The organism is Bacillus sp. SJS (assembly GCF_000732485.2).
GTDB lineage: Bacteria > Bacillota > Bacilli > Bacillales > Bacillaceae > Metabacillus_B > Metabacillus_B sediminis.
In genome coordinates, this window is sequence record NZ_JAQV02000011.1 from 1 (window position 1) to 51,454 (window position 51,454).

Annotated in this window: 45 protein-coding genes and 1 rRNA gene; 25 read left to right on the forward strand and 21 right to left on the reverse strand. The window is 44.1% G+C overall.

All coding sequences use genetic code 11. The features are described 5' to 3' along the window. The 13 genes from AS29_RS05635 to dnaA form a co-directional block, all read right to left on the reverse strand. Nucleotides 1–138: ribosomal RNA gene (locus AS29_RS05635) — 16S ribosomal RNA — on the reverse strand; the annotation flags it as partial. A 218-nt stretch (nucleotides 139–356) separates the two neighbouring features. Continuing rightward, entirely contained in the window at nucleotides 357–1,442 is a 1,086-nt protein-coding gene (locus tag AS29_RS05640; RefSeq protein WP_035408446.1) for an HD-GYP domain-containing protein, read from the reverse strand. Nucleotides 1,443–1,549: 107 nt separating this feature from the next. Beyond that, nucleotides 1,550–4,045: a DNA gyrase subunit A gene (gene gyrA / locus AS29_RS05645; protein WP_035408448.1), complete on the reverse strand. Its 2,496-nt coding sequence runs from the start codon at nucleotides 4,043–4,045 to the stop codon at nucleotides 1,550–1,552. Between the two features lie 234 nt (nucleotides 4,046–4,279). Then, nucleotides 4,280–5,650, reverse strand: coding sequence for a hypothetical protein (locus AS29_RS05650; RefSeq protein WP_035408530.1), 1,371 nt, complete (start codon nucleotides 5,648–5,650; stop codon nucleotides 4,280–4,282). Between the two features lie 89 nt (nucleotides 5,651–5,739). Continuing rightward, nucleotides 5,740–6,561 (reverse strand): carbohydrate ABC transporter permease, encoded by an 822-nt coding sequence (locus tag AS29_RS05655; RefSeq protein ID WP_035408450.1) that lies wholly within the window; start codon nucleotides 6,559–6,561, stop codon nucleotides 5,740–5,742. Beyond that, complete coding sequence (locus tag AS29_RS05660) at nucleotides 6,561–7,424, reverse strand: carbohydrate ABC transporter permease (RefSeq protein ID WP_035408452.1); 864 nt, start codon at nucleotides 7,422–7,424, stop codon at nucleotides 6,561–6,563. Before AS29_RS05660 ends, AS29_RS05655 begins: the two co-directional genes overlap by 1 nt. Before the next feature lie 26 nt (nucleotides 7,425–7,450). Next, complete coding sequence (locus AS29_RS05665; RefSeq protein ID WP_035408454.1) at nucleotides 7,451–8,686, reverse strand: ABC transporter substrate-binding protein; 1,236 nt, start codon at nucleotides 8,684–8,686, stop codon at nucleotides 7,451–7,453. A gap of 303 nt (nucleotides 8,687–8,989) precedes the next feature. Next, nucleotides 8,990–10,912: a DNA topoisomerase (ATP-hydrolyzing) subunit B gene (gene gyrB / locus AS29_RS05670; RefSeq protein ID WP_035408532.1), complete on the reverse strand. Its 1,923-nt coding sequence runs from the start codon at nucleotides 10,910–10,912 to the stop codon at nucleotides 8,990–8,992. Between the two features lie 30 nt (nucleotides 10,913–10,942). Next, the gene (gene remB / locus AS29_RS05675) at nucleotides 10,943–11,218 is read right to left on the reverse strand and encodes an extracellular matrix regulator RemB (protein ID WP_035408456.1); all 276 of its coding nucleotides are present in this window, start codon (nucleotides 11,216–11,218) and stop codon (nucleotides 10,943–10,945) included. A gap of 5 nt (nucleotides 11,219–11,223) precedes the next feature. Next, nucleotides 11,224–12,348, reverse strand: a complete 1,125-nt coding sequence (gene recF / locus AS29_RS05680) for a DNA replication/repair protein RecF (protein ID WP_035408458.1) — start codon at nucleotides 12,346–12,348, stop codon at nucleotides 11,224–11,226. Nucleotides 12,349–12,366: 18 nt separating this feature from the next. Beyond that, entirely contained in the window at nucleotides 12,367–12,597 is a 231-nt protein-coding gene (gene yaaA / locus AS29_RS05685; RefSeq protein WP_035408461.1) for a S4 domain-containing protein YaaA, read from the reverse strand. A 205-nt stretch (nucleotides 12,598–12,802) separates the two neighbouring features. Further along, the gene (dnaN, locus tag AS29_RS05690; protein ID WP_035408463.1) at nucleotides 12,803–13,939 is read right to left on the reverse strand and encodes a DNA polymerase III subunit beta; all 1,137 of its coding nucleotides are present in this window, start codon (nucleotides 13,937–13,939) and stop codon (nucleotides 12,803–12,805) included. Between the two features lie 176 nt (nucleotides 13,940–14,115). Next, nucleotides 14,116–15,465 (reverse strand): chromosomal replication initiator protein DnaA, encoded by a 1,350-nt coding sequence (gene dnaA / locus AS29_RS05695; RefSeq protein ID WP_035408465.1) that lies wholly within the window; start codon nucleotides 15,463–15,465, stop codon nucleotides 14,116–14,118. A 602-nt stretch (nucleotides 15,466–16,067) separates the two neighbouring features. Between dnaA and rpmH the strand changes: the two genes are divergently transcribed. From rpmH to AS29_RS05745, 11 genes are all read left to right on the forward strand, one after another. Beyond that, entirely contained in the window at nucleotides 16,068–16,202 is a 135-nt protein-coding gene (gene rpmH, locus AS29_RS20950; protein ID WP_082883743.1) for a 50S ribosomal protein L34, read from the forward strand. A 117-nt stretch (nucleotides 16,203–16,319) separates the two neighbouring features. Then, nucleotides 16,320–16,679, forward strand: coding sequence for a ribonuclease P protein component (gene rnpA / locus AS29_RS05700; RefSeq protein ID WP_035408467.1), 360 nt, complete (start codon nucleotides 16,320–16,322; stop codon nucleotides 16,677–16,679). A gap of 123 nt (nucleotides 16,680–16,802) precedes the next feature. Beyond that, on the forward strand, nucleotides 16,803–17,621 hold the full coding sequence (gene spoIIIJ / locus AS29_RS05705; RefSeq protein WP_156505875.1) for a YidC family membrane integrase SpoIIIJ: 819 nt from the start codon (nucleotides 16,803–16,805) through the stop codon (nucleotides 17,619–17,621). Beyond that, nucleotides 17,618–18,343, forward strand: coding sequence for an RNA-binding cell elongation regulator Jag/EloR (jag, locus tag AS29_RS05710; RefSeq protein WP_035408470.1), 726 nt, complete (start codon nucleotides 17,618–17,620; stop codon nucleotides 18,341–18,343). The genes spoIIIJ and jag overlap by 4 nt, the downstream gene beginning before the upstream one ends. Nucleotides 18,344–18,726: 383 nt before the next feature. After that, entirely contained in the window at nucleotides 18,727–20,112 is a 1,386-nt protein-coding gene (gene mnmE, locus AS29_RS05715; RefSeq protein ID WP_035408472.1) for a tRNA uridine-5-carboxymethylaminomethyl(34) synthesis GTPase MnmE, read from the forward strand. 80 nt (nucleotides 20,113–20,192) lie between these two features. Next, nucleotides 20,193–22,082, forward strand: a complete 1,890-nt coding sequence (gene mnmG, locus AS29_RS05720) for a tRNA uridine-5-carboxymethylaminomethyl(34) synthesis enzyme MnmG (protein ID WP_035408474.1) — start codon at nucleotides 20,193–20,195, stop codon at nucleotides 22,080–22,082. Between the two features lie 21 nt (nucleotides 22,083–22,103). Further along, complete coding sequence (gene rsmG / locus AS29_RS05725; protein WP_035408476.1) at nucleotides 22,104–22,820, forward strand: 16S rRNA (guanine(527)-N(7))-methyltransferase RsmG; 717 nt, start codon at nucleotides 22,104–22,106, stop codon at nucleotides 22,818–22,820. A 101-nt stretch (nucleotides 22,821–22,921) separates the two neighbouring features. Beyond that, a complete protein-coding gene (noc, locus tag AS29_RS05730) occupies nucleotides 22,922–23,794 on the forward strand; it encodes a nucleoid occlusion protein (protein WP_035408478.1) in 873 nt (290 codons plus the stop codon). A gap of 366 nt (nucleotides 23,795–24,160) precedes the next feature. Further along, the gene (locus AS29_RS05735) at nucleotides 24,161–24,922 is read left to right on the forward strand and encodes a ParA family protein (RefSeq protein ID WP_035408480.1); all 762 of its coding nucleotides are present in this window, start codon (nucleotides 24,161–24,163) and stop codon (nucleotides 24,920–24,922) included. Continuing rightward, the gene (locus AS29_RS05740; protein WP_035408482.1) at nucleotides 24,915–25,763 is read left to right on the forward strand and encodes a ParB/RepB/Spo0J family partition protein; all 849 of its coding nucleotides are present in this window, start codon (nucleotides 24,915–24,917) and stop codon (nucleotides 25,761–25,763) included. Before AS29_RS05735 ends, AS29_RS05740 begins: the two co-directional genes overlap by 8 nt. Nucleotides 25,764–25,822: 59 nt before the next feature. After that, the gene (locus AS29_RS05745) at nucleotides 25,823–26,527 is read left to right on the forward strand and encodes a DUF554 domain-containing protein (RefSeq protein ID WP_035408484.1); all 705 of its coding nucleotides are present in this window, start codon (nucleotides 25,823–25,825) and stop codon (nucleotides 26,525–26,527) included. Here the strand turns inward: AS29_RS05745 and yyaC are convergent. Beyond that, nucleotides 26,490–27,137, reverse strand: coding sequence for a spore protease YyaC (gene yyaC, locus AS29_RS05750; RefSeq protein WP_066098970.1), 648 nt, complete (start codon nucleotides 27,135–27,137; stop codon nucleotides 26,490–26,492). The two genes, AS29_RS05745 and yyaC, sit on opposite strands and share 38 nt — an antisense overlap. A 192-nt stretch (nucleotides 27,138–27,329) precedes the next feature. On the opposite strand from yyaC, the gene AS29_RS05755 reads away from it, so the two are divergent. From AS29_RS05755 to dnaB, 11 genes are all read left to right on the forward strand, one after another. Further along, complete coding sequence (locus tag AS29_RS05755; protein ID WP_035408486.1) at nucleotides 27,330–28,232, forward strand: mechanosensitive ion channel family protein; 903 nt, start codon at nucleotides 27,330–27,332, stop codon at nucleotides 28,230–28,232. Next, a complete protein-coding gene (locus AS29_RS05760; RefSeq protein ID WP_035408488.1) occupies nucleotides 28,222–28,428 on the forward strand; it encodes a DUF951 domain-containing protein in 207 nt (68 codons plus the stop codon). The genes AS29_RS05755 and AS29_RS05760 overlap by 11 nt, the downstream gene beginning before the upstream one ends. Before the next feature lie 132 nt (nucleotides 28,429–28,560). After that, entirely contained in the window at nucleotides 28,561–29,661 is a 1,101-nt protein-coding gene (gene ychF, locus AS29_RS05765) for a redox-regulated ATPase YchF (protein ID WP_035408490.1), read from the forward strand. Between the two features lie 538 nt (nucleotides 29,662–30,199). Next, a complete protein-coding gene (gene rpsF, locus AS29_RS05770; RefSeq protein WP_035408493.1) occupies nucleotides 30,200–30,487 on the forward strand; it encodes a 30S ribosomal protein S6 in 288 nt (95 codons plus the stop codon). Nucleotides 30,488–30,528: 41 nt separating this feature from the next. Then, entirely contained in the window at nucleotides 30,529–31,047 is a 519-nt protein-coding gene (gene ssb / locus AS29_RS05775) for a single-stranded DNA-binding protein (protein ID WP_035408495.1), read from the forward strand. Between the two features lie 35 nt (nucleotides 31,048–31,082). Further along, the gene (gene rpsR, locus AS29_RS05780; RefSeq protein ID WP_035408497.1) at nucleotides 31,083–31,322 is read left to right on the forward strand and encodes a 30S ribosomal protein S18; all 240 of its coding nucleotides are present in this window, start codon (nucleotides 31,083–31,085) and stop codon (nucleotides 31,320–31,322) included. A gap of 289 nt (nucleotides 31,323–31,611) precedes the next feature. Further along, nucleotides 31,612–32,463, forward strand: coding sequence for an SMI1/KNR4 family protein (locus AS29_RS05790; RefSeq protein WP_051860701.1), 852 nt, complete (start codon nucleotides 31,612–31,614; stop codon nucleotides 32,461–32,463). 508 nt (nucleotides 32,464–32,971) lie between these two features. Beyond that, nucleotides 32,972–33,907 (forward strand): YybS family protein, encoded by a 936-nt coding sequence (locus AS29_RS05800; protein WP_051860702.1) that lies wholly within the window; start codon nucleotides 32,972–32,974, stop codon nucleotides 33,905–33,907. 43 nt (nucleotides 33,908–33,950) lie between these two features. After that, complete coding sequence (locus AS29_RS05805; RefSeq protein ID WP_035408504.1) at nucleotides 33,951–35,930, forward strand: DHH family phosphoesterase; 1,980 nt, start codon at nucleotides 33,951–33,953, stop codon at nucleotides 35,928–35,930. Further along, nucleotides 35,927–36,373 carry a 50S ribosomal protein L9 gene (rplI, locus tag AS29_RS05810; RefSeq protein WP_035408507.1) on the forward strand — a complete coding sequence of 149 codons (447 nt, stop codon included), beginning with the start codon at nucleotides 35,927–35,929 and terminating at the stop codon, nucleotides 36,371–36,373. Before AS29_RS05805 ends, rplI begins: the two co-directional genes overlap by 4 nt. 184 nt (nucleotides 36,374–36,557) lie before the next feature. Continuing rightward, complete coding sequence (gene dnaB / locus AS29_RS05815; RefSeq protein WP_035408509.1) at nucleotides 36,558–37,913, forward strand: replicative DNA helicase; 1,356 nt, start codon at nucleotides 36,558–36,560, stop codon at nucleotides 37,911–37,913. Nucleotides 37,914–38,079: 166 nt separating this feature from the next. Here the strand turns inward: dnaB and AS29_RS05820 are convergent, their stop codons facing one another. Continuing rightward, on the reverse strand, nucleotides 38,080–38,355 hold the full coding sequence (locus AS29_RS05820) for a hypothetical protein (protein ID WP_035408511.1): 276 nt from the start codon (nucleotides 38,353–38,355) through the stop codon (nucleotides 38,080–38,082). A 385-nt stretch (nucleotides 38,356–38,740) separates the two neighbouring features. Here AS29_RS05820 and AS29_RS05825 point away from each other — a divergent pair, with 385 nt between their 5' ends. Then, nucleotides 38,741–39,406 carry a hypothetical protein gene (locus AS29_RS05825; protein ID WP_035408513.1) on the forward strand — a complete coding sequence of 222 codons (666 nt, stop codon included), beginning with the start codon at nucleotides 38,741–38,743 and terminating at the stop codon, nucleotides 39,404–39,406. 62 nt (nucleotides 39,407–39,468) lie between these two features. On the opposite strand, the gene AS29_RS05830 is transcribed toward AS29_RS05825, so the two are convergent. The 6 genes from AS29_RS05830 to AS29_RS05855 all read right to left on the reverse strand — a co-directional run bounded on the left by AS29_RS05830 (nucleotide 39,469) and on the right by AS29_RS05855 (nucleotide 47,779). Continuing rightward, the gene (locus tag AS29_RS05830; protein ID WP_051860703.1) at nucleotides 39,469–42,036 is read right to left on the reverse strand and encodes a carbohydrate binding domain-containing protein; all 2,568 of its coding nucleotides are present in this window, start codon (nucleotides 42,034–42,036) and stop codon (nucleotides 39,469–39,471) included. A gap of 34 nt (nucleotides 42,037–42,070) precedes the next feature. Continuing rightward, nucleotides 42,071–43,417, reverse strand: a complete 1,347-nt coding sequence (locus AS29_RS05835) for a GH1 family beta-glucosidase (protein WP_035408515.1) — start codon at nucleotides 43,415–43,417, stop codon at nucleotides 42,071–42,073. A 13-nt stretch (nucleotides 43,418–43,430) separates the two neighbouring features. Next, nucleotides 43,431–44,216, reverse strand: a complete 786-nt coding sequence (locus AS29_RS05840; protein WP_051860704.1) for a carbohydrate ABC transporter permease — start codon at nucleotides 44,214–44,216, stop codon at nucleotides 43,431–43,433. 117 nt (nucleotides 44,217–44,333) lie between these two features. Beyond that, the gene (locus AS29_RS05845; RefSeq protein ID WP_035408518.1) at nucleotides 44,334–45,233 is read right to left on the reverse strand and encodes a carbohydrate ABC transporter permease; all 900 of its coding nucleotides are present in this window, start codon (nucleotides 45,231–45,233) and stop codon (nucleotides 44,334–44,336) included. Between the two features lie 62 nt (nucleotides 45,234–45,295). Beyond that, entirely contained in the window at nucleotides 45,296–46,609 is a 1,314-nt protein-coding gene (locus AS29_RS05850; RefSeq protein ID WP_035408520.1) for an ABC transporter substrate-binding protein, read from the reverse strand. 159 nt (nucleotides 46,610–46,768) lie between these two features. Beyond that, nucleotides 46,769–47,779, reverse strand: a complete 1,011-nt coding sequence (locus AS29_RS05855; protein WP_035408523.1) for a LacI family DNA-binding transcriptional regulator — start codon at nucleotides 47,777–47,779, stop codon at nucleotides 46,769–46,771. A gap of 681 nt (nucleotides 47,780–48,460) precedes the next feature. Here AS29_RS05855 and AS29_RS22015 point away from each other — a divergent pair. Both AS29_RS22015 and AS29_RS05865 read left to right on the forward strand, forming a co-directional pair. Continuing rightward, nucleotides 48,461–49,060, forward strand: a complete 600-nt coding sequence (locus AS29_RS22015) for a VanZ family protein (RefSeq protein WP_442854518.1) — start codon at nucleotides 48,461–48,463, stop codon at nucleotides 49,058–49,060. Between the two features lie 514 nt (nucleotides 49,061–49,574). Then, nucleotides 49,575–50,867 carry an adenylosuccinate synthase gene (locus AS29_RS05865; RefSeq protein ID WP_035408528.1) on the forward strand — a complete coding sequence of 431 codons (1,293 nt, stop codon included), beginning with the start codon at nucleotides 49,575–49,577 and terminating at the stop codon, nucleotides 50,865–50,867. Nucleotides 50,868–51,454 lie beyond the last annotated feature (587 nt).

Here is a 51,454-nt window from a genome sequence, read left to right on the forward strand (position 1 = left end):
GTTATCCCAGTCTTACAGGCAGGTTGCCCACGTGTTACTCACCCGTCCGCCGCTGACCTCCGAAGAGGTCCGCTCGACTTGCATGTATTAGGCACGCCGCCAGCGTTCGTCCTGAGCCAGGATCAAACTCTCCAAAAAGTAGTTTGACTAGCTCTTGTTTGTTGCTTAAATTAACGTTGGCACTTCGATTTGTTTAGTTTTCAAAGAACTTTTTTTCTGTTGCTCCCGAAGGAACTATCTTAATATACCACCGCGGACTATCTATGGTCAAGGTTTTTCTTAAAGTTTTTTAATCTTTTATGTTTTGGCTGCTAAAGGCTTATGAATAAAGAAAAAAGAGCCTGAAAATGACCGGCTCAGAGAAGAGTTTCTACTATATAAAGATCTATTCTTTTTTCGAGCTGGAGAATCTGATTAGACTCTAAGCGGATGATCGGACGAACCGGTTTCTGCGAATCAGTGAAAATAACCTCCCCGATTGTTCCATCCGATAATTTCACATGTGAACCATTCAGAATACGAGCCAGCATTTTTGAAAGTACATTTACGGCGGTGAGATCAAATTTCCCAAAGCTATCATGCTTGATTTCTTCAAATACCTTAAAAGGTGAAAGTCCGTTTCGGTATGGACGGGGGCAGATCATGGCCATAAACGTATCTGCCAGTGCAACAATTTTTCCGTATGGATGAAGCTGATCGCCTTTTACCCCTAAAGGATATCCGCTCCCGTCCATTCTCTCATGATGCTGCAGCACCCCGACTTTCACTCCTTCTTTAATTACGGCAATATCTTTTATCATTTTGTACCCTTGAATCGAATGCTGTTTAATTTCCGCAAACTCTTTATCTGTCAGAGCAAGCCTTTTAAGCAGGACAGACGGCTGTATTTTAGACATACCGCAGTCGCTCAGTGCACCGGCTAGAGCAATTTGATTAATCTCTCCACTCGGAAAGTTTAATTGATTCGCAATATATGAACTCATGAGAGAGACGGCAAGGCAATGCTGCGCTATGTAATCTTTCCCCGTATAGTAGTTTGGAATATTCAGCAGCTCTTTTGGCTGGTCTTTAAACAAATCGATTAGGGGCAGTACAATTTCCCTTACTTTTGGAATATCGATGGATACGCCTGACTGCCACGAGTTAAACATCCGCTCGAACTGCTCGGTTTGTTTTTTGAATTGAATCGAAATATCCGTAGTTTCCATTTCAATTCGTCCATCTGCTTCATTTTTCTTTTTAATTTTATAGCCTGGTTTAAAAGGCTCTCCGCTTATTAAATAAGGCTCGACCTCTATTTCCTTTACCATAAATGCCCGGAGAACTTCCAGCTTTTCCTCATCCATGACCGTTTCTTTCTTCATTAATGGTTCTTTAGACTTACCATTAATATCTTCTGAGAGAACACACCCGTCAATTATTTGCTCCAATCCTGTCCGCATTTTCGAAACACCCCCCTGTCCTTATATGAGCCGTTTGTCCTATATATTCCTTTTATCGGCAAAAAAAGGGACAACCTTTAATGGTTGTCCCTTTTTTTTACTATTTTTTATTCAGCTGAAGATTCAGGATCATGATGCCCTTCTTCCAGCAACTCTTCTTCTTCTGCAGCAGGCTCTTCTTTTTCAACGAGAGCAACCGTTGCAACATGATGATTTTCACCCAGCCTGATCAAACGTACACCTTGTGTGTTACGTCCCATCGTGGAAATATCGTTAACATCCATACGGATCAGAACTCCATTTGCCGTGATGAGCATCAGATCTTCTTCGCCGGTGGAAGCTTTAAAGGATACAACAGAGCCGTTTTTCTCTGTTATATTGCACGTTTTCAAACCTTTACCGCCGCGGCTTTGAATACGGTACTCCCCAGCAGGAGTCCTCTTCCCAAAACCATTCCGCGTTACAATCAGGATATCTGTGTCTTCTTCCAGAATCTCCATACCGACTACTTCATCACCTTCGCTAAGGTTAATCCCCTTCACTCCAGTAGCGGTTCTTCCCATTTGACGAACGTCCGTCTCAGGGAAACGGATCATCATTCCGTCCTTCGTTCCAATAATAATGTCTTTTGATCCATCCGTAAGGCGGACAGAAATAAGTTCATCCTCTTCGCGCAGTCCAAGGGCGATCAGACCGTTCGTACGGATATTGGCGAACTGGCTAAGCGGAGTCCGTTTGGAAATCCCCTCTTTAGTTGTAAAGAACAGATACCAGTCATCCACAAATTCAGAAACTGGAATAATGGCTTTTACCCACTCATCCCGCTCCACTCCAAGAAGGTTAACGATTGGAAGACCTTTAGCCGTGCGGCCGTATTCAGGCACTTCATACCCTTTCGTGCGGTATACCTTCCCTTTATTGGTGAAATAAAGAATGGTGTCATGGGTTGAGGTTGTCAAAAGCTGATCGACGAAATCATCCTCGTTTGTGCCCATCCCTTGAATTCCTCTTCCTCCGCGCTTCTGACTGCGGTAGGTTGAGATTGGGAGACGTTTAATGTATCCATTATGAGTAAGTGTAAGTACGATGTTTTCTACAGGAATGAGATCTTCATCTTCAAATACCTCTGCTCCGCCGGCAATCAGTTCCGTGCGGCGCACATCATTGAAGCGCTCTTTAATTTCAAGAAGCTCTTCTCTGATGATTTCGAGTACTTTTTCTTCGTCAGCAAGGATGGCCTTCAATTCGGCAATCAGCTGTACAAGACCCTGGTATTCTTCTTCAATTTTTTCTCTTTCCAGACCTGTCAAACGCTGAAGACGCATATCAAGAATCGCCTGTGCCTGCTTTTCGCTGAGTGAAAACTGCTCCATTAAGCCTTGACGGGCAATCTCAGTCGTCTGCGAGCCGCGAATCAAAGCGATGACGGCATCCAAATGATCGAGCGCAATCCGCAGGCCCTCTAAAATATGAGCACGTGCTTCTGCTTTTCTCAATTCAAAGGCAGTACGTCTCTTAATAACAACTTTTTGGTGTTCCAGGTAATGCTCAAGGAACTGCTTAAGGTTCAGTACCTGCGGCTGGCCGTTTGCAAGGGCAAGCATGTTAATACCAAAGCTTGTCTGCAGAGCAGTCTGCTTGTAAAGGTTGTTTAAAAGAACATTCGCATTGGCATCTTTGCGAACCTCGATGACAATTCTCATACCGTTACGGTCGGACTCATCACGAAGATCGGAAATACCCTCTATTTTTTTATCGCGGACAAGATCAGCGATTTTTTCAATTAATCTCGCTTTATTTACCTGGTAAGGAAGCTCGTGGACAAGAATAACTTGTTTGCCTGATGGCTTCTCTTCAATTTCAACCTTTGCACGGACAATGATGGAACCTCTGCCCGTTTCATATGCTTTGCGGATTCCGCTGCGCCCAAGAATCTGGCCGGCAGTCGGGAAGTCCGGACCTGGAATGATTTCCATTAGTTCAGCAATGGTTACATCCGGATTTTTACTAACGGCAAGAACACCGTCAATTACCTCGCCCAGCTGATGGGGAGGGATGTTTGTAGCCATTCCGACTGCGATTCCAGCCGCACCGTTAACTAGCAGGTTCGGGAATCTTGCCGGAAGAACGACTGGTTCTTTTTCTGAGCCGTCGTAGTTATCTTGATAGTCAATTGTATCTTTATTAATATCCCGAAGGATTTCCATTGAAATTTTAGACATGCGCGCTTCTGTATAACGCATCGCAGCTGCTGCATCGCCGTCCACTGAACCGAAGTTTCCGTGTCCGTCTACAAGCATGTACCGGAAGTTGAAATCCTGCGCCATCCTGACCATTGTGTCGTAAACAGCGGAATCACCATGGGGGTGATACTTACCGATTACTTCACCGACGATACGTGCCGACTTCTTAAAGGGCTTGTCGCTCGTCATGCCGAGATCATTCATCGCATACAAAATTCTGCGGTGGACCGGTTTCAATCCATCGCGCACGTCAGGCAGTGCACGTGATACGATGACGCTCATCGCATAATCCAGGAATGAAGAACGCATTTCCTGGCTAATATTTATTTCTTTCACTTGAGGTGTTTTATCTTCAGCCATGTTTAAACCTCCCCAGAACTTTAGTTTGGGAGTTAGAAAAAACTATCTCCGTTTATATGAAAATCATTTCAAAGATTTTATGTAGTTTGAAATCAGGCCATATTCTCCATTATATCAATAATCCCTTTATATTACACGTCTATTGGCGAAAAACTCCTTTCTTTGTGAATTTTTGATCAAAAAAAGAACCTCCAGCAATAAACTGGAGGTTCTTCTCTAAAAAACCTATTTCAATTAGTTCAGTCTTCTTTTTCGAACAATTGTTGCAATAGCAGCAAGGGCCAGGATGAATCCTGAAACACTCATCCAAATCAATGAAGAATTTCCTGAATCGGATGTTCCGCCCATACCTGTTTTTGGCATTTCGGTAGGCATGCTGCTCATAAACTTATCAGGGTATTGATCTACGATTGCTCCTGAAACACCAAGACCTACACCAAACATATGATTATAGGCTTCATGGATGCTGTCATAAGCCATCTCGTAGTCTTTTTCGTTGTAGCTGTTAAAAGCGTTTAGCAATTGATCAATATGCACTTCCAAACCTTTTTCCAGATCCGCTGCTTTTAATCTGCCTTCTGTTGCTGTATCCAGGAATTTTGCTTGTTCTGCACGATATTCATCCAGCTCCTTTAACGCCATTTCTTTTGCTTTTTCATCCTTCGCACCTGTAGCCTTCACATAGTCTACAAGATAGCCAATGTGGCTGTTCCAGATTTTTTTATACTGCTCTCCGCCTTCTTTTCCGTATACGGATGCAACAGCAGCTGATAAATCATTTGTATTTTCGTTAAGGGCAGCGGCAGCCTCATCAAAGTCTTCTGTCCCGTCAATTCCTTTTTGCATCGCTAAGGCTGCAAGAGCGGCATGCTCGGAGAACAGGTAGTTTAAATCAGCTCTGAGATTGGCTGCAGGAGTATCAACCGATTTTTTCTCGAATTTATCAGGGAATTGATCTGTAATCGCCCAAGAAAGGCCTTTTCCTACTCCATACATATGCTTAATGGATTCTCTAACTGTGCTGTAAGTTGTATCATAGTCTTTTTCTGTATAGCTATCAAATGCTGTAATTAATTCAGTTACGTGCATTTTTAGGCCTTCTTCAAGATCTTTCGCTTTTAGACGGCCTCCTGTTGCTTTATCTAAAAATTGGGCTTGTTCAACACGATATTCATCAAGATCTTTTTTCGCCTTCATTTTGCCATCTTCATCTTTTGCAGCGGTTGCTTTGACATAATCTACGAAGTAGCCGATGTGGCTGCCCCAGATCTCCTTGAACGCATTGCCTGCTTCTTCACCGTAAACGGAACCGACTGCCGTTGATAGTGCATCCGTATTCTCATTCAGCTGAGCAGCTGCCGCATCGAAATCTTCTTTTCCGTCAATGCCTTTTTGCATCGCTACGACAGCCAAGTATGCATGTTCTGAAAGAATAGCATCAAGCTGTGCTCGTAAGTCGATCGCAGGATTAGAGACTTCGGTTGACATTTTCATATTGCCGGAATGATTCATTGAATGTCCTTCATTTGCTGAAGCAACACCCGCTGCTGGTACTAATAGTGCGACGCTTAGAGGTACAGCCAACCATGTTCTTTTCATTTTCATATGAACCTTCATTTTCATCTCTCCTCAAATGCTTTATTTACTAAGTAAACGGAGGGGGATGAAAAATGGATCACACCTTTAGAACATATTTATTTTATTGCACCCTTTGTAACTCCGCTGATTATCCATTTTTGCGCAATGATATAGACAAGAATCATGGGCGCTAATGCCATCAAGTAAGAAGAGAAGGCTAAATTATAATCGGTGTTGAACTGTCCCTGGAAGACGAATTGCACGAGCGGCAGAGTGGAGAGCTCCCTGTCGCTGATGATGACGAGCGGCAGCATAAAGTCGTTCCAGGCCCACAGAGTCGTCAATATGCCGACTGTTGCGTTCATCGGCATAAGCAGAGGGAAGATGACCTTCCAGAAAACCACCCATGTACTCGCTCCATCCACAATCGCTGCTTCTTCCAATTCTGCTGGTATAGACTTGATATACCCTACATACAAAAACACGTTAAAAGCCAATCCGTATACAACATAAAGAAAAATCAACCCAACCAGGTTATCGAGATTCCATTGTGCTGTCTGCTTGACAATCGGCAGCATGATGATCGGAAAAGGAATAAACATCGCACTAACCAGGTAGTAAAAAATAAACTTATAAAATTTTTTGTGCATATTGCGCGCAATGGCGTACGCGACCATTGAGTTCGTAAGCAGAGTCAGAACAACAACGAAAATTGTAATGAATAAGCTATTGCCCATCGCCTGAAAAAAGTTTGTCACCTCGATTGCCTGTGCATAGTTGGAAAAGTTCCATTGCTCCGGCAGGGCGAGAAGGGATTTCCCCATCTCTTCCGGCGTTTTAAATGAGATCGTAACAGCGAGATAAAGCGGAAAAAGAATCAGCAGGGAACCCGCGATTAAAAGACCTGTAATAAGCCAGTTTGTTTTGCCTTTTTTCATCACAGTTCCACCTCTCTTCTTTGAAGATAGCGCAGCTGAACTACAGAAATAATCACAATGACCAAGAAATAGATGACGGCATTGGCAGACTGATAGGCGAATTCTCCGCCCTCAAAGCCGCCGCGGAAAATCAATAAAGAAATCGATTCCGTTGATGTACCCGGGCCTCCGCCTGTCATCGCCATAATATGGTCAAACACCATCAGGAAGTTTTTCATTGCGAGCACCATGTTGATCGTGAAGAATGGTGCAATCAGAGGAAACGTAATGCTCCAGAACTTTTTCCAGGTCCCTGCTCCATCAATGCTTGCTGCTTCATACAGCTCCTCCGGGATCGTGACGAGACCGGCCAGATAAAGGATGGTGTTAAAAGCAACGCCTTGCCATACGGACACCACGATAATCCCAATCCAGGCAGCATCAGGCTTTCCAAGGATATTTTCTGCAAGGGCATTGATGCCAAGCGCTTGAGCAATATCCGGAATAAAAAAGGTGAAAATGAAGTTGAAAATGTACCCAACGATCAAAATACTGAGGATATTCGGAAGAAAATAGACAGCCCGTAGCGTCTTTGAAAATTTGATTTTTGAATTTAGTCCGATGGCAATAACCAAACTGAAGATATTAACTAATATTGTCGCGATAATTGCAAATTTGAACGTAAATCCATAGGCCTGAAGTGCCCGCTCATCCTGAAAAACATTAAAATAGTTTTTCAGTCCGACAAAATTCCATTCGCCGTAGCCTTTATAGTCGGTAAAGCTGTAATAGATTCCCTGCAGCGCCGGATATGTATGAAAAATGAAAAAGAGAATAAGCGCAGGAATGGTCATGAGCATGAAAGCCCGTTGTCTTGATTTCATCCGTCTGGTCCCCCCTTAAGGCGAAATTAGTAGCGATTTTGAACCTTATCCCATTCCCGGTCCATTTTGCGTAAAAAAGCCTCTTTGTTTTTGCTGATTAAAAATTCCTGAATGATTCCCTCTGGACGTATTGCTCTCGGATAGGAATGGTCAGGGAAGCCGGTTAACTGCTCGTTTTTAAAACTATCCTGGATTCCTTCCATCACGGGGTCCTCCTGAATCACTCCTTCAAGTGCAGAAAAGGCTTTTTGTTCTTCGATATACCGTTTGGATTGCTTCTCCTCCAGCATAAAGGCTAAGAACTTCTTAGCTTCTTCCGGATGTTCGATGTCTTTATTCATTGTCAAAAGTACGTCGACTCCTAATACAAGATTGTTTTGATCAGGCTGATCTGTTACCGGGAGCGGAAAAACCCCAAGCTCCAGTTCCGGATTAATTTTCTGTATTTCCGGGATTGCCCAGTTTCCCTGCAGATAAAATACACCGTCGCCATTTGCAAATGCTTTGTTCCCATCTGCATAGCCGTATCCGTAATTATTTTTATGGCCATATTCCAAGAGAGTCAGCATCTTATCCGCCACTTCAGAATAGTTTTTTTCAAAGCTTGCTTCCCCTTTTCGTTTTTTCTCCGCAAAGTTTTCACCCTGCAGATTTCCTGCAATTGAATTCCACGGAATCATCCCTGTCCAGGCATCTTTGAGAGTGAAGTAAATCGGTACATCGCCGGCCTGCTTCACTTTCTCCAGCTGTTCTGTAAATTCACTCCATGTTTTGGGAGCGTCAAATCCGTACTTTTGGAATTTTTCTTTGTTGTAAATCACTACGTTCGCATTGGTTGAATAGGGAATACCGTATGTACCGCTCTGTTCATTGGAAAGAGTATTAATCATTTCTAAATAGGAAGGCTTCACTTGATTGAGAAGGTCTGTTTTGGAAAAATCATAAAAGATTCCTGCGTTTGCCAATTCTCCGTAGGATCCGTTTCCACCAATGGCAAGCATGTCCGGCATGTCCTCTTTCACGAGTCTGGTTTTAAGGACTGTGTCTGCTTCAGGAGGTGCATTAAGCTGAATATCAATCGCTGGATTTTTCTTTTCAAATTCAGCGATGAGGCCTTCAAAGGTTTTGACATTCTCAGATTTATTGGAAAACAGCTCAAGCTTCACTTTCCCGGCAGACGAAGTATTCTCAGCCTGGCATGAAGTAAGCAAACCCATACCGATGAGCAGAAAAACACTGTACATCAATCGTTTTCTTAACATGATGAGCACTCCTCCTTCGTTTGGTAAACGTTTACGTAAATGGGTAAAAAAATATGCGTGTAAACGTTTACGTTAATCAATGAATTTATCATACCAAGAGCCCGGCTTATTGTAAACTCTTACATACCATTTCTTTTCTGCTATCTCCGTGCTTTTCCCCACAAAAAAACCCGCTCATTTAAGCGGGTCTTTTTTTAATAGCTCTGTTAAATTTGGCTGTTGATTGCAGCTAGCAGGCGTTCGCCTTCCACTCCAATCAACAGGTGTTAAAAATCAACACCAGACTTTAACATAGTTTTTTTATTAAATATCAAGATTTTTAACATACCGGGCATTTTCTTCAATAAAGTTCCGGCGCGGCTCTACCTTGTCACCCATAAGGATATCAAACGTTTCGTCCGCTTCAATGGCATCCTGAAGGTTGACCTGCAGAAGGGTTCTTGTATCAGGATCCATCGTTGTTTCCCATAGCTGCTCAGGGTTCATCTCTCCAAGACCTTTGTAGCGCTGAATGCCTGGTTTCGGATTTTGCGGCAATTCTCCAAGAATGCGCTCGAGCTCACGGTCGTTGTATGCATACTCGATCCGCTTGCCCTGCTGAATTTTGTAAAGCGGCGGCTGGGCAATGTAGATGTAGCCACTTTCAATAATTTCACGCATATACCGGTAGAAGAATGTCAGAAGCAATGTGCGGATATGCGCTCCATCGACATCGGCATCTGTCATGATGACAATTTTATGATATCTTGCTTTTGCAATATCAAAATCCTCGCCGATTCCCGTTCCAAGAGCGGTAATGATCGTGCGGATCTCATTGTTGGATAGAATTTTATCAAGACGCGCTTTTTCCACGTTGATGATTTTTCCGCGGAGCGGCAGGATTGCCTGGAAATGACGGCTGCGTCCTTGCTTCGCGGAGCCTCCGGCAGAATCTCCCTCAACGACATACAGTTCGCTGATGGATGGATCTTTAGAAGAACAATCCGCAAGTTTTCCCGGAAGGTTGGAGATCTCAAGCGCACTTTTGCGGCGTGTCAGTTCTCTCGCCTTTTTGGCAGCCATTCTGGCACGTGCGGCCATCAGACCTTTTTCTACGATTTTTTTCGCAACCTGCGGATTTTCAAGCAGGAAGGTTTCGAAGCCCTGGTCGAAAAGTGAATCCGTTACGGTACGCGCTTCGGAATTTCCAAGCTTCGTTTTTGTTTGTCCTTCAAATTGCGGATCAGGATGCTTAATGCTGACGATTGCGGTAATTCCTTCCCGGACATCTTCACCGCTCAGGTTCGCATCATTGTCCTTGAACACATTTTGTTTGCGGGCATAATCGTTGATTACACGGGTAAGGGCTGTCTTGAACCCTGCCTCATGCGTCCCGCCCTCGTACGTATGAATGTTATTAGCAAACGAATAAATGCTCGTTGTATAGCCTTCGTTGTATTGAAGGGCAATTTCAATCGTAATCCCGTCTTTTTCCCCTTCAAGGTAAACAGGCTCTTCATGAATCACTTCTTTTGTGCGGTTTAAATGCTCTACATAGGATTTAATTCCGCCCTCATAGTGATATTCATTTTTGCGTTTATTCTCGCGCTTGTCTTCAATGACAATGTTGATGCCGCGGTTAAGGAACGCAAGCTCTCTTAAACGGTTTGCCAGTGTTTCATAGTCATACTCTGTCGTTTCCGTGAATATTTCATCATCAGGCACAAAGTGAATAATGGTTCCTGTTTTGTCGGTTTCCCCAATAATCTCAAGATCGCCCTGAGGTACACCGCGCTCGAAGCGCTGGTAGTGGATTTTCCCATCACGGTGGACTTTGACTTCAAGCAAAGTGGAAAGGGCATTAACAACAGATGCACCAACACCGTGAAGACCTCCGGAAACCTTATAGCCTCCGCCGCCGAATTTACCTCCGGCATGGAGTACGGTCATGATGACTTCAACAGCCGGCCGTCCCATTTTTTCATGGATTCCAACCGGAATTCCGCGGCCGTTATCGGTTACGGTAATGCTGTTGTCCTCTTCAATAATGACGTTAATTTCATCACAGTGACCAGCGAGTGCTTCATCAATACTATTATCAACAATTTCCCAGACTAAGTGGTGCAAGCCTCTGGCGCTTGTCGAACCGATGTACATTCCGGGACGCTTACGAACCGCTTCAAGGCCTTCAAGTACCTGTATCTGGTTTTCATCATATGCTTGTTGTTCCATTTGTTTTTGTTCCATGGCCAATTATGTTCACCTACTCTTTACGACTTATGGTGCCATTATGCTGATTTTTCGGGTGGAATCTATATCAAACGCGATATGCGCTCTTTTTTTGAGTGTGCTTGATGACAGGGGAGAAAAATAAATATGTTTTTCTGTTACAACGATCGATTTCGCATCTCCCTCGGAAAGCTGAATCACTTTCTCCTTCTGCTTCTCCAAAAACTCGGAAACAATATCAGATGTCTTGGATGAGGGGTAATCCATAATAAAAATGACATCTTTGGATGGCACGACAAAGTCATCTCCTAAATGGATATACATGCTGCTCACCTCGATTCGTTTGAATCCAGCTCACCAGAAGATACCCGGTAGGAAGCTGCTTCTTTTAATGTCTGATGATCAATTCCTTCTACACTCGTCGTTGTAACGAATGTCTGGACCCTTCCCTGAATCGTGTTCAAAAGGTGGGATTGCCGGTAATCATCCAGTTCAGAAAGCACATCATCCAAAAGTAAAATCGGATATTCTCCAATTTCTTCGTGTATCAATTCAATTTCTGCAAGCTTTAAAGAAAGAGCCGTCGTCCGCTGCTGGCCTTGTGAGCCGAATGTTTGAACATCACGTCCATTAACAAAAAACAGCAGGTCATCCCTATGCGGTCCGGCAAGTGTCGTTCCACGCTCGATTTCTCGTTCTTTTATTTTATCAAACTTTTCCAAGTATACTTCTATCATTTTCGACAAATCCGCATCTTCTGATACCTCAGTGGAGGATTTATATTGGATAGTCAGCGTTTCAAGACCTCTCGAGATGCCTGAATGGATGGGCTGGGCCCATTTCTCCAGCTGATCAATAAACAATCTCCGTCTTCGGTACAGCTTGGCAGCTGCTTCGCTCAGCTGCTCTGTCAAAACCTCAAGCATCGTCCGGTCATGCTGTTTCCTGATTTGCAGCTGCTTTAAGTAATGATTCCGCTGCTGAAGGATTTTCTGATAGTGGCTCAGGTCATGCAAATAGACAGCCGAAACCTGTCCGATCTCCATATCGACAAACCTTCTCCTTACCTGGGGGCTTCCCTTAACAAGGTTCAGATCTTCGGGAGCGAACATAATAACATTGACTGCCCCAATATACTGGCTTAGCTTCTGCTGTTCCAGATGATTAATTTTCGCTTTTTTTCCTTTTTTGGAAAGGACAAGCTGCATTGGAATAGCTCCGTTAGCTTTTACGACCCTTCCCTCTATTTTAGCATATTCTTCATCCCAGCGGATAAGATCTTTATCATTGGAGGTACGGTGGGATTTTGCCATAGCCAGGACATAAATCGCTTCCATCATGTTTGTTTTTCCCTGAGCGTTTTCTCCGATAATGACGTTCACTTTATTTTCAAAAGAAACCGTCAGTTCCGGATAATTACGATAATTTCTTAGCTTCAGCTCTTGTATATGCATCTTCCCACCAACTTTGCTCTATTCATGCGTGCTGATTACAACAAACGATCCAACCCCGGGAACCTCGACTGTATCCTGGTGTCTCAGCTTCTTGCCGCGGCGGTTTTCCGATTCACCGTTCACAAAAACTTCGTGCTCGCTCAAAAACCATTTCACCATCCCTCCGGACTGGATCACATCCGCAAGCTTCAGAAATTGTCCTAACGTAATAAATTCCGTATCGATTTGAATGTGCTGCTTTTCACTCATGCTCTTACCTCCCAATCATTCAAAATCTAATCGCTGCATTTCGGCGTACCCTCTATTTTACCTATTTTCTGCTGAAAAGGAAAGAGGACAGCTCCTTGTTATACAACAACCTGCAGTAAGGTATTTCTCTAAAACGAACAGTGTCCATTCCTCGTGTACAAAAAAGAAGGCTGACACATTCATGCCAGCCATGTTGCTTTTGAGTTTAATACGTACGAACCGGAAGAATCAGCTGAAGAATGGTATCATCCTCTGGCGTACGAATCAGGAACGGTCTCATTGCACCTGTAAAGCTTACTTTGATTTCGCTGCTTTCAAGTGCTTTTAAAGCATCCATCATATATTTTGCGCTGAAAGAAATTTTTAATTCCTCTCCGGAAATTTCCTCTGTTTGGACTTCTTCTATAACCTTTCCGATTTCTGGAGAGTTAGAAGAGATCTCGAGCATGCCGCCTTCTAAAGTCGACAGTTTCACGACATTGTTCCGGCCTTCTTTTGCAAGAAGCGAAGCACGGTCGATGGATTGAAGAAATTCTTTTGTCTGAACAAGTACATCCGTTTTGCTTTCATCGGGGATCAGACGGGATGTATCCGGGTAGTTGCCATCTAAGAGTCTTGAGAAAAACAGAATATTTTTCGATTTAAACAAAACCTGGTTATCTGTGAACACCATTTCCGTCAAATCATTGGAGTCATCCAGTATCTTGCTTAGCTCTGTTAAACTTTTCCCCGGAATCACCACATTGTATTTTCCTTCATGGCCTGCATCAATGCTTGTTTTTCTCAATGCAAGACGGTGGCTGTCTGTCGCGATGCAGGTAAGCTCTCCATCTTCAATTTTCCAATTGACGCCTGTCAAAATCGGTCTCGTTTCAGAGGTCGATACAGCAAAGCCAGTCTGCCTGATCAAGGTTTTTAAAAGATCTGTTGGAATACGGAAAACATTCTCCTCTTCAACATTCGGAAGATGAGGGTATTCCTGAGCATCCTGACCGTTAAGGTTGAACTCAGCTTTTCCAGAACGGATAATCGTTGAAAAATGATTCTGAACTTCCATCTCAACTGTTTCTTTAGGCAGTTTTTTTACGATCTCGCTAAAGAAACGGGCTTGCAGCACAATGCTTCCTGGAGTCTGAACTTCAACATTGATCTTTCCTTTTTCCTCAATCGGGATAAAGGATTCGATGGAAATATCGGAATCACTTCCTGTTAGCGTTACTCCTTCACTGTTGGCCACAATTTTTATTCCGGTAAGAATGGGAATAGTAGTTCGGGAAGATACGGCTTTCATCACGTCTTGCACGCCTTGTGCTAGTTTATCTTTTTGAATGACAAATTTCATTCGATTCCCTCCTGTTCTAACGTCCAAATATATTAAATAATGTTTTAAAAACTAGTAGAAGTACTAGTAGGGCCTGTGATTATGTGGATAACTTCAAAAAGACAAGGAAACACAGTCTATCAACATGTGGATAGACTGTGTATGAATGAGAGAAAGTTATGCACATTATTCACGGTTTAGTTTTTAAGAGATTCTTTAATTTCTTTCACCTGGCGCTGCAGCTGATCATCCACTTGAAGCATTTTGCTGATTTTCTCATGAGCATGGATCACGGTCGTATGATCCCGCCCTCCAAACTCTTCTCCGATTTTAGGAAGAGAAGAATCGGTCAGCTCTCTGGAAAGATACATGGCGATTTGTCTAGGGAACGCGACGGATTTTGTCCGTTTTTTCGCTTTAAAATCTTCCAGCCGGACCTGGTAATGCTGACCGACGGTTTTCTGAATATCCGTAATGGTCACCATCCGCGGCTTCGAGCTTGGAATAATATCCTTTAAAGCCTCTGCTGCTAGATCTGCGTTGATGTCTTTATTAATCAGCGAGGAATAGGCTACTACACGAATGAGTGCTCCTTCAAGCTCCCGAATATTCGAATCAATCTGGTTTGCTATGTACAGCATCACCTCATTCGGAATATCGAGCCCTTCTGCTTTCGCTTTTTTGCGAAGAATGGCGATTCTTGTTTCAAGGTCCGGCGGCGTGATATCCGTAATCAAACCCCATTCGAACCGGCTTCTTAAGCGGTCCTCTAGCGTTGGAATTTCTTTTGGCGGCCTGTCACTGGAAATGACAATCTGCTTGCTTTCTTCATGCAGCGTATTGAACGTATGGAAAAATTCTTCCTGAGTCTGTTCTTTCCCTGCCAAAAACTGAATATCATCAATTAGCAGAACATCCACGCTTCGATATTTATTGCGGAAATCGACTGCTTTGTTGTCACGAATCGAGTTGATGAATTCATTGGTGAACTTCTCAGAAGATAAGTAAACAACCTTTGCAGATGGGTTATGGTCAATGACATAATGTCCGATTGCATGCATTAAGTGGGTTTTACCCAGTCCTACTCCCCCATATATAAAGAGCGGATTATAGGCTTTCGCCGGTGCTTCCGCTACAGCAAGTGATGCGGCGTGGGCAAACCGGTTGCCGGATCCGATAACAAACGTGTCGAACGTGTATTTCGGGTTCAGCATGTTCTGCGGAATTTCAATTTGATCGTCTCCATCTTTTTCAGGAGGCTTTGCCGGTGTCTTCGGAATAAAGTCCTCTTCATCCTGATTCAGCGGGATAATGAATTTAACGGCCAATTCTTCTCCCGTCAATTCATAGATAATATTGGCGATTAAATGCAGATAGCGGCTCTCAAGCCAGTCTCTCGCAAATTCGTTTGGTGCTGTAATCGTCAGTGTGTCCCCCTGAAGAGCATGGGCTTTTGTCGATTTGAGCCACGTATCATAACTGGGTTTGCTGATTTTCTTTTCAATCTCTCCCAGCGCCTTAGTCCATAAATCCGAAATATTTTCCATTAGCTGCTCTGTCCCTCCTTATCCAAGACTCTTTATCTATCTTTATTTATTTTCGGCAACGAAAAAAACAGGTATACTGGCAGCCTTGTACAGAAGTTGTACAAACACTCCGGCACCCTTTGAATATTTATTCATCGATATTGAATTGTTGATAACGATATAATATAGTAGAAAAGCAGGTTTTCGACAAAATGCCCCTTGCTGTGGACAAGCTTACGAACACGATGTTATCAACTTTCCACACGTTATCCACAAACTGTGGATAAGCGAATTCCGGTCATTTCGTTATCAAGAGTGAAAACACAAATATAATATCAAAATAAACCAATTGTTGCAATGGGGGCTAAAACTTATCCACAGAAGAAACAGCCTGTCGAAAAAAATTGTCCACATTCCTGGATTTTGTGAAAAAGGTGTCGATAAAGGGTGTGGATAATAAAAAAATGGCGAAAAAGTTGTCCACAGGGCAAGTTTGACTGGAGATCGCACCTTAAAAAAAAGATTGCCGACTCTATTTTTTTTGGCTATTGACATTTACATGGTAAGGTCTCTATACTTGTAAGGACTGTCTTTAACAGCTATTCCTCAGGGAGGTGCATATAATGAAACGTACTTATCAACCAAATAAACGCAAACACAGCAAAGTACACGGCTTCCGTGCGCGCATGAGCTCTAAAAATGGACGTAAAGTTCTAGCTGCTCGCCGTCGTAAAGGAAGAAAAGTATTATCCGCATAAGCCACTGAACACGTCAGTGGTTTTTTTTTCATTAAAATCGTTTTTAACACCCGAAAATGGGCAACCCTTTAAGGGGAAGAAAAGAACAGAGAGCAATAAAAGCGGAGTGGAGTCAGCATGAAAAAAAAGAACCGGATCAAAAAAAACGAAGACTTCCAGCAGGTATTCAAAAAAGGCAAATCCATTGCGAATCGGCAATTTGTTATTTATACGCTTCATAGAGCAGAAGAAAAAGAGTTCAGACTTGGATTATCCGTTAGCAAAAAGATAGGAAATGCCGTGACGAGAAACCGGGTAAAACGGCTCGTTAAACAGATTTTTTTGGAAGAGAAAGATTTCCTTTCTACAGGGAAGGACTATATTGTTATCGCCAGGAAACCGGCGGCCGAATTAAATTACGAGGAAGTTCGAAACAGTCTGTTTCACCTATTTAAAAAGGCAAGGCTTTTGACCAAGAAAAAAAATGGTGAAAAATGATGTCATTAAACGTTTGAAAAGAAAAAACAAATTCTAAATAAAAGATGGTAAAATACTCTTGAACCGCCATTAATCACGGATGGATCAGTAAACTCACAGACAATGAATACATTAAAAATAGACATGCTGTTAGGAGGATACAGTTTGAAGAGGCGTATTTGGTTAGTTCTTGGATTAGTTGGTCTAGTAACCCTCTTATCCGGCTGTACGGAAGTCAATCAGCCGATTACGGATAAAAGTACAGGGTTTTGGAATCAGTATATTGTTTACCCTCTATCATGGGTTATTACCTATTTTGCAGATTTGACCGGCGGCGGTGCCGCAACAGCAAACTACGGATTGGCTATTATTATCGTAACCATTCTTATCCGTTTTGCGATCCTGCCTCTGATGATCAAACAGACAAGAAGCTCAAAGGCTATGCAAGCGCTGCAGCCGGAAATGAAACAGCTTCGCGAGAAATACAGCTCTAAAGATCAGCAGACACAGCAAAAGCTTCAGCAGGAAACGATGGCTTTGTTCCAGAAACACGGAGTTAATCCTCTGGCAGGATGCTTCCCGCTGCTTGTCCAAATGCCGATATTGATCGGGTTCTATCATGCGATTATGAGAACGGAAGCCATTAAGGAGCACGCATTCCTATGGTTCGATCTTGGTGATAAAGATCCATTCTATATTTTGCCGGTTGTCGCCGGGATCACGACGTTTATTCAGCAGAAAATTATGATGGCCGGTACAGAAAATCAAAATCCGCAGATGGCTATGATGGTATGGCTGATGCCGATTATGATTGTTATTTTCGCTATTTCATTCCCTGCCGCCCTGTCCTTGTACTGGGTAGTCGGAAATATCTTTATGATTTGCCAATCATTGCTGATTAAAGGTCCTGATTTAAAAGCAAATGCTCAAAAAACTCCTCAAAAAGCAGGAGCTAAAAAGTGATTGAGGCAACAGCTGCCGGTTCAACCGTTGAAGAAGCAACTCAAGCCGCGCTGAAAAAGCTTAATGCGAAAAGAGAAGACGCCGAAATTGAAATCGTGATTGAAGGAAGAAAAGGGTTCCTTGGCTTCGGCAAAAGAGAGGCAGTTGTAAAAGCTGTCTTGAAACCATTGGATCCTTCTCCAGAGGAAGAAATGGTGCAGCCTGAAGAAGTTTTCGCTGAAGCGGAACCTCTTCAGGAAGAGCCGAAGCCCGCGGTTAAAAAGGCAATCAATGAAAAACCTGGTGAGGAAGCTCATGCCTACTTGCTTCAGGTGATCGAACAGATGGGTGTAAAAGCCACTGTAGAGAAGATTCAAAAGGGGCGAAATCTCACCTTCCTGATTGAGGGTCAAGACATCGCTCTTCTGATTGGCAAGAGAGGCCAAACACTGAATTCCCTTCAGTATTTAACTCAGCTTGTCGCCAACCGTCATTCGGATCAGTATTTTCATGTAACGGTGGATGCCGAGTCCTATCGGGAACGCCGTGAAGACATACTTGTCCAGCTTGCGAACAAGCTTGCCAATCAGGCGCTGGCGTCATCAAAGGAAGTGGCCCTTGAGCCAATGCCTTCCTATGAAAGAAAAATCATACACGCTGCGCTTGCACGCAACAAAAAAGTCGTCACATTTTCCGCAGGAGAAGAACCGAGGCGTCATATAGTCATTGCTCCAAAACGATAACCAGCCCTCAGCGGCTGGTTTTTTTATGGGCTTTTTTTCTGAATAGACTCAGTGTTCCGTGGAAGCAATCAATCCCCCGCCCGCTAAACAAAAAAAGTTTGCGGGAAAAGCGTTTGAGAAAAAATCAGATTGCATTCACATTCGCCCAAGTAATTTTATGAACAGCTGATAAAAAACACACGTTAATTCCTGCTACAAATATTGTTATTCACATGTGGATAAGTTAAAATATAGGGCGAACGATAGATTCTCTGTGAATAACTCCTTCTACCTCCAAACTTCCTTTTACCTGCCGAATATGGTATCTTAAAGTTTTGATGACCTTCTTTTTTATTTAATCACTTTCCCATATAGATAGATTGCATTAGAGTGAGGTGAACGACTTGGAATTCGACACAATTACAGCCATATCCACACCTATGGGTGAAGGAGCAATCGCCATTGTCAGATTGAGCGGTGATGAAGCGGTAGCGATAGCGGACCGTGTTTTTGCAGCGCCTGCAGGAAAAAAGCTTAAGGACGCAGCATCCCACACTATTCATTACGGGCATATCATCGATCCTGAAACAAATGAGGTTGCAGAAGAAGTGATGGTTTCCGTTATGAGAGGCCCGAAAACCTTTACCCGTGAGGACGTAATCGAAATTAACTGCCATGGAGGACTCGTTTCGGTAAATCGGGTTCTTCAGCTTGTGCTGAATAGCGGAGCCCGAATGGCAGAGCCCGGAGAATTTACAAAACGGGCGTTCATGAATGGACGGATTGACCTTTCGCAGGCAGAAGCAGTCATGGATCTGATCCGGGCCAAAACGGATAAAGCCATGAACGTAGCACTTGGACAGATGGATGGCCGTCTTTCAAAGCTTGTCAGAAAGCTTCGCCAGGAAATCCTTGAAACACTGGCCCATGTGGAAGTTAATATTGATTATCCTGAGTATGATGATGTGGAAGAAATGACGCATCAGATGCTTGTAGAAAAAGCGACTTATGTCAAGACTGAAATAGAGAAGCTCCTCCAGACTTCAAGTCAGGGAAAAATACTGAGAGAAGGACTGTCCACTGTCATCATCGGGCGTCCGAATGTCGGAAAGTCCTCGCTGCTTAACAGTCTGGTTCACGAAAATAAAGCGATTGTTACGGATATACCCGGAACAACGCGCGATGTGATTGAAGAGTATGTAAATGTAAGAGGCGTTCCTCTGAAGCTTGTAGACACAGCCGGTATCCGTGAGACCGAGGACATCGTTGAACGGATTGGGGTTGAGAGGTCCCGCCAGGTTTTGAAGGAAGCCGATTTAATCCTGCTTGTACTCAATTACAGTGACGAGCTCACATTTGAGGATGAGCAGCTGTTTGAAGCGGTAAAAGGCATGGACGTCATTATTATTATCAATAAAACGGACTTGCCACAAGCGATTGATATGGATAAGGTCAGCCTTCTGGCAAATGGGCGCCCTGTCGTTGCGACATCCCTTAAAGAGGAAGAAGGAATCGATAAACTTGAAGAATCGATTCAATCTCTATTCTTTAAAGGAGACATCCAGTCTGGTGACATGACGTACCTTTCAAACACGAGACATATTGCTCTGATGACTCAGGCAAAGCGATCCATTGAAGAAGCACTCAATGGAATTGATGCCGGAATGCCCGTGGATATGGTTCAAATCGATTTGACGAGAGCGTGGGAGCAGCTTGGAGAAATTATCGGGGACTCTGTACACGAAAGCTTGATTGATCAGCTGTTCTCTCAATTTTGCCTTGGAAAATAAGGCCGGCCTCATCGGTTCAGCCTTCAATAAATTGGATATAGATGAAATAAGCAGCTTTACAACTAAAGGAGGAAACAACATTGGCATACCACGCTGGTGATTATGATGTAATCGTCGTTGGTGCAGGCCACGCAGGTGTTGAGTCCGCTCTCGCATCCGCGAGACTGGGCGCAAAAACGCTCGTTCTTACGATCAACCTTGATATGGTCGCTTTCATGCCCTGCAATCCGTCCGTCGGAGGACCAGCTAAAGGCATCGTTGTACGGGAAATTGATGCGTTAGGCGGCGAAATGGGTAAAAATATTGATAAAACGCATATACAAATGAGAATGCTGAATACCGCTAAAGGTCCTGCTGTAAGGGCACTGCGTGCGCAGGCGGATAAGTTTACGTATCAGCATGAAATGAAAAAAACGATGGAAAACGAACCGAATCTGACCCTCATGCAGGCCATGGTCGACAGCCTGATTATTGAAGACGGCGAATGCCGGGGTGTTATCACCCAAACAGGCGCAGAATACCATTCTAAAACTGTTGTTCTAACAACAGGTACTTTCCTGCGCGGACGCATTATTTTGGGCGATCTTTCCTATTCCAGCGGACCGAATAATCAGCAGCCATCCATTAAGCTTTCCGAGCATTTGCAGGAGCTTGGCTTCGACCTTGTCCGTTTTAAAACAGGTACTCCTCCCCGTGTCAACAGCAAAAGCATTGATTACAGCAAAACGGAAATCCAGCCAGGCGACGAGGAGCCCCGGGCATTTTCCTATGAAACAACCAAATTCATTACAGATCAGCTTCCATGCTGGCTAACCTATACAAGTGCAGAAACACATCAGATTATCGACAGCAACCTGCACCGTTCGCCGATGTATTCCGGTATGATTAAAGGGACAGGCCCCCGTTATTGCCCATCCATTGAGGATAAAGTGGTGCGCTTTAATGATAAGCCGCGCCATCAGATCTTCCTTGAACCGGAAGGCCGCAATACGGAAGAGGTTTATGTGCAGGGCCTCTCTACAAGCTTGCCTGAGGATGTGCAAAAGCAGATTCTCAGCACCATTCCGGGACTTGAAAATGTTCAAATGATGAGACCTGGCTATGCGATTGAGTACGATGCAATCGTACCGACCCAGCTATGGCCGACCCTGGAAACGAAAAAAGTTCCTGGACTTTACACGGCGGGACAAATTAACGGAACCTCCGGCTATGAGGAAGCGGCGGGACAAGGCATTATGGCGGGAATCAACGCCGGTCAAAAAGCGCTTGGCCGCGAAGAAGTCATTCTCAGCCGTTCCGATGCCTATATCGGAGTTCTGATTGACGACCTGGTCACAAAAGGGACGAGTGAACCGTACCGTCTGTTGACATCACGTGCCGAATACCGATTGCTGCTTCGTCATGATAATGCCGATTTGCGCTTGACTGAAACAGGCTATAAAATTGGTTTGATCAGCGACAGCCGCTATCAGACATTCACAGAGAAAAAGGCGGCCATCGAAAAAGAAAAAGTCCGTCTTGCAAAACTGATCCTTAAACCGAATGCCGAAGTTCAGGAACTCATCCGTTCCACGGGCGGAAGCGAGCTGAAGGACGGAATCCGGGCCGGCGATCTTCTGAAAAGACCGGAAATCAACTACAGCCACATTGCGAAGCTTGCACCGGCAGATTCCCCTGTAGACCCTGACGTATCAGAGCAGGTGGAAATTCAGGTTAAATACGAAGGATATATTGATAAATCCCTTCAGCAGGTCGATAAACTTAAAAAGATGGAAAACAAAAAAATCCCTGAGAACATTGACTACGACGCGATAAATGGACTTGCATCCGAAGCGCGCCAGAAACTGAAGGAAGTGCGCCCGCTCTCGATGGCCCAGGCTTCCAGAATTTCCGGTGTGAACCCTGCGGACGTTTCCATCCTGCTCGTTTATATGGAGCAGGGCCGAATCGCGAAAGTCGCAAACGACTAAAGCACAAGAAAGGATTTCGTGATGGACATTTCCTTATTCCAATCCAAGCTTGAGGAGAAAGGCATTTCCCTTTCTCCTGAACAGCTTTCCCAATTTGATACGTACTATCGTCTGCTCGTGGAGTGGAACGAAAAAATGAACCTTACCTCCATTACAGACAAGGAAGAGGTTTATCTGAAGCATTTCTACGATTCAATCAGTGCAGCCTTTCATTTTGATTTTTCAAAGCCGCTTTCCATTTGCGATGTTGGAGCGGGAGCGGGATTTCCAAGCCTGCCGATCAAAATTTGCTTTCCAGAGCTTTCTGTTTCCATTGTCGATTCCTTAAATAAACGGATTACCTTTTTGGAGGAGCTGGCAAAGAGTCTTAAGCTGACCAATGTATCCTTCTATCATGACCGTGCTGAAACGTTCGGCCAAAATAAACAGCACCGTGAAAAGTACGATGTAGTGACAGCACGTGCCGTTGCCCGTTTGTCTGTTTTAAGTGAATTGTGCATGCCTCTCGTAAAAAAAGGCGGGCATTTTGTCGCTTTGAAAGCAGCAGCAGCGGAGGATGAGCTTCAGGCAGGCGAAAAAGCGATTAACGTTCTCGGAGGAAAAACGGAATCGATTCATCAATTCCAGCTCCCGATTGAAGAGAGCGAACGAAACATCGTCGTGATTAAAAAAATAAAGCCGACTCCTGGTAAATATCCGCGCAAACCCGGAACACCTAACAAGACACCAATCGAATGATACATATTTTTAAAAAGTGCCCAAGCAAGCAGGGGCATGCAGGAATTCCGGCTTAAAAAATAGAATTATAAATTGGTAGTTTCCAAAGGTGGTGTACTCACATGAAGCATCCGTTTTCCCGTTTCTTCGGAATAGGAGAAAAGGAAGAAACAGATCAGACGCTAGAAAATTTGGAGAGTGAAGCAGGAGAGGCAGAAATGGAACCAAGAGAAGAAGTCAAACAAATTCCTGTTCTCGATATTACGCCGAACCGATTTCAGCCCCGTTCCATTTTTTCGGATGAAAAAATAGATGAACTGTCCATGACAATCCGTACGCATGGTATTATCCAGCCGATTGTAGTCCGTCCGGCTGATGGCAAATACGAGCTGATTGCAGGCGAACGAAGATGGAGAGCCGTGCAAAGACTCGGATGGGAAACGATTCCTGCCATCATCAAGGATTTTAATGACAAGGAAACCGCATCAGTTGCGCTTATTGAAAACCTGCAGCGGGAAGAATTGTCCGCAATTGAAGAAGCGCTTGCCTATGCAAAATTGCTCAAACTCCATGAGCTTACTCAAGAAGCCCTTGCCCAAAGGCTGGGAAAAGGCCAGTCTACAGTTGCGAATAAACTGAGACTCTTAAAGCTTCCGGATGAAGTGCAAGAAGCCCTTCTTCAAAAACAGCTTACGGAGCGCCACGCCCGTGCGCTTATTCCGCTTAAATTGCCTGAACTGCAGGTGGCTCTTCTGCAGGACATCATAGAAAAACAGCTGAATGTGAAGCAGACCGAAGACCGTGTCGTTAAAATGCTTGAAAAAGATAAACCGAAACCAAAGCCGAAGCGCAAAGCATTCAGCCGCGACACAAGAATTGCCATGAACACGATCAGGCAGTCGCTCACGATGGTTGCGGATACCGGTGTTCAAATCAATTCGGAAGAAGAAGAATTTGAAGAATACATCCAATTCACCATCAAAATTCCGAAGTAACTCTCTAATCCTGTGATTGGGGAGTTTTTTTTACTACGATAAGAATGTATAAATTTCTACCTAATCATCTTTCTTTGTATAAGTTGATTTGTCCAGCTCCAGCGCCTAGCCCCTCGAGGTCACTTCAGAGAATCCAGCAAAGTCAAAACCGGACTTAGCTGGATTCACTTCCAGTGCTTGTCGGGGCTGTTCAAGGCGCTTGCGCTTTTCTAGACATGTTTTTCAAGAATTTAGAAAAATCCAGAGCGACGGTCACTCATTTTTTGTTAAAATAGAATAATAGCTTTATGCCGCTGATCAGATATATGCGACGTCCGGCCTTTGAAAAGGAAGAAGATTATAGAGATGCAGGAGTAGGTGAACCTCGTGGGAAAGATTATTGCCATAACGAATCAAAAAGGTGGAGTCGGCAAAACGACGACCTCCGTAAATCTTGGTGCATGCCTTGCCTATATAGGGAAAAAAGTCCTTTTAGTCGATACAGACCCTCAAGGCAACGCAACGAGTGGAATAGGGATTGAAAAAGCAGATGTCGAGTATTGCATATACGATATTCTCGTTGAAGATAGAGAGGCAGCCGCCGCCATTTGTCCAACAGCCGTAGAAAACCTTCACGTAATACCCGCAACCATTCAGCTGGCAGGAGCGGAAATTGAACTCGTTCCGACTATTTCCCGGGAAGTAAGATTAAAAAGAGCACTCGATAAGGTAAAGCATAACTATGATTATGTCCTGATCGATTGTCCCCCGTCGCTTGGTCTGTTAACCATTAATGCATTAACAGCTGCGGATACAGTCATCATCCCGGTGCAATGTGAATATTACGCCCTTGAAGGACTGAGCCAGCTGCTGAATACCGTCCGGCTCGTTCAAAAGCATTTAAATACGAACCTGATGATCGAAGGTGTCCTGCTGACGATGCTCGATGCCAGGACGAACCTCGGAATTCAGGTTATAGAAGAAGTGAAAAAATATTTCAGGGAAAAAGTGTACCGTACGGTTATTCCAAGAAATGTAAGGCTGAGTGAGGCGCCAAGCCATGGACAGCCGATTATTCTGTATGATGCACGCTCTAGAGGAGCGGAAGTGTACCTGGATCTTGCCAAGGAGGTGGCTGCGAATGCCTAAAGGACTGGGGAAAGGTTTGGAAGCGCTTTTACAGGCGAGCAAAGAAGAAATGGTACAGGAATTGAAAATGAAAGAATTGCGCCCTAACCCCTATCAGCCCCGCAAGACCTTTCAGGAGGATGCGATTGAAGAATTAAAGAATTCAATTCTTCATTACGGGATTCTGCAGCCGATTATTGTCAGGAAATCCATTAAAGGCTATGAAATTGTCGCGGGTGAAAGACGATTCCGTGCGGCCAAGCTCGCCGGACTTGAAACAATCCCGGCAGTCGTAAGGGAATTGGACGATAAGAAAATGATGGAGCTTGGATTGCTTGAAAATCTGCAGCGTGAGGATTTAACTCCTGTTGAGGAAGCGCAGGCTTATCAGTCCCTTTTGGATGAACTGAATATAACTCAGGAAGAGTTGGCTAAGCGCTTAGGAAAAAGCCGTCCGCATATTGCCAATCATCTCCGTTTGCTGACGCTTCCGGCAGCAATACAGACGATGATCAATGAAGGCAAGCTTTCCATGGGGCATGGGCGAACCATTCTCGGATTGAAGAAAAAAGAAAAATACCAATTATTGGCTGAAAAAATAATAAAAGAACAGCTTAACGTCAGACAAACCGAAATTCTCGTTCAGCAGCTGAACGAAAGCGGAGGCAAAGCTCCGGATCCAAAAAAACAGCTGAAACGGGACCTCTTTCTTGCGGAGCGTGAAACCTCCCTTCAAGCCTATTTCGGAACGAAGGTATCTATTAAACAGCAGCACAATAAAGGGAAGATTGAAATTGAATTTACCGATTCAGGAGATTTAGAACGAATTCTCGAACTCCTGGCCATGGAAGAATCCTCCTAACCGTCAAGGCTGGGGGTTTCTTTTTTTCCTGTGCAAAAACATTGATTGGAGCGTTTACTATGGTTTTATTAGGCAGTTTGATTAATGCCCTTGGCATCGCAGCAGGTACACTCATTGGGCTGCTTTTAACAAAAATCCCGGACCGGATTAAGGAAACGGTCATGATTGCGATCGGTTTGTCTGTTTCGATTTTGGGAATTACGATGGCATTTAAAAGCGAGGACTTCTTTTATGTCATTGTCAGCCTGATTGCAGGTGCGGTCATTGGAGAAGTACTCAATCTCGAGGAGAAGCTTCATGCTGTCGGCAGATGGATTGAAAGAAGAATGGGAAAATCAAAATCCGGAAACATTGCTGAAGGATTTGTCACAGCCACTCTTATATTTGTCATTGGGGCCATGGCGATCGTAGGGGCGCTCGACAGCGGATTAAGGGGAGACCACAGCGTTCTGATGACAAAGGCGATGATTGACGGGTTTACAAGTGCAGTCCTTGCAAGCACACTTGGAATCGGCGTTCTCTTATCTGCTATTCCTGTACTCCTTTATGAAGGGGCCATTGCACTGTTAGCGGGAGTCATTCAGTCGTCCATTGAAGAAAAGCTTCTATCGTCCCTCATATCAGAAATGACCGCAGCAGGCGGCGTCATGATTCTCGCCATCGGACTGAATATGCTTCAAATCAAAGCAATCCGCGTTGCAAACCTGCTTCCGGCGCTCCCTGTTATCATTCTGCTTGTGACGATTCAGCATTACTTTTTTTAGTTAAATTTGCGAGTGGCGATCTCCTGATCCAAGAGGAACGGACCACATGCCGTTTCTCTGCATCAATCAAACTGTCGGCAATAAGATTTGCCATGGACACAACCAAGTGAAGCCTTGTATTCTGCAAAACGAAGAATTCCATAAATCCGCTCACATTGACGATTCCGGTTAAATGCATGTCCCCGACAGCCGGAAGGTCTTTATTCACTCCAGCCCCGGGCTTAACAGGTCCCGGACCTACCTGAAACGAACCGACGCTTTTCAGTTTCCCGAGACAGGCATCAATCGCAATAATATAAGGATTCCGGTAAGATGCTTGAATAAAGGCAATCGACTCCTCCAGATTCACGGCATGAACGGGATCCTTCAAAGTTCCGAATACATGAAACCGTTCCATCCCCTTCTCAGCAAGTCTTGTGCCCACAATCGGCCCCAGGCTGTCTCCAGTCGAACGGTCTGTTCCGATACATAAAATAACAATTTCCCTGCCGATCATCTTTGGAAGGAGCGTCAGAATACAGGAGGACAGAAGCTCCTGTGCATCCTGATCTTCATAATAAATGCGTTCCGGATCCTTGAAAGATGAAAACAAGCCCGATTTTAGATTCATAGCCGCTGCCCAGCTCCCTTGTACTCAAAGTACTATCAGTATACGGATTACAGGCGGAATCTATACTAGGGGGATGGAACTTTGACACGCCGTCACTTTTTCCTCATCACCCTGTCAAACTTCAGCAAAACTTGCTAAAATAAAGGCTAGTTGAATCTTACCCTTTAAAACGAGATGATGAGATAGACAGGAGTGAATCCTTTGAATGAAAAGCTAAATGCGAAAATACAAGAATACTTATTGAACGAGGACCTTTGGATTGGAATTGGATTCGGGATCCTGAAAATCATTATGATTATTATTGTGGCTGCTCTGATTATTCGGGTTGGTAATATTACGATACAAAAAGTCCTCTCGCTTAGAGGGAAATCACCTCTTCGCATCTCAGAACGTCGCGAAAATACGCTAGCTAAACTGCTCAGCAACGTTTTAGCGTATGTGGTTTACTTTGCCGCTCTTTTAATGGTTCTCGAAACGATGAGTCTGGATGTCAAAGCTCTTCTTGCCGGAGCGGGAATTGTGGGGCTGGCAGTCGGGTTTGGTGCGCAGAACCTTGTACGCGACATCATCACCGGATTCTTTATTATTTTTGAAGACCAGTTTTCCGTCGGAGATGTGATTCGCGTCGGCGGTTTTGAAGGAACGGTCGAGGAAATCGGACTCAGGACAACGAAAATCAAAAGTTGGACGGGTGAGCTGCACATTTTGCCGAACGGCAGTATTGTGGAAGTGACCAATTTCTCGATTCATAATAGTACGGCGGTCGTCGACATTAACGTGGCATACGAATCGGACATTCAGCATGTGGAAGAAGTCATCCGGGATCTGCTGCGCGTCCTCCCTGCTAAATATGAGGATATGGCGGCTGTACCGGAGCTGCTTGGCGTTCATAACTTCGGGCCATCTGAAATTACGCTCAGGGTCGTTTGCGAAACGGCACCGATGCAGCATTTCTACGTCTCAAGAATGATCCGCAAGGAAATTAAGCTTGTAATGGACGAGCATGGAATCGATATCCCGTTCCCTCGCATCGTGATGTACAACCGGGATGCTAAAGATCCATCCGTTGGAAAGGGTGAGCAAAGTGGCGGATAAGGAATTTGATTTAAATGACATCGTCGAAATGAAAAAACCCCATCCGTGCGGAACAAACCGCTGGAAAATCATTCGTCTCGGGATGGACATCCGGATCAAGTGTGAAGGGTGCGGGCACAGTGTCATGATTCCAAGAAGAGAGTTTGCAAGAAAAATGAAAAAGACGCTGGTAAAAGCAGAACCGCCGGCAGAATAACCGAAAAAGGCCGTTTTTTCTTGTGTTTTCCTGATTTCCTTTCTATAATTGGGGTTGGTTTACAAAAGTACGGCCTAACACAGCAAAGCACGGAAATCGGACTTTGTTTATCATAGAGGAGCTGAACGAAACATGGCTTTAACTGCAGGTATTGTCGGACTTCCGAATGTAGGGAAATCCACTCTTTTTAACGCAATTACACAGGCTGGCGCTGAGTCTGCCAACTATCCTTTCTGTACGATTGACCCGAATGTGGGCATCGTTGAAGTGCCGGACGAGCGTCTTTGTCAATTGACAGAGCTTGTTCAGCCTAAGAAAACCGTTCCAACGGCTTTTGAGTTTACCGATATTGCCGGAATCGTAAAAGGTGCGAGCAAGGGTGAAGGACTAGGAAACAAATTTCTTTCCCACATCCGCCAGGTAGACGCGATTACTCACGTAGTCCGCTGCTTCGAGGATGGAAACATCACGCACGTATCCGGTAAAGTCGATCCAATCGACGACATTGAAACCATCAACCTGGAGCTTGTACTCGCTGACCTTGAGTCTGTTGAAAAGCGTGCTGCCCGAGTTGAAAAGCTTGCTAAGCAAAAGGACAAAGATGCAGTCGCAGAGCACGAAATTCTTTCCAAGCTGAAAGAAGCATTCGAAAACGGCAAGCCAGCCCGCTCGGTTGAGTTCACGGAAGAACAGATGAAGCATGTCAAACAGCTTCACCTGCTCACAAGCAAACCGATTCTTTATGTCGCAAACGTTGCAGAGGATGAAGTAGCCGATTCCTCTAAAAACCCTTACGTTCAAAAAGTAAGAGATTTTGCAGCAAACGAAAACGCAGAAGTGATCGTGGTTTGTGCGAAAATCGAATCTGAAATTGTAGAGCTTGATGCGGAAGAAAAAGAAATGTTCCTAGAAGAGCTTGGCATTGAAGAATCCGGACTGGATCAGCTGATCCGCGCAACTTATCAGCTGCTTGGTCTTGCGACTTACTTTACTGCAGGCGTTCAGGAAGTACGTGCATGGACATTCCGTCTTGGCATGAAAGCTCCACAATGTGCCGGAGTCATCCATACGGATTTCGAACGCGGATTCATCCGTGCCGAAACCGTCCACTACGAAGACCTTCTTGCGGCAGGAACAATGGGTGCAGCCCGTGAAGCCGGAAAAGTCCGTCTTGAAGGAAAAGAATATCTTGTGAAAGACGGAGACGTTATTCACTTCCGTTTTAACGTTTAATTTGAAGGAGAAGGCTCTTGAGGGAGCCTTCTTTTTTTGTGGGATTGGGTGGGCGGTTTGCAGAGGGCGGGGTCAGTCCCCAAAAATTTCACCGGATTAAAGCTCCGGCACCGCCTCTCTCAAGCCTTGCTGTGTAAAGGCTCACAGGCCCTTGGTCTCTGTCCCCTTATGCGGTGAAGCAAGACGGGACTGGCACCGTGCCAGTCCCCTGAAATTTCACCGGATTAAAGCTCCGGCACCGTCTCTGGAAACCCCTGCGGTATATGAGCTTACAGACTAAGGCCTCTGTCCCCTGATGCGGTGAAGCACAGCGGGTCAGGCGCCTTCAGCAGCAGAGCTGAAATCCCACACCCCATCATCAAATATCGCACCCTCCGCAACCATTTACACCAAAACCGCTCCGCTTCCCCTCAAATTAAAGGAAGCGCCTTGCCAAATCCCAATCCATTTGGTATAATTCTAACTTGTGAGTAATTGAATATTGCTCCTTGCTCTCATATGCTTGAGAGCCGTTTAGACCAAGAGGAGGTGTAGAGTAATGACAAACTACGAAATTATGTACATCGTACGTCCAAACATCGAAGAAGATGCGAAGAAAGCTCTTGTTGAGCGTTTCAGCGGAATTCTTTCTGACAATGGTGCGGAAGTAAAGGAAACGAAAGAGTGGGGCAAACGTCGCCTTGCTTATGAAATCAACGATTTCCGCGATGGTTACTATCAGATCGTTAAAGTTGCATCTGAAGCAGAAGCGGTTCAAGAATTTGACCGTCTTGCAAAGATCAGCGAAGACATCATTCGTCACATCGTGATTAAAGAAGAAGAATAATTGCAGCCGATCATAAATTTTCTAAATAAAGGATGGTCTTCATGATCAATCGTGTCGTTCTCGTCGGAAGACTTACAAAAGACCCTGAACTTCGTTATACACCAGCGGGGGCAGCTGTTGCCACCTTCACTCTTGCAGTAAACCGTACGTTTACGAACCAGCAGGGGGAAAAGGAAGCAGACTTCCTTAACTGTGTCGTATGGAGACGTCAGGCCGAAAATGTGGCAAACTTCTTGAAAAAAGGCAACTTAGCAGGCGTTGAAGGCAGATTGCAGTCTCGCAGCTATGAGGATCAAACAGGACGCCGTGTGTATGTTACTGAAGTTGTGGCCGACAGTGTGCAGTTTTTAGAGCCTAAGGGATCTGGAAACAGCGGCGGTGGCGGAAACAGCAATAACTTTTATGATGGAGGCCAGTCTCAGGGCGGCCAGAGATCATATGGTGGTTCAGATCAGCAGCGGAATAATAACAACAATCAAGGCCGTACAAGCTTTGATGATGATCCATTTGCCAATGATGGACAACCGATTGATATATCAGACGATGATTTGCCATTCTAAAAACTAAAATCCAATTCGAAAGGAGTGTATGACAAATGGCAGGAGGACGCAGAGGCGGTCGCGCGAAGCGCCGTAAAGTTTGTTTCTTTACCTCTAACGGAATCACGCACATCGACTACAAAGATGTTGATTTGCTTAAAAAATTCGTTTCCGAGCGCGGTAAAATTCTTCCTCGTCGTGTAACTGGTACAAGCGCTAAATACCAACGTAAATTGACTGTTGCTATCAAACGCTCACGCCAAATGGCATTGCTTCCATACGTTACAGGCGAATAATGTTTAAAAAGGCACCCAATTGTGGGTGTCTTTTTTTTTCGCTCAGAATGGGATAACTCTGATGGATGAAAGTCAAAAAGTTCATGAGGTATTTAGTTGTACTACTTTCATTGTTATCACTCCAAAGGCTCATTTTAGAATGGAGTTGATTAGACGTCTGGAGCGGAAATCAGCAGCCAAACTAAATAGAGCTTATTTAATGATCAAAGATGATGATACATTATGTTATAATTTTACAAAAAATACATAGTTCTCAAAGCAGGACTGAAGTATCACTCAGGAGGACAAAATGATTTTTACAGGAGATTATTTTGATAACTACCGTTTAGAGGAACTATCCAACGAAATAATGGAAGCAGCAGAAAAAAAATTAAAGGTGAAGCTGCCAGCTGCCTATATTGAATTAATGAGGGTACAAAACGGCGGAGAACTTAAGCTTAAAAAGTTTGTAAATGAAATACTAGAAGATGGGTTTATAGAAATTGAATATTTATATGGGATAGGCAAAAAAAGCGGAGAAGGAATTCTCATCGATTCTTATACGCGCAAGGAATGGGGACTATCCAATAAGTTAGTTTATCTGAACGGAGACAGCCATAATTGGATTGCCTTGGATTATCGCAGATACATAGGGGATAATCCGCCTGTGGTTTATTTAGATATTGATACAAAGGAAAAAATACAAATTGCTGAGGATTTTACGGATTTCTTAAACAGACTGACTGTTTTAGAAGAACAGAATGAACCGTTTGATTTTTTTGAAGAAGAGTTTGTAAGAGAAGAAGTGGAGGAAGCATTATTAATTGGCGCCAATAAATATCTAATGACTGCAGGTATCAGATACTTTGGACTGCACGATGAGAACTTAAATTGGTTCTTAACACAAATTGAGAGTTCAACAAAGAGAATGATGGAAGCACGTTCATATGAAGATACTTATACATTAGATTGTTATTTAAATACCATAATTTTGATAATAAAAAGCAGGAAGCATGACCTTAAAGATTATCCGCAAGCAAAAGATTTTTTTGATCGATTAACTAATTTTCCGCCTGAACTCGATGACAATTCAATGATAAAGAGAAAAAGCGAAAAAATTCAGCATTATTTGCTTTTAGAGCAAGAACGTTTGCTTCAGTAAATTGTACTAATAATTATTTGTCTACGGATAAAGTATGGTGTAGATTTTTGACACCTGTTGATTGGAGCGGAAGGCGTGAGACTCCTGCGGGAGCAGCGGGACAGGTGAGACCCCGCAGTGGCGCAGCCAGGAGGAGGCTCACCGCCCGCCCCGCGGAAAGCGAAAGCCTGCAGCGGAAATCAACAGCCAAGTTTAACAGAGCTAATTATTCAGAAACAAGGCCTAAAAAATTGTTGCTTCCACTGAGTTTCCAGCTCAAAAAAGATGAAAAAGGCACCTTTCATCCGTACTAAAAGAGTTACTAATCGCAGGTAAAATCCACAGGTAAGTTCAACGAAGTTTTTATACATAAGACAGCAAGTGGCCGCTACTCCTCTTTACCCCAAAAAAATGATATAATTGAATCGTACATAACAAGGTGAAGGCTGCTTACAAGAGCAGTTTTTTATTTTTACGGATAGAGAGGATTTTTCTCCCCCTTGTGATTTAAGCTGAATGAGGTGAACCTGTGAAACGCACGAAAGCCCTGACAGAGGGAGCGATTATGCTTGCTCTTTTTACTGTTGCCGTCTTAATTACCATCACCGTCCCGCTTCTGGGGATAATTACTTCATTTGCCCTGCCTATTCCTTTCATTGTATATGCATTAAGGCATGACACGAGGAGCAGTCTTCTTTTGTTTGCCGCGTCTTTGCCGGTCGTTTTTATAACGGGATCAATCAGTGCCTTGCTTGCTGCAGCACCGACTGCTTTAACAGGGATCATCATGGGTACACTTTATAAGAAAAGAGGAAGTGCTCCGGCTGTTATTGGCGGGACCTTTGCGTTCCTCGTTACCATCCTTGGAGGCTATGTGATTTCGGTTCTTTTTTTTCAAGTGAATCCTCTAACCGAATTCAAGTCTATTATGACGGAATCCATGAATATGGCGACATCCTTTATGAAAACGATGGGTCAGCCTCCGAAGGAAGAACAGATGAGGCTTCTGCGGACTCAAATGGAACAGTTTTTCACATTGATGCCGACAGTTGCAGTAATGTGCAGTTTCTTTTTCTCAATCATTACTCATGCAATTGCATCTGCTATTCTTAAAAGACTGAAACTTGAAGTAAAGCCTTTAAAGCCATTCAGGGAATGGAAGCTGCCGCAAAGTATTGCATGGTATTATTTGGCGGTTGTTCTGCTGAGCTATATTGGATTCGAGAAGGGATCCTACGCGAGCATGGCTGTGTCCAATGTATTCTTTATCCTGATGATTTTGTTAGTCATCCAAGGGTTTTCTTTCCTGTTTTACTATGCTTACGTAAAGGGAATATCAAAAAGCATTCCCATCACGGTTGTTATTATTTCCCTATTCCTCTCAATTTTGCTTTATCCAATTCAATTCTTAGGTATAATTGACATAGGATTCAGATTAAGGGAGAAAATTACTCCAAAATCTTAATGGTTTTACAAAACGGTATCACTGTTGCGAGGAGCTGAAACAGATGCCAAGTTTTTACGAAAAGCGCTTATTCCGTTACCCTATATACGCTTTATATAGCGTGACAGTGATCGCTCTAGCAATCCTTTTTTACTATAACTGGATCCTATCCTTCGCAGGCCTTCTTCTTATGGGTTTTACCATTATTCTCCTTATTCAGGCTGATGCCAAAATGAAGTCGGATATGGAAGAGTACATATCCACGCTCTCCTACAGGCTGAAAAAGGTCGGAGAAGAAGCGCTGATGGAGATGCCGATCGGGATCATGCTGTTTAATGATCAGTACTATATAGAATGGACGAATCCATTCCTTGCTTCCTGCTTCGATGAAGATACGCTCGTCGGACGGACGCTTTATGATGTAGCGGAAGGGCTCATTCCTCTTATTAAACAGGAGGTTGACTCAGAGACGCTCTCTCTCCATGACCGGAAGTTCAAGGTGATTATTAAAAGAGAAGAACGCCTGCTTTATTTTTTTGATGTAACGGAGCAAAAAGAGATTGAAAAGCAATATAAAAATGAGCGGACGGTTTTAGCCCTTATTTTCCTTGATAACTATGATGAAGTAACGCAAGGGATGGACGATCAGACGAAAAGCACAATTAACAGTGAAGTGACATCCCTTTTGAATAAATGGGGGAATGAACAGGGGCTGTTTTTAAAGCGTGTCTCCTCTGAGAGGTTTCTTGCTGTTTTAAATGAGCATATCCTCGAAAAATTGGAAAAAAACAAGTTTTCTGTCCTTGATGAAGTGCGCGAGCGAACAGCCGTTTATAATATTTCGCTTACGCTCAGTGTAGGAATCGGTGCCGGACATCACTCCCTTCAGGAGCTTGGAGATCTGGCGCAATCGAGCCTGGACCTTGCTTTAGGCCGCGGAGGAGACCAGGTTGCCATTAAGCAGTCTAACGGCAAAGTGAAGTTTTACGGCGGCAAAACGAATCCGATGGAAAAAAGAACCCGGGTCCGCGCCCGTGTTATTTCCCACGCAATGACGGAAATTGTCACGGCCAGTGACAAGGTTCTGATCATGGGCCATAAATATCCGGATATGGATGCAATCGGTGCAGCCATCGGCGTTCTGAAAGTTGCAGAAGTAAACGACAAGCAAGCGTACATCGTTCTCGATCAGAATGAAATAGATTCGAGTGTTCAAAGGCTTGTAGAGGAGCTTAAGCTTCATACCGAATTGTGGTCCCATTTTATTAAACCGGAAGAAGCGCTTGAAATGGTGACAGAGGAAACGGTGCTCGTTGTCGTGGATACACATAAGCCTTCCCTCGTTCTCGATGAGAAGCTGCTTGGACGTGTTCATGATAAAGTCGTGATTGACCATCACAGGCGGGGCGAGGAATTTATTAAAGACCCTCTGCTTGTTTATATGGAGCCGTATGCGTCCTCTACAGCGGAGCTTGTCACGGAGCTGCTTGAATACCAGCCGAAGCGCCTGAAGCTCAAAATGATTGAAGCAACGGCCCTGTTAGCTGGTATAATAGTGGACACAAAAAGCTTTACGCTCAGAACCGGCTCAAGAACGTTCGATGCAGCATCCTATCTCCGGTCAAAAGGAGCGGACACGATTCTTGTCCAAAAGTTTATGAAAGAGGACATCAACCATTTCGTGAAACGCTCCAAGCTGATTCAGAACACCGAGCTGCTCGAGAATGGCGTAGCGCTGTCAATGGACTCTGATGAAAACGGGGATTATTTCGATCAGGTTATCATTGCTCAAACAGCGGATACTCTCCTTTCAATGAGCGGAGTTTCAGCTTCGTTTGTTCTGGCGAGGCGCAATGAAAATACGGTTGGAATCAGTGCAAGGTCGCTTGGGGATGTGAATGTTCAGCTGATTATGGAAGCACTGGACGGCGGCGGGCACTTGACGAACGCGGCCACCCAGCTTCATGACATCACGGTTGCAGAAGCGGAAGAGAGATTAAAGCAAGCAATTGGCGACTATTTTGAAGGAGGAATTAAGGCATGAAAGTAGTTTTTCTTAAAGATGTTAAAGGCAAAGGAAAAAAAGGCGAGGTAAAAAACGTAGCGGACGGCTACGCGCACAATTTCCTGATTAAACAAGGTCTTGCTGTAGAAGCAAACAATGCAGCAATGTCAGCACTTAATGCCCAAAAGAATAAAGAGAGCAAAGAAGCAGAACAAGAGCTTCAGCAGGCGGAAGAGCTGAAAAAAACACTTGAAGAGCTTACCGTTGAACTGAAAGCGAAATCTGGAGAAGGCGGACGTCTATTCGGTTCCATCACAAGCAAGCAAATTGCCGATGAGCTGAAAAAGGTCCACTCCATCAAAATCGATAAGCGCAAACTGGACCTTCCGGATGCGATCCGAGGTCTTGGATACACAAACGTACCTGTGAAGCTTCATACCGAAGTAACAGCAACTCTAAAGGTTCATGTAACGGAAGAATAAGCATGGAAAGTTAACCCATTGCCGCGTTTTACAAAATGCGGAAAATCAGGGTTTTCTGAGGATTGAAAGCAGCATGAGAGGTGATAGAGCTGATCAGAAAAAATTCTGTTACAGCTTCTATCACCTTTTTCTTATATAATAGAACAAGTACGTGCCATTTTAACCTAAAGGACGGTGCTCGAACTTGAATGAACTATTCAATGACCGAATTCCGCCGCAGAATATAGATGCTGAACAAGCTGTACTAGGAGCCATTTTTCTTGAACCGCAAGCCTTAACGATGGCTTCAGAAGTATTAATACCTGAGGATTTTTACCGGGCTGCGCACCAGAAAATTTATAACACGATGCTCCAGCTTACCGACAAGGGCGAGCCTGTAGATCTGGTCACCGTTACCTCTGATCTCGCAGATGTAAATCTGCTTGAAGAAATTGGAGGGGTCTCCTATTTATCAGACCTTGCCAACTCAGTACCAACAGCGGCGAACGTAGAATATTATGCAAGAATTGTAGAAGAAAAATCGATTTTAAGAAGACTAATCCGGACGGCAAGCACGATTGCCCAGGAAGGCTATACACGCGAAGACGAAGTGGCCGATCTCCTGACAGATGCTGAAAAAAGCATCATGGAAGTAGCACAGCGCAAAAACGCAGGCTCCTTCCAGAGCATTAAGGATGTCCTCGTTCAAACCTATGATAATATTGAACTTCTTCACAACCGAAAAGGAGACATCACGGGAATACCAACCGGGTTCTCTGAGCTCGACCGGATGACGGCAGGCTTTCAGCGAAACGACCTCATCATCGTTGCCGCCCGTCCTTCCGTTGGTAAAACCGCCTTCGCCCTGAACATTGCCCAGAACGTCGCGACCAAGACAGATGAGAACGTTGCGATTTTCAGCCTCGAGATGGGGGCCGACCAGCTCGTTATGCGTATGCTCTGTGCAGAAGGCAACATCAACGCCCAAAACTTAAGAACCGGTAACCTGACAAGCGAGGACTGGGGAAAGCTCACCATGGCTATGGGAAGCCTTTCTAACGCAGGAATCTATATCGATGACACCCCAGGGATCCGCGTCAGTGAGATCCGCTCGAAATGCCGCCGTCTCAAGCAAGAGGCCGGCCTCGGCATGATCCTGATCGATTACCTGCAGCTCATCCAGGGAAGCGGCCGAAGCAAGGATAACCGCCAGCAGGAGGTATCCGAAATCTCAAGAACGCTCAAATCCCTGGCCCGTGAGCTCAAGGTGCCCGTCATCGCCCTGTCCCAGCTCTCCCGTGGAGTGGAGCAGCGCCAGGACAAGCGTCCGATGATGTCCGACATCCGTGAATCCGGAAGTATCGAGCAGGATGCCGACATCGTCGCCTTCTTATACCGTGACGATTACTACGACAAAGAATCCGAAAACAAAAACATCATCGAAATCATCATCGCCAAACAGCGTAACGGTCCCGTGGGAACCGTCTCCCTGGCGTTCGTAAAAGAATACAACAAGTTCGTGAACTTGGAGCGGAGGTTTGACGACGCTCCAGGGGCTTAGAGGCTGCACCCTTTTTGGGGTGTGGTCTTTTTTATTGCGATCATTTTTTTCAAATGGTCCTCTACCATGTCCGCTTCCCGTATCTTTAAATTACCTAAATAAATGATCACTTCCCGATTATCCGATAAAAACAGGATCAGTCTATCTTCAATACGGCGGTAGCCTTCTAAATAGCGGAGGCTGATTTTTTCATACGAAAGACGTTTCGCAGATAAAGCATATCTCTTCGAATGACAAGATAGTTTCGTTTCTTCATTGTTAGACTATAGATTCCTAAGCCAATTAACGGAAAAGAAAGGAACAGAAAATAAGAGAAGTTGGATAATGAATGCCAATCCCAGCCAATTGCCGACAAAATCATAAACGGAATGGCTAGCGGTATTGCGCCGGCTGCGATAGTGAATACTCCCATTTCTCCATTTTCTTTGTATTTGAACTCCATATCCACCCTCCTGAGCATTTCTTTGTGGAATAAATACCCAGTTGTGATTAGTTGTAAGCACAAAGTGCCTGACCCGCACTCTGCTAACAAACGAAAGCTCCGGCACCGCCTCTGTTTAAGCCTTATTTATCAAGGTCCCAGCCAGTACAGCCTCTGTCCCCGGCTGCGGTTAAGCAAAACGGGACTGGCACCGTGCCAGTCCCGTCATTCGCTAGCAGACTAAAGCTCTGGCACCACCCTTCACAAAGTCAGCAGGCGCAACGGTTTGTAAGAGGCTGTCTCTGTCCCCTTATGCGGTGAAGCAGAGCGGGACAGACCCCACGCCCCGCACCCCGCTTCTATATGTTAAAATTAGAATAATTATGTAAATAGCTAGGAGCAGATCATGTCACAAATATGGATTGCAGAAGAAAGTATTTCAACGAAGTTTTTGGATGATTTGGGACACCATATGAGGCTTGATGGAGAACTCGAAACGGCCTACTTTGTTAGTGCAGACGGAGAGGATTACATAGAGGAAAATAAAAACTTCTTACTGGAGTTTTTAATTCACCGAAACAAGTATCCTCTGTTTGTCACTTTTAATGTCTATGATGAACAAGCACACGAATACATTACTTTTTTAAATCAGAATAATATTGAATTTATATTAAAACACCTTGATGAAAAAAAAAGCTATTATGATTTTTCAGGCAGGCATCTATACCACCCGCCATGCTTTACTGCAATGATTCATGATCCCGCTGCTTTATCACTGTTACTTAATGAAACCTATTGGCTGCCATCTCAGAACGAATTTTATTCCATTTCTTTTTCAGACAATTTAACGTTTGAGTTAGGGGAAGTTAGGGAGTGGGGAAGAAAAAAGAAACGCTCAATCCCAACCTTCAAAATGGAGGAGGAAACGGCTTTTATTACAATTTACCACGATGGGGCAGGATTTAATTTGTTTTCAAACGAGGATAAAGATAGCTCCCTTGATAGATTTATTTCAAATTTGCCAAAAGGAACCGTTATTACACAGATAAACGATCGTTTAACGGATGAATAAAAACATCCAAATAAAAGATACGAAAAAGGCCGGGCTTTTTGAATTTGCCGGCCTTTTTCGCCTTATTCTCCAACCTTCCTAAACTCCATCAAATCCAAATTAGCATTCGGTGCATAAACCTGCAGGGTTTGGATGCCTTTTTCCAGACGGATGCTGGTTTCGAAGGTTTTCCACGTATCCCATCCGCCGGTCTGCGGGATGTTCGCCTCAGCTCTGGCATCTGCCTGTTCCAGTTTAATCTCGCCTTGAGGCAGATCGCCTGTGTACTGGTTTCCTACTTTTCTGAGAAGAGTGAATTTCCCGCCGTCTCGACCGGATGCTGCAAGAAATGTAACCGTATATTCCCCAGCTTCCTTGACGTCAACGGCATATTGCATCCAGTCGCCTTCGTCAATCCAGCCCACGCTGGTTGGACCGTTTTGAACTCCAAACATGTCCTGATAGTTTTCCGCTTCAATGCGGGTACCTAATGGATCAAGTACAGCCGGTTTGACAAGGCGTTTCATCACAATGTTATCGATCGTTACGCCCGCACGATTTCCGCCTAAAAGAAATTCGATCACACTGTTCGGATCGCTTTCCGAAGGCTGAATCAGCAATCGGTAGGATTTCATGTCTGCTGTAAGCGGGATTTGTTCGGTTTTCGTATAAAAGGCTGAGCGGTTCTCATTTGTTACCTGAAATCCGATATTCCGCTTTGCATCCGCTTTTGCGTCAAAGGTCAGGATATAGGCCGCGTTCTCTTCAAGATTCAGCTTGTTTTGACTTAAGCGAATCGCATCAGCGTAGCTTCCGGTACGCTTAATATCCACATGAAGCTTGCGTACCGGAATGGCTTCACCGACTGAAGCCTCGGCTTTAGATCCTTTATCCGCGGCAAGGTCCCAGAATTCCATGCGCGCCGTCCCCTGGTCAAAGGTTCCGTTGTAAATGTAGTTTCCGTTAGGCAGGACTTTTTTCGGTGCATTTGGATCCTTTGGAAGCTTTACGAGCTTTACATGGTCAATCCAAACTGGAAGATCCGATCCCTGGCCCAGATTAAATTCCAGACGCGCATGAGGATCCGTCTCGCTTTCCATCGTAAACTCATAGCTAAAGGACTGCATCTTGTCCGTAAGGGAAAGAGTTTGATCAGATAAATATCTCGTATAGCTGCGTTCGGGACCCGAAATATTGATACCAGCCGCACGAGGGCCAGTAGACCGGGCATCAAAGGTCAGTTTATAGCGCTCTCCCTTTTCAATCGGAAGGTTAGGCTGCACAAATTGGATGGCATGTACGGCATTCCCTGGTTTCGTGATGCTGATTTTTGCTTCACCGTTCACGGATTCTGCCGTTCCTTCTCCTCCAAACAGGCTGGAAGGCTCAAACGGCTGGAATTTCCACTCATTGAGGCCGGCCTCGAACTCCCCGTTATACACATAGTTTCCGTCAGCAAGCGGGGGACGAAGATCCGCAGCTGTCTCTTCAGCCACCGGTCTTTCCCCGGCCTCGCGATACTTTCCGTCCAATTCATACACTCTTACATAATCGACGAGCATCCGGCTTGGGAAGACCGTGGTGCTGTCCGGATAGCCAGGCCAGTTTCCGCCAACAGCTACGTTCAGCTGAAGGAAAAAGTCACGGTCGAAGGGAGCGGGATACGTGTAGGGTGCAGCAGCATTTTCATTTTTACTGTACCAGTCATTTTGCTTTGCATAAAGAACGCCATCCACGTACCATCTGATCTCACCGGGCTCCCAGTCAATCGAGAAGGTGTGATAGGCTTCTGAGAAATCCATCGCGCCTTGTGGAAGGCGATACATTTCTCCTGTGTTTTTCCATGGCAGTCCATAATGCAGCGTGCCATGCACTTCATTCGGAGCATGTCCGAGCAATTCCATAATGTCAATTTCTCCTGAGGCAGGCCACCCTGAGTACAGATCATAGTCTGTCGGCATCATCCAGATTGCCGGCCACATGCCTTGGCCTTTTGGGAGCTTTGCACGAATTTCGTAGCGGCCGTACGTCCAGTCGCCTTTGTTTTGCGTGGTCAATTTGGCAGACGTATACTCATTGCCGCCCAGAGCCTCTTTATGCGCTTCAATGACAAGGGAACCATTCTCCAAACGGGCGTTTTTTGAGCGGTTCGTATAATTTTGAAGCTCATTATTCCCGTAGCCACCGCCTCCCTGGATAAAATTCCACTTGCTTTCATTGATCGCGGATCCGTCAAATTCATCCTGCCATACAAGATTCCAGTTTTCCTTTTGGATCTGGTTTTCCTTCAAGGCAATCTGTTCAAAATCAAGGACCCGATTCGCTGAATCCAACAGATAAACGCCGGCATACTTGTTGATTTTCGGATCAACACCTGTCAGGTCAGAACCGGAGCGGTATGGATTCGTCACCGTTCGTCCTTTCGGCGCCAAATCGCCGGTTTTAACTTTGCCGAACGGTTCATTTGATACCTTTACGGCAACGTGATGCGATGTTGGAACGGGGATAATCAGTTTAGCTGTCCCGTGATCCTTCCCCTTAATGGCAACGGGATGGAACGGGATCGCCTCCTTGCTGCCTGCAGCCTGTGCAGGGCCTGTAAACCCTGCGATCAGCATGCAGGAAATCATCATACCAGTTAATTTGCGCATCTCTTAACCTCCTTGATTTTGTCCAAAAGGCGAATTAAGAACCGATCTGCAAGGAAGGTGTCCGCTGCTTAATGATTTCTGCATACCGATAGGCACTGTCCTTCCAGATTCGTTCCTGAGAATCAAAGTCCACATAAATCATGCCAAAACGTTTGGCATAGCCGAAGCTCCATTCAAAGTTATCGAGCAGGGACCACAAGTAATAGCCTTGAATATTCATGCCCATCTCATTCAAATCAGAGACGGCTTGAAGGTGCCTTTCAATATAATCGGTGCGAAGGGAATCATGCACCCTTCCATTCTCCACCTCATCATCATAGGCGGCCCCATTCTCCGTTATGTAGATTGGGAGGTCCGTGTATTCTTTACGGAGTCTGATAATCAGGTCTTTAAATTCATCCGGAGCGATGTCCCAGCCCATCCCGGTTTTATCATAATCCGAATAAGCGCCTTTGCTCATAAAATCTTGGGCTGCGCTGAATTCGACGATGGCCCGGCTGTAGTAGTTAATTCCGAAAAAGTCACATGGAACCGAAATGGTTTCCAAGTCTCCTTGTTTAATAAAATCATAGGAGTGAACGTATTTAGAAAAGAGATTCATCATATCTGCCGGATAGCTGCCTTTGAAAATCGGATCCAGGAACCATCTGTTAGAATAGCCATCTGCATTATTCGCAGCAAGCAAATCGTTCGCTGAATCGGAAGCTGCATAAACAGGGGACAGGTTCAGCGTAATACCGATTGGAGTGAGGGATGAAAACTCCTGTTTCAGCATGTTCACAGCTTCTCCGTGTGAAAGCAGCATGTGATGAACGGCTTTAACGGCTTCTTCCATGTTCGTATGGCCTGGTGCATGAACGCCCTGATGGTATCCAAGAAAGCCTGCGCACCAAGGCTCATTGTGCGTAATCCATGAATCAACGAGATGATCAAGCTCCGTAAAGCAAGCTCTTGTGTAATCGAGGAACCATTTCACCGATTCACGGTTTGTCCAGCCGCCTTCTTCATGCGCCCACATAGGCAGGTCCCAGTGATAAAGCGTAACCGCAGGCTTGATGCCTTCTTCCTGAAGCCGCTTCGCCAGATTTTTATAAAAGGCCATACCTTCTGCGTTGTACTCGCCTTTCTTAGGGAAAATACGAGGCCAGGCAATGGAGAAGCGATAAGCATCGACGCCCAGGTTTTTAATGATTTGGATATCTTCCTCAAAACGATGGTAGTGGTCACATGCCGTATTTCCGTTGTGCTGCCGGTAAACCTTGCCCGGGGTGTCGCAGAATGTATCCCAAATCGAAGGGGTCCTTCCGCCTTCGTTGTATGCTCCTTCAATCTGATAGGAAGACGTTGCTGTACCGAAAATAAACTCTTTAGAAAAATTCATTTCACTTCACTCCTTATTCTTTGATGGCTCCAGCTGAGATGCTGTTGATGATGTATTTAGATAAGAAAAGAAACGCAATCATGATCGGCACGACGGAAATGGCAATGCCGAGATACATGGATCCAAGATTTTGAGCCACTTGAGAACCTTTTAAAAATCCCATTAAGACCGGCAGTGTGTACTTTTCCGGAGAGAAGATCAGCACTAAAGGCATAATGTAGTTGTTCCAGGAACCAATAAAGGTGAAAATCGACATCGTGGCAATAGCGGGCATCATGATGGGAATGGCCACAATGTGAAAAATCTTAAACTCGCTGGCCCCGTCAATTCTTGCTGCTTCTATTAAACTCGGATGAAGGGTCGTCAAAATATATTGCCTCAAGAAGAAAACAACAAATGGGCTTGCAACAGCCGGGACAATGAGCGGAATATACGTATCAAGAATCCCTAATGTCTTGGACAATTCATAAAATCCAATTAAACCAAGCTGTCCGGGCACCATCATCATGACGAGCATGAAAACGAAGAGAAAATTCTTCCCTTTAAACGTGTAAAAAGCGAATCCGTATGCAGTCAGGGCTGAAAAATACCCCGTCAGGATCGTTACAAGAACCGAGATGAAAAGACTGTTTTTAAAGCCCGTCCACACATTCACATAATCCATCATCGTTTGATAGTTCTCGAGAAGAGCATTGCCGGGCACGAGCGTAAAGCCTGTTAATATCGCTTCATTGGATCGCGTCGCATTAACGAGCATCATCAGGAAGGGAACAAAGCAGACAATGGCCAAAACAGTCATGCCGATGTAAAGAATCCCTTTGATGATCCGGTCTTTTCCGCCTTTAGGCTTTGGCTGAAGAGAGACAGGCTTTGATTTGAATTCAGTAGAAAGAGTTTTGTTCGTTTCAATCATTTTTTACACCTGCCTTGCTTGTTTTCTGTCGCTGCTGTACATCGATCTGAAGACGACGGCAGAGAAAATGACCGTGATGATAAATAATCCATAGGCGACCGCGGATGCGTAGCCATAGTTGTTGTACTTGAATGCCTGATTGTATAAATACAGAACCATCGTGTTCAGCGATCCGTCCGGCGATCCGATGCCATCGGTAATCAGCATAGGAAGATCGAATAATTGAAGACCACCAATGAGAGAGGTAATCATGATATACAAAAGAATCGGTTTTAATAAAGGCAGGGTAATGCTGACAAGTGTTTGCCAGCGGTTTGCGCCATCGATCAGAGCGGCTTCGAAATAGTCAGTGGAGATTCCGGAAATCCCAGCCATGATGACAATAAAGGAATGCCCGAACCACATCCACGTTAAGATCAGGGAAACGGAAATTTGAGCGGTGGCTGGTTCATTCAGCCAGTTAATTGGATCAGAGATCAATCCGAGGTTCATGAGAACAACGTTCAGCGAGCCATGCTGCCAATCCAGCAGGATCCCGAATAATAGAGCAACGGAGCTGACCGTTATCAAATTTGGCAGATAAAAAATCGCCCGGAAAAACGATTGGCCCTTCATTTTCAGCCGCATATCGGAAAAAATGGCGGCAAGAATCAACGCAAGTCCCATTTGCAACGCAAAATTAATGCCCCAGATTTTCAGCGTGTTGACAAAGGCCTGCACGAAGAAGGAATCCGTTAAAAGACGTGTATAATTCGCTAATCCGACAACCTCAGCAGTTCCGCTGCCGGTATAATTTGTAAAGCTGTAATAAAACGTGAGCGCAACTGGATAGATACTGAATACTAAGAAGACCAGCCAAAACGGTGCGATAAAAAAGTACCCATACCGGTTTAAATTTTTCACCTTTTTCCCTCTCTTTCAAGAAGTACAAGCGGCCTAAAGCTTGTTAAGCCGCTTGCTGCTTATCATTTATTTGGAACCGTTAAATCCGGATACGCATTTTTCGCTTTCATATAAAACTCTTTAATCGCGTCATCCTTGGATTTTTTTCCATCCGTATATTGTTTAACCGCATTGCCGTAAAGGGTATCAAGCTGCTGATCATACTTCGTTACGATTCCCGGCTTAATATTTTGAGCCTGATCAAGGAAGAATTGATAATTATTTTGCCCGCCAAGGAATTCGTCTTTAAAATCACCTTTAATTTCATCTGTAACAGGAAGGTAGGATAGAACATCTCCTGTTTCTTTCGCCCAATCCTTAAGGAAGTCTTTATCCTGCGTCATCATTTTCACGAAATCGTAAGCCAGTTCCTTGTTCTTTGATTTGCTGTAAACACCAAGCCATGAACCGCCCCAGAAATATGGACTCGGACCGCTTGTAACTGCCCAATCACCCGTGGATTTTTTTACATTTGTTTTCAAAACACTATGCAGACCCCAAGTAGGAAGTACATAGGAGAACACATTGGTTTCAACTGTCTTTCCGTTCTCTTTAACCTTCACGACTTTATCCATGGATTCGAACCACGATGGGGACCATTCTGCAGCATTGGCTGTGTAGCCTTTCGTCTTCATTTCTTTTGCATAGTCCATAAATTCAACTTTTCTGTCAGTCAGCTGCAGCTGATTTTTATCATTTACCCATGGTTCAGGTGCATCGCCTTGAGCAAACCAGCGGATTGCGCCCTCATCCGGGAACATGCGGTAGCCTTTCGCTTTCAATTTTTCTGCTGTTGCAAACACACTGTCCATAGAAGACATCATTTTCCCCACTTCAGCAGGATCATCCGTTCCAAGAACCTCTTTCGCAATGCTTCGCTTGTAATAAACACCGCCTGGAGTCGTCTGCCAGGAAAGAGCTCTCACCTTTCCATCCTTGTCTTTTCCCATATCAAATACGTAAGGAATGTATTGATCTGATAACTTTTCAGCATCGTATGGGGATTTTGAAAGGTCTTCCCAATATCCCGCATCCACCCATTGCTTAATAAAGGCAAGCTCACCCGTAAATACGTCAGGAGCTCCCACGCCGCTTTCAAGAACCGGCTTTAGCTTCGTTGGATAGTCTGCAATCGGAACGATGGTCAGCTCCACCTTCACGCCATTCTTTTCTTCAAATTTTTTAATAGGCTTCTTCAATTCATCTGTAAATGACCAGATTCTCAAATCAATGTCTTTACCGCCTTTTGATCCGTTTGCACTTTGTGAACCTGAACAGCCTGCCAAAATCCCGATTAATAGAACAAGCGACAAGAAAATACTGAGTGTTTTCTTCATCATGTAGCCCCTTTTCAAATGGTATTGGAAAATAAGTGCTTTACTTACTGTTCGAAAGCGGTTTCGATTTCCGGTAAAAAATAAACATAAAACCGAAAGCGGTTTCGTTTAACTGCAAAAAAATAGACTGAAAGCGGTTACTGTAAAAGTTAAAAAAAATTAGGTTAAAGCTCGGCAGGATTCGCGTTCTATTAATTGAATTGGAATCATTTCAGATTTTATTGATTTCTTTTTCTGGACAATCTGACTCACAAGCAGACTCGCTGCCTGTGCACCAAGTGCATCTGTATCCTGTTTGATGGTTGTTAATTTAGGTGTTACATAGCTCGCCATTTCGATATCGTCAAAACCAATAATCGAAAAATCATCCGGAACAGCAAGACCATGGTCTTTAATGGTTTCCATTGCACCAATCGCCATTTGGTCTCCAGCTATGAAAATGGCTGTAGGACGATCCTTCAGTTTTAAAAGCTGTTCCATTGCTGCTCTGCCTTCCTGAATGGAGAACATCCCTCCGTTTACAAGATATCCTTCAGGTATAGCAAGACTGCTTTTCTTCATTGCCTTCTCATATCCATCAATTCTTGCCTCACCAGTAAATGTTTCGGAATCACCTGAAATATGGGCAATCTTGCGGTGGCCGAGTGATATGAGGTAATCTACTGCAGTCTCAGCTCCAGTCACATTATCAGAATAAACGACACTGCTGTTAACCTCATTCATGTCAATCACGACAATAGGAATGTTGCTGTCCAGAATTTCCAGCACCTGAGGATCATTTTGGTCAGAGCAGATGATGATAATGCCATCCACACCTCTGTATGTAAAATGCTCCAGATAGGTCGTATTCCGGTTGCGGAGATTTCTGGAAGGGAAAATGAGGTCATACCCTTCATTTTCCGCATGCTTGCGAAAACTTTCAATGACAGCATTAAAGAATGGATGCTTCATCCCCACTTCATTTTCCTCCGTAAACATGACTCCAATTGACCATGTTTTTTTGGTGGAAAGGGACTGGGCGTGAGAATTAGGCAAGTAACCCATCTCCGCTGCTACAGTCAAAATGACATTCTTTGTTTTCTCACTAACATCCGGATAATTATTTAATGCTTTTGAAACGGTTGTACTGGAAACCCCAGCTTTTTTTGCTACATCATAGATCGTGGTCATCCTAATCTCCTCTTATCGAAAGCGCTTTCGTTAATTTGTATTATAAGGGTGTGAACTTGGAATAGGCAAGAAAATTTTTTGAATATTTTGGACAGATGACATAGCTTGGGGTCTGACCCGCACTCAGCTAAAGTACGGAAGCTCCGGCACCGCCTCTACTCAAACCTTATGTATCAAGGTCTCAGCCAGTACAGCCTCTGTCCCCGGCTGCGGTGAAGCAAAACGGGACTGGCACCGTCCCAGTCCCGCCATTCGCTATCAGGCTAAAGCTCTGGCATCATCCATCGCAAAACATACAGGCGCAACGGTTTAAAAGAGGCTGTCTCTGTCCCCTTATGCGGGGAAGGAGAGCGGGACAGACCCAGTTCTCGCCTTCCACCCATAAAAACTACACTCCTTCAAAATAAGCGGGGCAGCCTTATTCTCCAACCTTCCTAAATTCAATCCAATCCATATTAGCATTTGGTGCATAGACCATCAGGGTTTGGATTGCTTTTTCAAGATGAATTCCACTTAAAAATGTTTATAATAGGTATAAATGATAGATATTGTAAAAATAAGCTGATTTTTATTATACGGAGGTAGGTTACTTATATGAAATATACTCTTTTAATCGTTCCATATATACAAATCTTACTGAGAATACCCTATTATCTGGAAAATTACGATTATAAGTTACTAATGTTTTCTCATTTCATTACCAGCATTATTAACAGTACATTCGTTACCATATTACTTTTTTTTCTCTTAAAAAACACCAAAATCAATAATTTTTTGAGCATTTTAGTTTTTGGGGCTTTCTCATTTTATGTAACTTTCTTATTTACTGGGACTATTGGATTTCCTTTTCATTCAATCGTATTAAATCAAGTACACCCAACATACTTATTTACAGATAAAATGCAACTCCCTATAAACATAGTCCCTATACTCCCCATGATATCCACTTTGAACAACTCACTGGCGCTATTATATCTTTTTTATAATTTGATGTTATTAGCTCCTGCTACATTCACAATTCTTTACTTTGGATGGATAAAAAACATTAAAAAAATACTACTTTTAACTTTTATTAGTAGTATTTTTATAGAACTAATTCAGTTAATTGAAATGGTCATATTATCTTTTTATGAAATAGATGAACTTAGAGCTGCAGATATTAATGACGTTATACTCAATTTCATAAGTGGAGTAATCGGAATCATTGTTTTTAAAATTTATTTTAAATTTTCCAGTAAATTTAAGTTGCAAAAATATTTTCTTAGTTCTTTTAGAAGCTAAAAAACAAACTCCCTTTAAACGGGGCGTTTGTTTTTTATAAAAGGACCAATAGCTTCCGGATCATTAAAATCTATATTTCTTCTTTCTTCCTAAAACAGGTTGTCATAAGCTCCTAGATCAAAACCATTTATTGAAATGTTGATTCTGAGTTGATCTATTAGAAGCCCAGGGTTTAATATGTTTTCTCCCATTTGTAAACTCATCCCCCTTTGTAATATGTAGTACATGTGCATATTGAGACGAAATTTTCTCCGTTGTGAATTCTTTCATAGACGTAATATTAGCCATAGTCTGTCTCTGGAAAGCGGGATAGACCCGGTATTATGTAAACTGTAACCATCTCTCCACTATCTGCAACCATTCTCCTATTCACGAACGAAAATAACCACCAACCTATTTAATGTTCGGAAAATAAATTGACTTTCCTCCACCTCATTGGTACAATATTGGATGGATTTAGTGTATATAAATGGATTGAAATCGTAAGTTAAATCGCATTCGGAGGTGCAGGTATATGTCTTCAGCAGTAGTAGTTGGAACCCAGTGGGGAGATGAAGGAAAAGGGAAAATCACCGATTTCCTCTCAGAAAATGCAGAAGTAATTGCTCGCTATCAAGGCGGAAACAACGCAGGCCATACAATTAAATTCGACGGAGTCACGTACAAGCTTCATTTGATTCCATCCGGAATTTTTTACAGTGATAAAATCTGTGTAATCGGCAATGGAATGGTTGTTGACCCGAAAGCGCTTGTTCAGGAGCTCGCTTACCTTCATGATAAAGGCGTAAACACAGACAATCTCAGAATCAGCAACCGTGCCCACGTGATTCTTCCTTATCATTTAAAATTAGACGCCGTTGAAGAGGATCGCAAAGGCGCGAATAAAATTGGTACGACGAAAAAAGGAATCGGACCTGCATATATGGATAAAGCAGCGAGAATCGGAATCCGCATCGCTGATCTACTTGACCGTGAATCCTTTGAAGAAAAGCTTGCACGCAATTTAGAAGAAAAGAATCGTCTATTTGAAAAAATGTACGAGGTCGAAGGCTTTAAAATCGAGGATATTCTGAATGAATACTACGAATACGGCCAGCAAATCAAAAAATATGTGTGCGACACTTCCGTTGTCTTGAACGACGCACTGGATGAAGGCCGCCGTGTGCTGTTTGAAGGCGCTCAAGGTGTCATGCTTGATATTGACCAGGGTACGTATCCATTTGTTACATCATCCAACCCGGTAGCGGGAGGCGTAACGATCGGTTCAGGCGTAGGCCCGACGAAAATCAACCATGTAGTCGGAGTTTCCAAAGCGTACACAACCCGTGTTGGAGACGGTCCTTTCCCAACTGAGCTGGATAATGAGATTGGCCACCAAATCCGTGAGGTCGGCCGCGAGTACGGTACAACGACAGGCCGTCCGCGCCGCGTCGGCTGGTTCGACAGCGTCGTTGTCCGCCATGCCCGCCGTGTCAGCGGAATTACAGATCTATCCCTGAACTCCATCGACGTGCTGACAGGCATCGAAACACTGAAAATCTGTGTCGCTTACCGCTACAAAGGCGAAGTCATGGAACACTTCCCGGCAAGCCTTAAAGAACTTGCGGAATGTGAGCCTGTATACGAAGAGCTGCCAGGCTGGACAGAAGACATAACAGGAGCGAAAACGCTTGAGGATCTTCCAGAGAATGCCCGCCACTATCTGGAGCGCGTGTCACAGCTGACAGGCATTCCGCTTTCTATCTTCTCTGTTGGGCCAGATCGTTCGCAAACGAATGTACTTAGAAGTGTATACCGCGCAAACTAATAGATTTAGGAAGGGGAAGCCAGTTAGCTGGCTTCTCTTTTTTTATATAGTAGAGGTTAGTGCTGTTCGGTTTTTACTTTGTACTTGCGGCGGAGAATCCAATAAATGAGGAAAACGGTCCGATATAAGGTGAGGAGAGTCCGATAAAAGATTGAAAGTCCGATAAAAGCAGCGGAGTGTCCAATAAAGAAGAAAAACTGTCCGATATCCTGGGGTGAGTGTCCGATATAAGATGACAAGCGTCCGATATAAGGTTGAGTGTCCGATAAAAAGATAAGTGGCTATTCTCCGATATTCCAAAGATAATCTACTACGTAAAATAACTGTATTCTTTTAAAAAGAAGTAGACATCCCGGCTATCAAACAGCATAATAAATCATGCGTGCAAGAAAGAAATATGGGATTCAAAAAGTATTTTGTCATTTTTGTAAAAAAACTATTGTTTCTTTCTATTAATCTATGCTATTATTAAAAACGTCGCTGAGGCGCTCTGATACTGAGTTTAAAGTGGCAGCAAGGTAGTTTTAAAGGGAGCCATTAGCTCAGTCGGTAGAGCATCTGACTTTTAATCAGAGGGTCGAAGGTTC

What these genes read in the sequence shown, in the direction of transcription:
- yyaC (WP_066098970.1), bottom strand. Translation starts at nt 27,137, where the DNA reads ATGAATCTAAAATCGGGCTTGTTTTCATCTTTCAAGGATCCGGAACGC.
- AS29_RS05650 (WP_035408530.1), bottom strand. Translation starts at nt 5,650, where the DNA reads ATGAAAATGAAAAGAACATGGTTGGCTGTACCTCTAAGCGTCGCACTA.
- spoIIIJ (WP_156505875.1), top strand. Translation starts at nt 16,803, where the DNA reads ATGCTGTTAGGAGGATACAGTTTGAAGAGGCGTATTTGGTTAGTTCTT.
- rnpA (WP_035408467.1), top strand. Translation starts at nt 16,320, where the DNA reads ATGAAAAAAAAGAACCGGATCAAAAAAAACGAAGACTTCCAGCAGGTA.
- AS29_RS05655 (WP_035408450.1), bottom strand. Translation starts at nt 6,561, where the DNA reads ATGAAAAAAGGCAAAACAAACTGGCTTATTACAGGTCTTTTAATCGCG.
- AS29_RS05820 (WP_035408511.1), bottom strand. Translation starts at nt 38,355, where the DNA reads ATGGAGTTCAAATACAAAGAAAATGGAGAAATGGGAGTATTCACTATC.
- AS29_RS05660 (WP_035408452.1), bottom strand. Translation starts at nt 7,424, where the DNA reads ATGAAATCAAGACAACGGGCTTTCATGCTCATGACCATTCCTGCGCTT.
- AS29_RS05640 (WP_035408446.1), bottom strand. Translation starts at nt 1,442, where the DNA reads ATGCGGACAGGATTGGAGCAAATAATTGACGGGTGTGTTCTCTCAGAA.
- AS29_RS05805 (WP_035408504.1), top strand. Translation starts at nt 33,951, where the DNA reads ATGCCAAGTTTTTACGAAAAGCGCTTATTCCGTTACCCTATATACGCT.
- yaaA (WP_035408461.1), bottom strand. Translation starts at nt 12,597, where the DNA reads ATGAGTGAAAAGCAGCACATTCAAATCGATACGGAATTTATTACGTTA.
- AS29_RS05825 (WP_035408513.1), top strand. Translation starts at nt 38,741, where the DNA reads ATGTCACAAATATGGATTGCAGAAGAAAGTATTTCAACGAAGTTTTTG.
- recF (WP_035408458.1), bottom strand. Translation starts at nt 12,348, where the DNA reads ATGCATATACAAGAGCTGAAGCTAAGAAATTATCGTAATTATCCGGAA.
- rplI (WP_035408507.1), top strand. Translation starts at nt 35,927, where the DNA reads ATGAAAGTAGTTTTTCTTAAAGATGTTAAAGGCAAAGGAAAAAAAGGC.
- AS29_RS05835 (WP_035408515.1), bottom strand. Translation starts at nt 43,417, where the DNA reads ATGAATTTTTCTAAAGAGTTTATTTTCGGTACAGCAACGTCTTCCTAT.
- AS29_RS05850 (WP_035408520.1), bottom strand. Translation starts at nt 46,609, where the DNA reads ATGAAGAAAACACTCAGTATTTTCTTGTCGCTTGTTCTATTAATCGGG.
- ssb (WP_035408495.1), top strand. Translation starts at nt 30,529, where the DNA reads ATGATCAATCGTGTCGTTCTCGTCGGAAGACTTACAAAAGACCCTGAA.
- AS29_RS05840 (WP_051860704.1), bottom strand. Translation starts at nt 44,216, where the DNA reads ATGACTGTTTTGGCCATTGTCTGCTTTGTTCCCTTCCTGATGATGCTC.
- AS29_RS05745 (WP_035408484.1), top strand. Translation starts at nt 25,823, where the DNA reads ATGGTTTTATTAGGCAGTTTGATTAATGCCCTTGGCATCGCAGCAGGT.
- AS29_RS05740 (WP_035408482.1), top strand. Translation starts at nt 24,915, where the DNA reads ATGCCTAAAGGACTGGGGAAAGGTTTGGAAGCGCTTTTACAGGCGAGC.
- AS29_RS05790 (WP_051860701.1), top strand. Translation starts at nt 31,612, where the DNA reads ATGATTTTTACAGGAGATTATTTTGATAACTACCGTTTAGAGGAACTA.
- AS29_RS22015 (WP_442854518.1), top strand. Translation starts at nt 48,461, where the DNA reads ATGTTTTCTCATTTCATTACCAGCATTATTAACAGTACATTCGTTACC.
- remB (WP_035408456.1), bottom strand. Translation starts at nt 11,218, where the DNA reads ATGTATATCCATTTAGGAGATGACTTTGTCGTGCCATCCAAAGATGTC.
- rpmH (WP_082883743.1), top strand. Translation starts at nt 16,068, where the DNA reads ATGAAACGTACTTATCAACCAAATAAACGCAAACACAGCAAAGTACAC.
- gyrA (WP_035408448.1), bottom strand. Translation starts at nt 4,045, where the DNA reads ATGGCTGAAGATAAAACACCTCAAGTGAAAGAAATAAATATTAGCCAG.
- AS29_RS05665 (WP_035408454.1), bottom strand. Translation starts at nt 8,686, where the DNA reads ATGTTAAGAAAACGATTGATGTACAGTGTTTTTCTGCTCATCGGTATG.
- ychF (WP_035408490.1), top strand. Translation starts at nt 28,561, where the DNA reads ATGGCTTTAACTGCAGGTATTGTCGGACTTCCGAATGTAGGGAAATCC.
- dnaA (WP_035408465.1), bottom strand. Translation starts at nt 15,465, where the DNA reads ATGGAAAATATTTCGGATTTATGGACTAAGGCGCTGGGAGAGATTGAA.
- gyrB (WP_035408532.1), bottom strand. Translation starts at nt 10,912, where the DNA reads ATGGAACAAAAACAAATGGAACAACAAGCATATGATGAAAACCAGATA.
- AS29_RS05855 (WP_035408523.1), bottom strand. Translation starts at nt 47,779, where the DNA reads ATGACCACGATCTATGATGTAGCAAAAAAAGCTGGGGTTTCCAGTACA.
- AS29_RS05865 (WP_035408528.1), top strand. Translation starts at nt 49,575, where the DNA reads ATGTCTTCAGCAGTAGTAGTTGGAACCCAGTGGGGAGATGAAGGAAAA.
- dnaN (WP_035408463.1), bottom strand. Translation starts at nt 13,939, where the DNA reads ATGAAATTTGTCATTCAAAAAGATAAACTAGCACAAGGCGTGCAAGAC.
- rsmG (WP_035408476.1), top strand. Translation starts at nt 22,104, where the DNA reads ATGGACATTTCCTTATTCCAATCCAAGCTTGAGGAGAAAGGCATTTCC.
- noc (WP_035408478.1), top strand. Translation starts at nt 22,922, where the DNA reads ATGAAGCATCCGTTTTCCCGTTTCTTCGGAATAGGAGAAAAGGAAGAA.
- rpsF (WP_035408493.1), top strand. Translation starts at nt 30,200, where the DNA reads ATGACAAACTACGAAATTATGTACATCGTACGTCCAAACATCGAAGAA.
- rpsR (WP_035408497.1), top strand. Translation starts at nt 31,083, where the DNA reads ATGGCAGGAGGACGCAGAGGCGGTCGCGCGAAGCGCCGTAAAGTTTGT.
- AS29_RS05830 (WP_051860703.1), bottom strand. Translation starts at nt 42,036, where the DNA reads ATGCGCAAATTAACTGGTATGATGATTTCCTGCATGCTGATCGCAGGG.